The organism is Streptomyces crystallinus (genome assembly GCF_039521265.1).
GTDB lineage: Bacteria > Actinomycetota > Actinomycetes > Streptomycetales > Streptomycetaceae > Streptomyces > Streptomyces crystallinus.
Genome location: NZ_BAAACA010000035.1, coordinates 1 through 57,671, shown reverse-complemented (window position 1 = coordinate 57,671; position 57,671 = coordinate 1). Strand labels below are relative to the sequence as shown.

The 57,671-nt window shown below is 72.9% G+C and carries 45 protein-coding genes (1 of these 45 running past the window's edge); 16 read left to right on the top strand and 29 right to left on the bottom strand.

Annotated elements, in window-relative coordinates; translation table 11 throughout:
- Nucleotides 1-393, bottom strand: partial view of an FtsX-like permease family protein gene (locus ABD236_RS24430; RefSeq protein ID WP_344076789.1) — the beginning only. 2,913 nt of this gene lie to the left of the window's left edge; only the first 393 of its 3,306 coding nucleotides appear in the window; the start codon lies at nt 391-393; its stop codon lies beyond the left edge, outside the window.
- A 177-nt stretch (nt 394-570) separates the two neighbouring features.
- The gene (locus ABD236_RS24425; RefSeq protein WP_344076786.1) at nt 571-975 is read right to left on the bottom strand and encodes a globin; all 405 of its coding nucleotides are present in this window, start codon (nt 973-975) and stop codon (nt 571-573) included.
- 115 nt (nt 976-1,090) lie between these two features.
- Between ABD236_RS24425 and ABD236_RS24420 the strand changes: the two genes are divergently transcribed.
- Nucleotides 1,091-2,068 (top strand): methyltransferase domain-containing protein, encoded by a 978-nt coding sequence (locus tag ABD236_RS24420; protein WP_344076785.1) that lies wholly within the window; start codon nt 1,091-1,093, stop codon nt 2,066-2,068.
- A gap of 16 nt (nt 2,069-2,084) precedes the next feature.
- On the opposite strand, the gene ABD236_RS24415 is transcribed toward ABD236_RS24420, so the two are convergent.
- The 14 genes from ABD236_RS24415 to ABD236_RS24350 all read right to left on the bottom strand — a co-directional run bounded on the left by ABD236_RS24415 (nt 2,085) and on the right by ABD236_RS24350 (nt 21,032).
- Entirely contained in the window at nt 2,085-3,290 is a 1,206-nt protein-coding gene (locus ABD236_RS24415; protein ID WP_344076784.1) for an FHA domain-containing protein, read from the bottom strand.
- A gap of 118 nt (nt 3,291-3,408) precedes the next feature.
- Nucleotides 3,409-4,767 (bottom strand): vWA domain-containing protein, encoded by a 1,359-nt coding sequence (locus ABD236_RS24410; protein ID WP_344076783.1) that lies wholly within the window; start codon nt 4,765-4,767, stop codon nt 3,409-3,411.
- A gap of 65 nt (nt 4,768-4,832) precedes the next feature.
- On the bottom strand, nt 4,833-6,155 hold the full coding sequence (locus tag ABD236_RS24405; RefSeq protein WP_344076781.1) for a PP2C family protein-serine/threonine phosphatase: 1,323 nt from the start codon (nt 6,153-6,155) through the stop codon (nt 4,833-4,835).
- Between the two features lie 3 nt (nt 6,156-6,158).
- The gene (locus tag ABD236_RS24400; RefSeq protein WP_344077104.1) at nt 6,159-8,828 is read right to left on the bottom strand and encodes a tetratricopeptide repeat protein; all 2,670 of its coding nucleotides are present in this window, start codon (nt 8,826-8,828) and stop codon (nt 6,159-6,161) included.
- Nucleotides 8,829-8,878: 50 nt separating this feature from the next.
- On the bottom strand, nt 8,879-10,207 hold the full coding sequence (locus ABD236_RS24395) for a coiled-coil domain-containing protein (RefSeq protein ID WP_344076779.1): 1,329 nt from the start codon (nt 10,205-10,207) through the stop codon (nt 8,879-8,881).
- A gap of 58 nt (nt 10,208-10,265) precedes the next feature.
- On the bottom strand, nt 10,266-11,249 hold the full coding sequence (locus tag ABD236_RS24390) for a glutamate ABC transporter substrate-binding protein (protein WP_344076777.1): 984 nt from the start codon (nt 11,247-11,249) through the stop codon (nt 10,266-10,268).
- A 61-nt stretch (nt 11,250-11,310) separates the two neighbouring features.
- Complete coding sequence (locus ABD236_RS24385; RefSeq protein WP_344076774.1) at nt 11,311-12,708, bottom strand: hypothetical protein; 1,398 nt, start codon at nt 12,706-12,708, stop codon at nt 11,311-11,313.
- Nucleotides 12,709-12,986: 278 nt separating this feature from the next.
- The gene (locus ABD236_RS24380) at nt 12,987-13,967 is read right to left on the bottom strand and encodes an N-acetylglucosamine kinase (RefSeq protein WP_344076772.1); all 981 of its coding nucleotides are present in this window, start codon (nt 13,965-13,967) and stop codon (nt 12,987-12,989) included.
- Nucleotides 13,964-15,229: a 6-phospho-beta-glucosidase gene (locus tag ABD236_RS24375; protein ID WP_344076770.1), complete on the bottom strand. Its 1,266-nt coding sequence runs from the start codon at nt 15,227-15,229 to the stop codon at nt 13,964-13,966. The genes ABD236_RS24380 and ABD236_RS24375 overlap by 4 nt, the downstream gene beginning before the upstream one ends.
- Nucleotides 15,230-15,235: 6 nt before the next feature.
- Nucleotides 15,236-16,117, bottom strand: coding sequence for a carbohydrate ABC transporter permease (locus ABD236_RS24370; RefSeq protein ID WP_344077102.1), 882 nt, complete (start codon nt 16,115-16,117; stop codon nt 15,236-15,238).
- A gap of 13 nt (nt 16,118-16,130) precedes the next feature.
- Nucleotides 16,131-17,072 carry a carbohydrate ABC transporter permease gene (locus ABD236_RS24365; RefSeq protein WP_344076768.1) on the bottom strand — a complete coding sequence of 314 codons (942 nt, stop codon included), beginning with the start codon at nt 17,070-17,072 and terminating at the stop codon, nt 16,131-16,133.
- Nucleotides 17,073-17,103: 31 nt separating this feature from the next.
- Nucleotides 17,104-18,450, bottom strand: a complete 1,347-nt coding sequence (locus tag ABD236_RS24360; RefSeq protein ID WP_344076764.1) for an ABC transporter substrate-binding protein — start codon at nt 18,448-18,450, stop codon at nt 17,104-17,106.
- Between the two features lie 61 nt (nt 18,451-18,511).
- Nucleotides 18,512-19,729 (bottom strand): ROK family transcriptional regulator, encoded by a 1,218-nt coding sequence (locus ABD236_RS24355; protein WP_344076762.1) that lies wholly within the window; start codon nt 19,727-19,729, stop codon nt 18,512-18,514.
- Between the two features lie 223 nt (nt 19,730-19,952).
- Nucleotides 19,953-21,032, bottom strand: a complete 1,080-nt coding sequence (locus tag ABD236_RS24350; protein ID WP_425543937.1) for a mechanosensitive ion channel family protein — start codon at nt 21,030-21,032, stop codon at nt 19,953-19,955.
- A 254-nt stretch (nt 21,033-21,286) separates the two neighbouring features.
- On the opposite strand from ABD236_RS24350, the gene ABD236_RS24345 reads away from it, so the two are divergent.
- Nucleotides 21,287-21,823 carry an HNH endonuclease gene (locus tag ABD236_RS24345; protein ID WP_344076760.1) on the top strand — a complete coding sequence of 179 codons (537 nt, stop codon included), beginning with the start codon at nt 21,287-21,289 and terminating at the stop codon, nt 21,821-21,823.
- A 77-nt stretch (nt 21,824-21,900) separates the two neighbouring features.
- On the opposite strand, the gene ABD236_RS24340 is transcribed toward ABD236_RS24345, so the two are convergent.
- Entirely contained in the window at nt 21,901-24,957 is a 3,057-nt protein-coding gene (locus ABD236_RS24340; protein ID WP_344076758.1) for a glycoside hydrolase family 84 protein, read from the bottom strand.
- 231 nt (nt 24,958-25,188) lie between these two features.
- On the opposite strand from ABD236_RS24340, the gene ABD236_RS24335 reads away from it, so the two are divergent.
- The 3 genes from ABD236_RS24335 to ABD236_RS24325 are packed head-to-tail and all read left to right on the top strand — an operon-like array spanning nt 25,189 to nt 27,756.
- Nucleotides 25,189-25,371 carry a hypothetical protein gene (locus tag ABD236_RS24335; protein WP_425543944.1) on the top strand — a complete coding sequence of 61 codons (183 nt, stop codon included), beginning with the start codon at nt 25,189-25,191 and terminating at the stop codon, nt 25,369-25,371.
- Between the two features lie 4 nt (nt 25,372-25,375).
- Nucleotides 25,376-27,508 (top strand): 4-alpha-glucanotransferase, encoded by a 2,133-nt coding sequence (gene malQ, locus ABD236_RS24330; protein ID WP_344076755.1) that lies wholly within the window; start codon nt 25,376-25,378, stop codon nt 27,506-27,508.
- A gap of 20 nt (nt 27,509-27,528) precedes the next feature.
- Nucleotides 27,529-27,756 carry a hypothetical protein gene (locus ABD236_RS24325; RefSeq protein ID WP_101388341.1) on the top strand — a complete coding sequence of 76 codons (228 nt, stop codon included), beginning with the start codon at nt 27,529-27,531 and terminating at the stop codon, nt 27,754-27,756.
- Between the two features lie 90 nt (nt 27,757-27,846).
- Here the strand turns inward: ABD236_RS24325 and ABD236_RS24320 are convergent, their stop codons facing one another.
- Nucleotides 27,847-28,350 (bottom strand): MarR family winged helix-turn-helix transcriptional regulator, encoded by a 504-nt coding sequence (locus ABD236_RS24320; protein ID WP_344076752.1) that lies wholly within the window; start codon nt 28,348-28,350, stop codon nt 27,847-27,849.
- 79 nt (nt 28,351-28,429) lie between these two features.
- On the opposite strand from ABD236_RS24320, the gene ABD236_RS24315 reads away from it, so the two are divergent.
- Genes ABD236_RS24315 through ABD236_RS24305 form a run of 3 tightly spaced genes read left to right on the top strand, consistent with a single transcriptional unit; the run spans nt 28,430 to nt 31,414 of the window.
- On the top strand, nt 28,430-29,437 hold the full coding sequence (locus ABD236_RS24315; protein ID WP_344076750.1) for an EamA family transporter: 1,008 nt from the start codon (nt 28,430-28,432) through the stop codon (nt 29,435-29,437).
- A 52-nt stretch (nt 29,438-29,489) separates the two neighbouring features.
- On the top strand, nt 29,490-30,395 hold the full coding sequence (locus ABD236_RS24310) for a DMT family transporter (RefSeq protein ID WP_344077095.1): 906 nt from the start codon (nt 29,490-29,492) through the stop codon (nt 30,393-30,395).
- 23 nt (nt 30,396-30,418) lie between these two features.
- Complete coding sequence (locus ABD236_RS24305) at nt 30,419-31,414, top strand: LysR family transcriptional regulator (RefSeq protein ID WP_344076748.1); 996 nt, start codon at nt 30,419-30,421, stop codon at nt 31,412-31,414.
- Nucleotides 31,415-31,717: 303 nt separating this feature from the next.
- Here ABD236_RS24305 and pepN (ABD236_RS24300) read toward each other — a convergent pair whose 3' ends face one another.
- A complete protein-coding gene (gene pepN / locus ABD236_RS24300; protein ID WP_344076746.1) occupies nt 31,718-34,291 on the bottom strand; it encodes an aminopeptidase N in 2,574 nt (857 codons plus the stop codon).
- A gap of 160 nt (nt 34,292-34,451) precedes the next feature.
- On the opposite strand from pepN (ABD236_RS24300), the gene ABD236_RS24295 reads away from it, so the two are divergent.
- Nucleotides 34,452-34,964, top strand: a complete 513-nt coding sequence (locus tag ABD236_RS24295; RefSeq protein ID WP_344076744.1) for a DUF1203 domain-containing protein — start codon at nt 34,452-34,454, stop codon at nt 34,962-34,964.
- A gap of 337 nt (nt 34,965-35,301) precedes the next feature.
- On the opposite strand, the gene ABD236_RS24290 is transcribed toward ABD236_RS24295, so the two are convergent.
- Nucleotides 35,302-36,330 carry an aspartate-semialdehyde dehydrogenase gene (locus ABD236_RS24290; RefSeq protein WP_344076742.1) on the bottom strand — a complete coding sequence of 343 codons (1,029 nt, stop codon included), beginning with the start codon at nt 36,328-36,330 and terminating at the stop codon, nt 35,302-35,304.
- A 291-nt stretch (nt 36,331-36,621) separates the two neighbouring features.
- Here ABD236_RS24290 and ABD236_RS24285 point away from each other — a divergent pair, with 291 nt between their 5' ends.
- A complete protein-coding gene (locus tag ABD236_RS24285) occupies nt 36,622-38,112 on the top strand; it encodes a M28 family metallopeptidase (RefSeq protein ID WP_344076740.1) in 1,491 nt (496 codons plus the stop codon).
- Nucleotides 38,113-38,185: 73 nt separating this feature from the next.
- On the opposite strand, the gene ABD236_RS24280 is transcribed toward ABD236_RS24285, so the two are convergent.
- On the bottom strand, nt 38,186-41,521 hold the full coding sequence (locus ABD236_RS24280) for a S8 family serine peptidase (protein WP_344076738.1): 3,336 nt from the start codon (nt 41,519-41,521) through the stop codon (nt 38,186-38,188).
- A 157-nt stretch (nt 41,522-41,678) separates the two neighbouring features.
- Nucleotides 41,679-42,221: a CGNR zinc finger domain-containing protein gene (locus ABD236_RS24275; protein ID WP_344076736.1), complete on the bottom strand. Its 543-nt coding sequence runs from the start codon at nt 42,219-42,221 to the stop codon at nt 41,679-41,681.
- A gap of 152 nt (nt 42,222-42,373) precedes the next feature.
- Here ABD236_RS24275 and ABD236_RS24270 point away from each other — a divergent pair, with 152 nt between their 5' ends.
- From ABD236_RS24270 to ABD236_RS24260, 3 genes are all read left to right on the top strand, one after another.
- A complete protein-coding gene (locus tag ABD236_RS24270; RefSeq protein WP_344076734.1) occupies nt 42,374-42,829 on the top strand; it encodes a VOC family protein in 456 nt (151 codons plus the stop codon).
- A 201-nt stretch (nt 42,830-43,030) separates the two neighbouring features.
- On the top strand, nt 43,031-43,918 hold the full coding sequence (locus ABD236_RS24265) for a pyridoxamine 5'-phosphate oxidase family protein (protein ID WP_344076732.1): 888 nt from the start codon (nt 43,031-43,033) through the stop codon (nt 43,916-43,918).
- A gap of 121 nt (nt 43,919-44,039) precedes the next feature.
- Nucleotides 44,040-45,230, top strand: a complete 1,191-nt coding sequence (locus ABD236_RS24260; protein ID WP_344076730.1) for a serine hydrolase domain-containing protein — start codon at nt 44,040-44,042, stop codon at nt 45,228-45,230.
- Nucleotides 45,231-45,249: 19 nt separating this feature from the next.
- Here ABD236_RS24260 and ABD236_RS24255 read toward each other — a convergent pair whose 3' ends face one another.
- Nucleotides 45,250-46,332, bottom strand: a complete 1,083-nt coding sequence (locus tag ABD236_RS24255; RefSeq protein WP_344076728.1) for a hypothetical protein — start codon at nt 46,330-46,332, stop codon at nt 45,250-45,252.
- Nucleotides 46,333-46,468: 136 nt separating this feature from the next.
- On the bottom strand, nt 46,469-49,048 hold the full coding sequence (pepN, locus tag ABD236_RS24250; protein ID WP_344076726.1) for an aminopeptidase N: 2,580 nt from the start codon (nt 49,046-49,048) through the stop codon (nt 46,469-46,471).
- A 134-nt stretch (nt 49,049-49,182) separates the two neighbouring features.
- On the opposite strand from pepN (ABD236_RS24250), the gene ABD236_RS24245 reads away from it, so the two are divergent.
- Nucleotides 49,183-49,845 (top strand): DsbA family oxidoreductase, encoded by a 663-nt coding sequence (locus tag ABD236_RS24245; RefSeq protein ID WP_344076723.1) that lies wholly within the window; start codon nt 49,183-49,185, stop codon nt 49,843-49,845.
- Between the two features lie 90 nt (nt 49,846-49,935).
- Here the strand turns inward: ABD236_RS24245 and ABD236_RS24240 are convergent, their stop codons facing one another.
- From ABD236_RS24240 to ABD236_RS24225, 4 genes are all read right to left on the bottom strand, one after another.
- Nucleotides 49,936-50,472, bottom strand: coding sequence for a DUF4240 domain-containing protein (locus tag ABD236_RS24240; protein WP_344076721.1), 537 nt, complete (start codon nt 50,470-50,472; stop codon nt 49,936-49,938).
- A gap of 227 nt (nt 50,473-50,699) precedes the next feature.
- Nucleotides 50,700-51,341: a superoxide dismutase gene (locus ABD236_RS24235; protein WP_101388323.1), complete on the bottom strand. Its 642-nt coding sequence runs from the start codon at nt 51,339-51,341 to the stop codon at nt 50,700-50,702.
- Between the two features lie 183 nt (nt 51,342-51,524).
- Nucleotides 51,525-52,928, bottom strand: a complete 1,404-nt coding sequence (locus tag ABD236_RS24230; protein WP_344076718.1) for an amino acid permease — start codon at nt 52,926-52,928, stop codon at nt 51,525-51,527.
- A gap of 182 nt (nt 52,929-53,110) precedes the next feature.
- A complete protein-coding gene (locus ABD236_RS24225) occupies nt 53,111-54,556 on the bottom strand; it encodes an amino acid permease (RefSeq protein WP_344077093.1) in 1,446 nt (481 codons plus the stop codon).
- Between the two features lie 280 nt (nt 54,557-54,836).
- On the opposite strand from ABD236_RS24225, the gene ABD236_RS24220 reads away from it, so the two are divergent.
- Nucleotides 54,837-55,430: a biotin transporter BioY gene (locus ABD236_RS24220; RefSeq protein WP_344076716.1), complete on the top strand. Its 594-nt coding sequence runs from the start codon at nt 54,837-54,839 to the stop codon at nt 55,428-55,430.
- Between the two features lie 68 nt (nt 55,431-55,498).
- Here ABD236_RS24220 and ABD236_RS24215 read toward each other — a convergent pair whose 3' ends face one another.
- Nucleotides 55,499-56,278 (bottom strand): hypothetical protein, encoded by a 780-nt coding sequence (locus ABD236_RS24215; RefSeq protein WP_344076713.1) that lies wholly within the window; start codon nt 56,276-56,278, stop codon nt 55,499-55,501.
- Nucleotides 56,279-56,424: 146 nt separating this feature from the next.
- On the opposite strand from ABD236_RS24215, the gene ABD236_RS24210 reads away from it, so the two are divergent.
- Nucleotides 56,425-57,671: serine/threonine-protein kinase (locus ABD236_RS24210; protein ID WP_425543936.1), on the top strand; the 1,247-nt coding region annotated here is incomplete at its 3' end.

Here is a 57,671-nt window from a genome sequence, read left to right as displayed (position 1 = left end):
GACGCGGGTGCGGTCGACGGCGGCGAAGAGCGTGAGGTCCGGCTCGGAGCTCTTGCGGGCGTCCGGCGGCTGGAGGGTGCGCGGCAGTGCGTACGGGCCGGACTGGGTCAGCGTCCTCGTGGTGACCGGGAACCCGTCGAAGGTGCGGCCGGCGCCCGCGCGTACGGCGGCGTCGGCGGCCTGCCGCTTCGCCTCCGGGACGGTCGCCTTGACGACCAGCGAGGCGGGCGCGGCGGACCGGGTGGCCAGGGTGTGGCGCAGGGCCGCGTCCCCGATGGAGCCGGAGAAGGCGGTCAGGGCGGCCAGGACCGAGGTGGTGAGCACGACCGCGAGCAGCGCGGCGGCGAGCAGCAGCCGGTGCGCGCGCACCCGCAGAAACACGAACCCCGCCACGCGGCCCCCAGACCCCTGCCCTGCCCCCGAAAGTCTGTCCGGATGTTTTCAGAGGGCATGGGCCGGTGGAAACCGCTTGCGGGGCGGGTACGGGGGACCTTGACCGGATCGTGACCGGAATGCGATGACGGATTCTCGCATTCCGGTGCCAGCGTCGCTGGAAGGTGAACTTCCGCTTTACTCCGCCGTGTTGACCATGGAGGCGGCCGCGTACGTCAGATAGTTCCAGAGCGTCTTCTCGTGCTCCTCGGAGAGCCCCAGCTCGTCCACGGCCGCACGCATATGGGTCAGCCAGGCGTCGTGCGCGGCGCGGTCGACGGTGAACGGCGCGTGGCGCATCCGCAGCCGGGGGTGGCCCCGGTGGTCGCTGTAGGTGCGCGGACCGCCCCAGTACTGGATCAGGAAGAGGACGAGCCGCTCCTCGGCCGGGCCCAGATCGCCCTCCGGGTACATCGGCCGCAGCAGCGGGTCCTCGGCGACGCCCTGGTAGAACCGGTGGACCAGGCGCCGGAAGGTCTCCTCGCCGCCGACCTGCTCGTAGAAGGTCTGCTCCTGAAGCGTGCCGCGCGGAATCTCATTCACGTGTCCATGGTCTCAGATGGGGTGGCCGAGGACCGGGGGCCTAGGACCACTCCCCTCGGGGCCCGGCGGCGGACGACCGCTCGCCTCCGGGGCCTCGGCGCAGCACAGTGGACATATGGGCCTACACCGGGATCCGGCCGCCGAGGCGCGCGCGGCCCTCGTCGCGGAGATCGTGGCCGGGGGCGAGCTCGCCGACCCGGCCTGGCGGGCCGCCTTCGAGGAGGTGCCCCGCGACCTCTTCGTGCCGTACTACTTCGTGTCGGGGCCCGGCGGCTACCAGCGGCTGTGGGGCCAGGACCCGGATCCGGACCGGCGGGCGCGCTGGCTGGACGGGGTCTACACCGACATGCCGCTGGCCACCCGGCTGCGCGACGGGGAGCTGCTCTCCTCCAGCAGCCAGCCCTCGCTGATGGCCCGGATGCTGGAGGTCCTGGACATCGGGGACGGACACGCGGTCCTGGAGATCGGCGCCGGGACCGGCTACAACGCGGCGCTGCTCTGCCACCGCCTCGGCGAGGAGCTGGTCACCACGGTCGACCTGGACCCGGAGATCACCGAGTCGGCCCGGACGCATCTGGCGGCCGCGGGCTACCACCCCGCGGTGGTGACCGGCGACGGGGCCCGCGGCTGCCCGTCCCGGGCGCCCTTCGACCGGATCATGGCGACCTGCACCCTGCCGTCGATCCCGACGGGCTGGCTGGCGCAGTGCACGCCGGGCGCGCTGATCGAGGCCCCGCTGGCCACCGGCCTGATCCTGCTGCGGGTGCGGGACGCCGGATACGCCGAGGGCCACTTCCTGCACACCCCGGCCTACTTCGTGCCGCTGCGGGGCGGGGCGCCCGCCCCGGGCGACCCGCCTTCCGGCGGGCTGCCCCGGCCGAGCCTGGAGAACGAGCTCTTCCGCTTCCTGCTGGCCCTGACCGCGGACAGCCTCGACCCGTACGAGGCGTACGCCCTCTGGCGCCGCGAGGACCGCCCCCGGCGCGAACGCTTCGGGGTGACGGTCACCGGCGAGCGCCAGTGGGCATGGCTGGACGACCCGCAGGGGCCGCATGTGTGGCCCCTGCGGGATGTGGTGCCGGGCGGGGTCTAGGCCCGACTGTGGCGCCCTAGGCCCGGCGCACGGTCAGCGTCGTCCAGGCGCCCACGTGGACCCGGTCGCCGTCCTGGAGCGGCACCGGCACATACGGCTGGATGGGCTCCTCGGCGCCGTTGATCGTGGTGCCGTTGGTGGAGTTCTGGTCGACCACCGCCCAGCTGCCGTCGGGCTGCTGGACCAGGACCGCGTGCTGGTGCGAGACGCCCGGGTCCTCCGGCGGCACCGCCAGGTCGATGTCGGGCGCCTCGCCGGTGGAGTGGCGGCGGCGGCCGATGGTGAGCTGGTTGCCGACGAGCTGGCGCTGCTGCTCGGGCGAGTACGCGGGCAGGTTGAGCCCGGCCGCCTCGGGGCCGCTGCGCTGCATCATCGCCATGAAGTAGTCGCGGTCCGGCCCGATGGTCACCGTCCAGCGCATCTGCGGGGGCGGCGGCCCTTGGAACTGCTGCGGAGGCTGAGGCGCCTGCGGCTGCTGCGGGGCCTGGGGGGCCTGCGGCGCCTGGGTGTGCTGCGGCGGCTGGGTGTGGGACGGCGCCTGGGTGTGGGACGGCGGCTGGATCATCCAGTCGTCGTTCTCGGCCCGCGCGGGCGGCTGGATCACCGGGGGCGCGGGCGGCCCGGCCTGCTGGAAGGCGGGCGGCGGCGGGCCCTGCTGGAAGTGCGGCGGCGGACCCTGCGGGAAGCCCTGCTCGCCGTTGGGCGGGGGCGGCGGCCCCTGCCGGAACGACGGCGGTCCCGGCTGCTGCGCCGGGTCGCCGGTGAGCGGCTCGGCGGGCCGGTTGACCTGCGAGGGCCGCGAGCTCTGGTACTCGAACGGGTCACGCTGCTGCGGCGCCTGGGGCGCCTGGGGCCGCTGGGGGGCCTGCGGCGCCTGACGCGGCGGCGACTGGAACCCGGGCGGCAGATTGAGGCCCTCGCTCCGGCCGGCGGCCGGGTTGGGCGCCAGCGGCGTGTACGAGGTCGCCGTCTGGGTGAGGTAGTTCCAGCGGCACTCCTCGCAGAAGGGCGTGTTGCCCTCCCGGGGCGTGCGGCACTGCGGGCAGAGCTCCGCCGGGGCGGCGGGGGCCTCGGGGCCGGGGTAGCCGTAGCCGCCCTGCGGGGGCGGTCCGGGGAAGGCCGGCGGGGGCGGGGGAGGCGGCGGCACGGCGCCCATGCGATGGCCGCAGACCTCGCACCAGTCGTCGGAACCCGACTGGTGTCCGTTCGGGCAGGTCGGCATGGAGTCGCTTCCCCCTCTCCTCGTCCGGCCCCTCGGGCCGAGGCACTCAAGTGGTTTCGCTACCGCGTACCGCTGGCTGCGGCGTGCTCCCGGACCGGTGCCCGGGTCGTCTTCGTCGTCACTTCTTGACGCGTACGGTCTTGGTGGAGCGGGTTTCGAGAGTCATCTCGTCCGCCTCCGCGACCTTCGCCTTCAGTCGCACAGTACCCGTCGCCTCGTCGACGACGTCCACCACCTTCGCGAGCAGCTTCGCCGTACCGTCGTTCCCGGAGGCCGCCGCGAGCTGGACGGCGCGGCCCAGTTTGGCCGTGGCGCCATCGATATCGCCCGACTTGCGGGCATCGAGGCCCTGTTGGATGACTTGCGCCAGTTCGGCCTGCCCGGTGTAGTGGGCCACCTGGGGGTTGATCGCGGTGGAGGCGGCCATGTCCTCGGTCCACACCGCGCGGACCAGCCCCTGCGAGAGCGTCTGCGGGGTGCCGCCCGCCGGGTCGGGCAGGATCAGCGAGACCCGGGCGGCGAGCATCTCCTGGCCGATTCCGGCCTCCGGCACCTGGACGCAGACGTGGTAGTCGCGCGACTCGTCGCCCCAGGAACCCGTCGGGTAGTCCCCGGCGCGCGGCCCCGCCTCGGTGCGGCGGCCGGTGAGCTCCTCGACGGTGGGCGCGACCTGCTTGACGAACCGGATCTCCACACCGACCGGGGTCCACAGCCGCAGCGCGACGTCCGCGACCTCCTTGCCCATCGCGGTCTCCATCATCCGGGTGAAGTCCGCGGCGAGGCCCGAGGGGTCGGCCACGATGTCGGCGGTGCCGAGCAGCGCGGACGCGATCGCGGTGACCTCCTTGACCTCCCAGTCGGTGCCGACCCCGCGCGCGTCGCAGGTGAAGCGGCCCGCGCAGGCGTCCAGCGCCGCCTTCAGGTCGGCCGGTGACTCGTGCTCGTTGCGGCCGTCGGTGAGCAGGATGCCGTGCCGGATCGGCGCGTCGGCCGCGCTCAGCAGCCGGTCGGCGAGTTTCAGCCAGGTGCCGATGGCAGTGCCGCCGCCCGCGCTCAGCTTGCGCAGCGCCTCCTTGGCCTCGGCGCGGGTGCGCGCGTCGGCGGTGGCCAGCCGTCCGTCGCCCGGGTAGACCTCCTTGGCCTGGTGGGTGCCCGCGACCACCGCGAAGGTCACGCCGTCGCGCAGGGTGTCGATCGCGGCGGCCGTGGCGTCGCGCGCGTTGCGCATCTTCGTCGGCGGGTAGTCCATCGACCCCGAGCAGTCGACCATGATCACCACAGCGGCGCCGGGCGACTGCCCCGGCACGGCCGAGGGTGAGAGCGCGGCGGTGGAGAGCGCCGTCCCACCGGCCGTCCCGCCGCCCGTCGACGTCACGGTGACGATCGCGTTGACCTCGCGGCCGCCTTCCGGCAGGTACTCGTTCTGGTAGACCTCGACCGAGAACCGGGGCGCCTGGGGCTTGGAGAAGTTGGCCATCTGCTGGGCTCCTTGAGGCTTCTGGGCCTGAAGAGACGAGAATGCGCGGAAAGAGGTGCCTGGCCCTAGTTGTAGGCGGATCCTGCCCCCGGCTGAGGGACCGCGAACGGCACGACGGCCACTGTTACGTTGTCGTGGCCGCCGCCGTCCAGGGCGTGGCCGACCAGCACCTGGGCGCTGTGCAGCGGCCGTTCGGCGGCGTCCGCCGGGACGGCCCCGGCCATTTCCTGGGCGCCCTCGGCGTAGTTCCACAGCCCGTCCGTGCAGACCACGACCACGCCGGAGCGGTCCGGCTTGAACGCGGCGGTGTGCGGCTCCAGTTCGTACGCGTCGGCGCCCAGCCAGCCCGTGATGGCGTGCGCGCGCTCGTCCGCGTACGCGTCGGCCTCGCTCATCAGGCCCGCCGCCACCATCTGCGCGGCCCAGGAGTCGTCCTCGGTGAGCCGGGCGGGCGGGGTCGTACGGTCGTCGGGCACCCAGTAGGCGCGGCTGTCGCCGACCCAGCCGACCACCAGCAGCCCGCCCGCCGCGATGGCGCCGACCAGCGTGCACGCCGGGGCGTTCTGGTGGCGGTGCGGGTCGTGCTCCATCGCCGTGCCGGGCTCGTCGGCCAGGGAGTTGACCGCCTCGGCGGCGGCCACGATCGCCTCGTGCATCGCCTGCTGGGGGTGGATGCCCTGGGGCAGCGCCTGGAGCAGGGACTCGTTGGCGCGGGCCGCGGCCGCCGCCGAGGCGTCGTCGGGGCGGGTCGCGGAGGAGACACCGTCGCAGACGATCGCGACGACGGCGGGCGAGCCGTCGGGCAGCGCGGTGGTGGACACGGCGAACGCGTCCTCGTTGCGGTGGTGGCGCAGGCCCCGGTCGCTGACCGCCGCCACCGGGCCGAGCTCCTGCTCCATGTGGTCGCGCTCGCGCGGCTGGGCGTGGCCGCAGTTCTCGCAGTACCCGTCCTCGTCGACCCGCCCGGCCCGGCAGGCCACACAGAGCTTCACCGGCGTACTGACATGGGTGGCCTGTTCGCCGAGGGCGCCGAGGGCGGCGGGGTCGGCCGCCCGGGGGTCGGGGGCGGGCAGCGGGTACTCGTCGGGCTCGGGTCCGGGGGCGCCGCCGGGGCCGTCGTGGCGTGCGGGCCCGGGCAGCGGGGAGCCGCCCGAGTCGGTGCCGGGCAGATCGGTGGGCAGGTGGGCCCGGCCAAAACCTTCCGCCGCGCGGGCGGCGGGCCACGCCTCACCCGCCACCGGAGTGCCCATGGCCACCGTCGGGGTGTCCGTCGCCGCCGGCCCGGCCGACAGGTCGTACCCGCAGGCCCCGCAGTACCGGTCGCCCGGCTCCAGCGGTTCGGAGCAGCCGGGGCACGACCCGGCTGCCGGCTGGTGCATCTGCGCCATCAATCACACCCACGTCCGGGGGCGGAAACGGTTGGCCCGCTCCACCAGTTCGATCCGCTCCTCGCCGCTTGTGGCGAGCCGGGCGAGCACCCGGTACGAACGCTCCAGGCCGAACCGCAGGCCCCGTTCGTCCAGCTCGCTGCCCAGCAGTATGGCCCCGCCGCCCGCGCCGCCCGGGCTCCGCCCGTCCTTGCCGGGCCCGCCCGGGCTTTCGGAGAGTACCCAGTCGAGCGCGGTGCCGAGGACCTCGGTGGCCAGCCGCTCGCGCCGCACCGCGTCCAGGCCGAGGTGCTGGAGCGCGTCCACCTGGTCGGCGGCGGCCCGCAGGTCGGGCAGGAGCGCGTCGCCCGGGGAGCGCCTGCGCAGCCTCGCCCGCACGGCGGCGACCCGGGCCGCCGTGTAGTGGATCGAGGCCTCCGGCACCGACTCCAGCGTGCTCACGGCCGCCGTGCGGTCGCCCGCCGCCAGCTGCACCCGGGCCAGCCCGAACGCGGCGCTGACGTAACTCGGGTCGGTCGTCCACACCAGCCGGTAGTACTCGGCGGCGTTGTCCAGCTGCCCCAGTACCTCCGCGCACACGCCGAGCGCCAGCTTGGGCGTCGGCTCGCCCGGGAAGGCGTCGTAGACCGCGTCGAAGGAGAGCGCGGCGTTCTCGTGGTCGCCGGAGACGAGCGAGGCCACGCCCCGGTACCAGACGACCCGCCAGTCGTCGGGGTGGTCGGCCTCCAGGGACTCCAGGCCCCTGGCCGCCGAGACCAGCTCGCCCAGGTCGAGGCGGGCGCGCAGCTCGCGCAGCCGCTTCTCCACGGAGTTGGCGGGCGCGGTGCGCAGCGCGGCGATGAGCTCGGCGGGCGCGGCGCCCATCAGGCCCGCCAGGAAACCGGCGTTGGGGTCGCCCGGGTCCACGTGCGGCACCGGCAGCGCCAGCGCGGTGGCGGGCGCGTCGAGCGGGCGCAGATAGCCGTCGCCCTGCTCTCGCGCGCCGTACGGGTCGAGGGCGCCGCCGACGCGGGGCGCGGGCACCACGGCGGTCGGCGCGGGCGTGCTGCCCGGCACCGCGGCGCCGGTGCCGGGGGCCGGGTGCGGCGCGGCGGTCACGGTGGGCCCGGCCACGGCGACGGGCACGGCGCCCGCGCCCGTGTACACCAGCGCGGAGGCGGCGCCCGGCGAGCCGCTGGGGCCGGTGGACACCTTGCGCCCGCGCGCCCACCGGCCGCGCGGCACCGCCCGGGCCCCGAGCGCCGACACCTCGCCGGTGAGCTCCGCGAACAACAAGGTGTCGGTGACCCGCAGTTCGGTCCCGAACAGGGTCGACAGGGCCGGGCGCGGGCGGCCGGTCTGGATCGCCACGACCTCGCGGAGCACGCCGGTCAGCTGCTCGGCCATCTCCTGCGCGGAGGCGAACCGGCGCGCGGGGTCCGGGTCGGTGGCGCGCACCAGGAGCCGGTAGAACGACTCGTACGTCCGGAAGACCTCGATGTGCTCCGGGTCCGGCAGGCTGTCGGCGAAGACGTTGGTGTAGCCCTGGAAGTCGAAGGTGAGCACGGCCAGCGTGCGCGCCACCGTGTACAGGTCGGAGGCGACCGAGGGCCCCGACTCGGCGACCTCGGGCGCCTGGTAGCCGACGGTGCCGTAGATGGCCGACTCGTCGTCGTCCATCCGGCGCACCGCGCCCATGTCGATCAGCTTCAGCTGGTCCTCGGTCTGGATCGCGTTGTCGACCTTGAAGTCGCAGTAGAGCAGATTGCGGCTGTGCAGATGGCCGAGCGCCTCCAGGGCCTCGATGCCGTACGCACAGGCCTGCTCGACCGGGAGCGGGTCGCGCTTGCCGGCCGGGCCGCGCCGCTCGTTGGCGATCTCCTTGAGCGACTTGCCGCCCACGTACTCCATGACGATGTAGCCGTCCATGGAGCCGGTGCGCTGGTCGAGGTGCTCGACGAAGTTGTAGATGCGCACGATGTTGGAGTGCTCGATCTCGGCGAGGAAGCGGCGCTCGGAGATCGCGGCCGCCATCGCGTCCTGGTCGCCGGTGTCGAGCAGGCCCTTGAGGACCACCCAGCGGTCCGAGACCGCGCGGTCCACGGCGAGGTAGACCCAGCCGAGGCCGCCGTGCGCCAGACAGCCCACCACCTCGTACTGGCCGTGCACGATGTCGCCCGGGTGCAGCTTGGGCACGAACGAGTACGGATGGCCGCACTTGGTGCAGAAGCCCTCGGTGCGCCCGGCCCGCTCCCCGCGCGAGCGGCCGACCGGCGCCCCGCAGTCCGAACGCGAGCAGAAACGCTTCCGCTCGGGCACCTCCGGGTGCTCCATCACGGCCGTCGCCGGGTTGGGGCGCGGCACTCCCGGCACGGTGACCAGGCCCGCCCCGAGTCTGCTGCGCGCGGAGGTGCCGGTCGACGGGCCCGAGCTGCGCACCGAGACCGAGCGGGCGCTGCCCGAGCCGGTCAGCGAGCGCGAGAGGCGGCCCGAGACCGAGCGCCGGGACGTGGAGGAGCGCGAGGAGCGGGACGAGGCGGAGGAGCGCCCGGAGCGGGCGGACCCGGCCGACGAGGAGCCGCTGTCCTTGCGGGCCCCCGCGGCGACCCCGGTCGCCGGGGAGGAGATGCTGCCGTTCACCGACACCACCGGGGCCAGCCCGCAGGTGTCGCAGTACAGCTCACCGCCGCCCATGTCCTCGTAGGAGCCCGGGCAGCCGGGGCGCTGGCACTTCTTCTGCTCGCTCACGATTCCCCCCTCTGGTCGACGGGCCCGGGCTGCCGCGGAACCAGTACCTCCGCCGCCGCCCGCTGGTACCGCAGCACCGCCTCCTCGGCGACCCGCAGATCGCAGGGCGCGGACCAGAGCATCCGGCGCGCCGCGTCGTACCGTTCGATGAGCAGCGGGTCCTCGGCCATGCCGTGCCGGGCGACCTTCGCCTTGTACGCGTCGAGCCTGCCGCGCAGCTCCGCGCGGACCGCCAGCGGCGCGGTGACCGCCGTCAGCGACTCACGCGCGCGCAGCAGTTCGTCCTCCGCCTCCTGCTCCAGCGACTCCAGGAGCGGGGAGAGGCGGTGCCACTGGGCGTGCCTGCGGTACTCGGCGGCGGCCGCCAGGCGCTCCTGGAGCGCGGTCGGCGGGCCGCTCACCGCGGGCACCTCGGACGCGGCGATCTTCGCCAGCACCTCGCCGCGCGCCGCCCGCGCCTCGGTCAGGGTGCGGTCCGCCCGGGAGAGCACGTCCCGCAGCCGCAGCAGCCGCTGCTCGGCGTCCTGGCGGACCGTCAGCACCGCGTCGATCTCCCGGCGGACGTCCTCCAGGGCGCGGGCGGCCCGGTCGTAGCGCTCGGTGTCCGGGCGCCCGCCGCCCGGCGCGGAGCTGCCCGGCGCGGGCACCCAGAACGCCAGCGGGTCCGACACCACCTGCGCGCGCAGCGCCACCAGCTCCTCGGTGATCGACTCCAGGTCGTCGCCGGCCGGGTGCTCCCCGGGGCGCACGCCCACCGAGTGGGCCAGACCCCGGGTGCGGTGCAGCTCGGCCGCGAGCAGGTCTATCCGCGCGGGCAGCGCCGACCACACCGCGTCGGCGGCCACGACCAGGTCGAGCGAGCGCGCGTACAGCTCGTTCATCCGGTTCACCAGCTGCTCCAGGGTGAACCGCTCGGTCAGCCGGGCGGGCCCCGTCAGCGTGGCGGCCTGGGTGGCCGCCCCGGCGACCGTCACCGACTCGCCGCGCAGCCGTTCGGTCAGCTCCACCAGGTCCTCGCGGGACGGCCAGCGGCGCCGCTCGCGCAGCTCACGGGCGCTGTCCAGGGCCTCCTTGTACGCGTCGAAGTACGCCCACAGCAAGGTGATCGACTGCTCGGCGGAGGCCCAGCGCTCCCGGGTGACCCCGGTCAGCTCGGCGCCCTCCAGGAGGCGTCGGCCCGCGTGGTCCTGGAGCGCGAGCAGCGAGGTCTCGATGGCCTCGTGCTCGGCGTCGAGCCGGGTCAGCGCACGGTCCACCTCGTCCCGGTCGAGCACCGGCCGGACGGGCCTCCCCGAGGAGGAGCCGGGGAAGGATCCCGCGCCCATCGATCACCTCTCTGCTCTGCGTTGCTCTGCGGTCGTGCCGGCCGGGTCAAGCCGGGTCCTATGAACGGTACTTGGGCTCGGGCGGGCCGGATATCCCGGGCAGGTCGGCGGCCAGCCAGGTGCGGTAGGCCTTCATCCACGGGCTGTTGTCGCCACCGGCGCGGTAGTCCACCAGGACCTGGTTGATCCGGCGGACCAGATCGGTGTTCTCCAGGTTGGTGGCCACTCCGTAGTACTCCTCGGTGACGGGGTCGCCCATGAGCTTCACCGTCGGGTCCTGGGCGGCCTGGCTCGCGGCCAGCGCGCTGTCCGTGACCACCGCGTCGGCCTGGCCGAGCTGGAGGCGCACCAGGCAGTCCAGCTGGTTGGGCACGGTCAGGTCCTTGGTCTTGTACACGGCGCCGTACGCGTTCTTCTCCAGGGCGTCGTACGCGGTCGAGCCGGCCGCCACGCAGACCTTCTTGCCCTTCAGGGAGGAGTCGAGGCCGGTGATCTTCGATCCCTTGGGGGCGAGCACCTGCTGGCCCGCCTTGAAGTACGCCGAGGAGAAGGCGACCTGGCCGATCCGCTTGCAGTTGATGGTCATCGTCCGCGCGACGACGTCGACCTGCTTGTTCTGCAGGGCGGGGATGCGCTGGCTGGTGGGGATGGCGCGGTAGATGACCGCGTCCGGGTCGCCCAGGATGTTCTGGGCGATCGCCCGCACCAGCTCGATGTCGAACCCTTCGAGCCGGCCGTTCGCCAGGTTGCGGTAGCCCCAGCGGAAGCTGTTCTGGTCGACGCCCGCGATCAGCTTGCCGCGCTTCTTGATCGCCGCGATGCTGGGCCCGTCCTCGCCCGACGGCGGCAGGCTCGCCTCGGGGTCCTTGCAGGTGTCGGCCTTGGCCTGGACGCCCTGGGCGATGCCGGGGCCGCCGGTGCGCGCGCCGTCCCCGCCCGCCTCGTGCCGTGCCAGCGGGACGAGCAGGGAGGCCGCGGCGGCGCAGGCGAGCGCCATCCCGCCGACGCCGCCCCATCCGCGGAGCCTGCCGTTCCTGTTCATCGCGCCTCCTTTCGGGACCGCTGTGACCCTCGGGCCGGTGTTCCCCTGAATCCCACGGTGCTCACCTGTACTCCGCGAGCCTGCGGCTGACGCCGACGCCCGCGGCCGCCGCGCCCAGCACCGCGAGCACCGCGGCGCCCAGCGGAAGCCCGGTCAGCGCGCCCTTGCCGTCCGAGGCGGCGCGGGTGAACTCGCGCTGCTCGTGGCCGATCGCCTCCTCCAGGGCCGCGTCGACCCGGTCGAAGGACTGGCCGGTGGAGCCGGTGGCGCCGATGACCTGCTCCAGGGCGTCGTCGTAGTTGCCGCTGTTGTCGGTCTCGCGCGCGGTGCTGTGCCGCTGCTGCCACTCGGCGACGCTGCGTCGCGCCTCCTCGACCGGGGTGCGCCCAGCTCCGTCGTCGGCGAGCTTGCCGGCCGAGTCGAGTCCGGCCACGAGGTCGTGCATCTCCGTCTTGTAGTCCGCGTCGTACTTGTCGTCCTTGCCGTCCGGGGTGAGGACGGCGCCGCGCGCCACCAGCGTCAGGTTCTCGTTGGCGCGGGCCTGGAGGGAGTTGATGCGGGCGTCGTTGAGCACCTTCAGCGACTCCTGGCCGTGCGAGCGCGAGGTCGACAGGTCGGCCGCGGCCACCGCGTGCCCCGCGACCAGCCACAGCAGCACCACCACGGAGGCCGCGCTGGCGGCCAGCAGCCCCTGGTTGAGGACCCGGTTGGTGCGCAGATAGTGGCGCCGCTGGGCCCAGAACAGCGCGCCCAGCGCCACCGCGCCGACCGCGAGCGCCGCGTACGGCCAGGTCTCGGCCTGGTCGTAGTCCTCGTAGAGTCGGCCGGTCTCCGCCTCGTAGAGCCGCTGGGCGGCGGGCAGCAGCTGGTCGGTCATCTGCTGGTTCGCGTACCGCAGATAGGCGCCGCCGACCGGGAAGCCCTGCCGGTTGTTGGCGCGGGCCTGCTCGATCAGGCCGTTGTAGCGGGGCAGTTGCTCGTTGAGCGCCGCTATCGAGCGGCCGGAGTCGGAGGCGCCCGTGGTGTTGGCGGCGGCCTTCACCAGCAGCCGGGAGGCGGTGGCGATGTCCGACTCGTACCGCGCGCGGACGTCGTGGGACTCCTTGACGCCCGCGAGGAAGCCGCTGGCGGCGGCGGTGTCCGCGTCCGCCAGGGAGCGGTAGATGGAGGCCGCGTCGGCGCTCAGCGGCTGGCTGCGGCTCACCACGTCGTCGGCGGCGGCGGCCCGGTCGGAGACCTCCCAGGCCGTCACCGCGCCGAACGCCACGACCAGCAGCGCGACCACCGTGCCGATGATCCACAGCCGTCCGGGCTCGGTCGTCGCGGCGGCGCGCAGCCGCTCCCGGGACGCGGCCCAGCCGCCCCGGCGCGGGGCGGGGGCGGGCGGGTGTGCCGAAGCCGGTGGTGCCGGCGCCGTCGGCGGCGCCTGCGGTGCGCTTGTGCCCGGCGGGTGTGCCACTTGACCTCCCCCTTGGTCACCGAGTGCCTGGCCAGCAGTATGGACGCAGGGACCAGCCACCACACAAGGGTTGACCTGATCTTGTTACCCGCTCGCTTCGCCCCTGCCCCCGCTGCCTCCCCACCATGTATACGCCGCAGGCCACGGATCGGTTCCCCTCGGCGCGGGCGGATGCGACGGCGCTTCCCGGGCGTCCTCGCGCACCACCCCCCGCTCCTGTGCGCGCCCCCCGCCGCCGGCGCGCGCGCACCGCTCCCCGGACCGCCCCCGGCCCCGCCTCAGCCCCTCACGTACTGTCCCCGCAGCCGCTCGAACACCTCCGCCGACGCTCCCACCGCGTCGAGCCCGAGCAGCCCCGCCCCCAGCACCGGCGAGGCCGCCACCACCAGCGGGACCGCCTTGGGCGCCCGGGCCGCCAGCAACGTACGCACCCCGTCGTCCAGTTGGGGGTGGCGGGCGGCCAGCACGCTGCCGCCGAGCAGCACCGGCGCCTCCTCGTCGCGCAGGCCGAGGCGTTCCAGGGCGACCGCGGCCAGCGCCACGATCTCCTCGGCCTGCCGGTCCACCAGCGCCCGCGCCACCGGGTCCCCGGCCGCCGCGACCGCGAAGAGCACCGGCGCCAGCTCGTGGCGGCGGGCGGGCGCCACCCGCTCCAGGTGCAGCGCCTCGATCAGCGCGTACACGGACGGCAGCCCGAAGTGCTCGGGCAGCGCCCGGGCCAGCGCGGTGGGCCCGCCCCGCCCGTCCTCGGCCCGCGCGGCGAACCACAGGGCCTCCTCGGCCAGTCCGCCGCCCCCGCCCCAGTCCCCGGAGATCTTGCCGAGCGCCGGGAAGCGGGCGGTGCGGCCGTCCGGTGTCATCCCGACGCAGTTGATCCCCGCCCCGCACACCACCGCGACCCCGCGCGGCTCGGCGCCCGGGGGCAGCCCGGCCCGCAGGATCGCGAAGGTGTCGTTGTACACCTTGACCGTGCCGCCCCACCCCCGGGCCGCCAGCGCCTCGGCCAACTGGCGCTCCTCCACCGGCAGATCCGCGTTGGCCAGACACGCCGAGACGTGGTCGACCGCCACCGGCCCGCTGTTGCCGGCCGCGGCCCAGGCCCGGGCCACCGCGTCCGCCAGCGCGTCCACCGCCGCGGTGACGCCCACGGCGGGCGGCCGGAACCCGCCGCCGCGGGCGGTGCCCGAGACCGTGCCGTCCGGGCCGATCAGCGCGACGTCGGTCTTGCTGTTGCCGGCGTCGATCGCCAGCACGCTCATGCCCACGCGAGGTGCTCCCGGTTGTGCGCGATCAGCCGGTCGGTGAGGCCGTCCGCCAGCGCGTACTGGCCGACCAGCGGATGGGCGAGCAGCGCCCGGAACACCCGGTCGCGGCCGCCGCGCAGCGCGGCCTCCAGCGCCAGGTCCTCGTACGCGGTGACGTGCGCGATCAGCCCCGCGTACAGCGGGTCGAGCTCCGGCACGGCCAGCGGCACCGGGCCGTCCGCGTCCACTCGCGCCTGCACCTCGATCACCGCGTCGTCGGCGAGGAAGGGCAGGGTGCCGTTGTTGTACGTGTTGACCACCTGCACCGGGCTGCCGCCGTTGCCGAGCAGCGAGGCCGCCAGGTCCACGGCCGCCTCCGAGTAGAAGGCGCCGCCGCGCTTCGCCAGCAGCTCCGGCTTCTCGTCGAGCGCCGGGTCCCCGTACATCTCCAGCAACTGCCGTTCCATTCCGGCGACTTCCGCCGCGCGCGAGGGCTTCGTGCCCAGCTCCCGTACGACCTCGTCGTGCGCGTAGTAGTAGCGCAGATAGTACGAAGGCACGACGCCGAGCCGGTCGAGGACCTGCCGGGGCAGACGCAGGTCGTCCGCCACCGCGTCGCCGTGCTCGGCGAGCAGCTTGGGCAGCACGTTCTCCCCGTCGGGGCCGCCCAGGCGCACCCCGAGCTCCCAGGTGAGGTGGTTGAGGCCCACGTGGTCCAGGTGCACCTGGCCGGGGGCGACGCCGAGGTGCCGCGCGAACGTGCGCTGGAAGCCGATGGCCACGTTGCAGAGCCCGACCGCCTTGTGGCCGGCCTGGAGCAGCGCGCGCGTGACGATGCCGACGGGGTTGGTGAAGTCGATGATCCAGGCGTCGGGGTTGGTGCGGCGCACCCGCTCGGCGATGTCCAGGACCACCGGCACGGTCCGCAGCGCCTTGGCGAGCCCGCCCGCGCCGGTCGTCTCCTGGCCCACGCAGCCGCACTCCAGCGGCCAGGTCTCGTCCTTCTCGCGGGCCGCCTGGCCGCCGACGCGCAGCTGGAGCAGCACGGCGTCGGCGTCCTCCACGCCCGCGTCCAGGTCGGAGGTGGTGGTGATGCGGCCCGGGTGGCCCTGCTTGGCGAAGATGCGCCGGGCCAGCCCGCCGACCAGGTCCAGCCGGCCGGCCGCCGGGTCGACCAGGACCAGCTCCTCGATGGGCAGCGTGTCCCGCAGCCGGGCGAATCCGTCGATGAGTTCGGGGGTGTAGGTCGATCCTCCGCCGACCACGGTGAGCTTCATCTGTGACTAACCCTTCACTCCGGTGAGCGTGACACCCTCGACGAACGCCTTCTGCGCGAAGAAGAACACGAGGATCACGGGGGCCATGACCAGCACGGTCGCGGCCATGGTCAGATTCCAGTCGGTGTGGTGCGCGCCCTTGAAGGACTCCAGGCCGTAACTGAGCGTCCAGGCACCCGGGTTCTCCGAGGCGTAGATCTGCGGCCCGAAGTAGTCGTTCCAGGCGTAGAAGAACTGGAAGAGCGCGACGGCGGCGATGCCCGGCCTGGCCATCGGCAGCACGACCCGCAGCAGGGTCCGCAGCTCCCCGCAGCCGTCCACCTTGGCCGCGTCCAGGTACTCGTTGGGGATGGTCATCAGGAACTGCCGCAGCAGGAAGATCGAGAACGCGTCGCCGAACGCCATCGGGACGATCAGCGGCCAGAGGGTGCCGGACAGGTCCAGCTGCTTCGCCCAGAACAGGTACATCGGGATGATGATCACCTGGGGCGGCAGCATCATCATCGAGATGACCAGCATCATCGACAGATTGCGGCCGCGGAAGCGGAACTTGGCGAGCGCGTAGGCGACGGGGACCGAGGACACCACGGTCAGTACGGTGCCGAGTCCCGCGTACACGAGGGTGTTGCGCCACCAGGTCAAGAAGCCCGGGGTGTTCCAGACCGTCTTGTAGTTGGACCACTGCCAGTGGTCGGGGACCAGGTCGCGGGTGAGCGTCTGCTGGCCGTCCATCAGCGAGGTGAGCACGATGAACACGAACGGCAGCACGAAGAAGAGCGCCGCCGCGACCCCCAGGGCGTGTACGCCGATCCAGTGCAGCAGCGCCTTGCGGCGGGCCGTGCGGGCCGCCGGGGTCGTCGCCACCGGGGCGTCCAGTGCGTACGTCATGTCGGCCATCGGCCTAGTCACCTGCCTGGATCAGTCCGCCACGGCGCCGCATCAGCAGAGCGGTGAAGGCCATGGAGAGCGCGAAGAGGACCAGGGCGACCACACAGGCGGAGCCGTAGTCGAAGCGCTGGAAGCCGAGGTTGTACACCAGCTGCGGCAGGGTCAGGGTCGACTTGTCCGGGTAGCCGGGCTCGAACTGCTGCCCGGAGCTGCCGATGATCCCCGAGGCGACCTTTCCGGCCACCAGCGGCTGGGTGTAGTACTGCATGGTCTGGATGATCCCGGTGACCACCGCGAACATCACGATGGGCGAGATGTTCGGCAGCGTCACGAACCGGAACCGCTGCCAGGACGAGGCGCCGTCCAGCTCGGCCGCCTCGTACTGCTCCTTGGGCACGTCGAGCAGGGCCGCCATGAAGATCACCATCAGGTCGCCGACGCCCCACACCGCGAGCATGGTCAGCGCCGGCTTGGACCAGGCGGGGTCGGTGAACCAGTCCGGCGCCGGGATCCCGAGGTCGGACAGGACCGAGTTGACCGGCCCCGTACCGGGGTTGAGCAGGAAGACGAAGGAGAGCGTGGCGGCGACCGGCGGCGCCAGATAGGGCAGGTAGAAGAGCGTCCGGAAGACGCCGGTGCCAGTCTTGATCTTGGTGATCAGCAGCCCGATCCCGAGCCCGAAGACGACCCGGCAGGCCACCATCACCACCACCAGCCACAGCGTGTTGCGCAGCGCGGGCCAGAACAGCGGGTAGTCGTTGAAGACGTACGACCAGTTCTTGAACCCGTTGAAGGTGGGGTCGGCGAAGCCGTCGTAGTGGGTGAAGGAGAAGTAGACGGTGGAGATCAGCGGGTAGGCGAAGAAGACGCCGAAGCCGATCAGCCAGGGGGACATGAAGGCGGCGGTGCGCAGCGCCGCCCGGCGGCGCTTGGCGCGCAGTGTGTACGTGGTCATGGAGTGCTCCGCGGCGCTCGTCGGCCCGGGTCTACTTGGCCTGGTCGATGGCGGTGTCGATCTCCTTGGCGGTCTTCTCCAGACCGGCCTTGATGTCGCTCTGCTTGCCCTTCTCGACGTCGTAGCCGAGGTTCTGGACCGAGACCAGGTACTGGCCGCCGTTGACCGAGGCCGGGCTGGTGGTCGAGGCCGGGTTCTGCGCGATGTCCAGGAACGTCTTGAAGCGCGGGTCGTACTTCAGGTTCGGGGACTTCAGCGCCTCGAGCGTGGAGGGCACGTTGTGGATGGCGTTGGCGAAGTCCACCACCGCCCCGGTGTTCGTGGTCATGTACTTCACCAGCTCCCAGGCGGCGTTCTGCTTGCGGGAGGTGGCGGCGATCCCGGCGATGGTGCCGGTGATGTACCCCTTGCCGTAGCTCGCGGCCTGGTCGTCCGGGACGGGCAGCGGGGCCACCCCGATCTCGAACTTCGGCTTGGTGTCCTCGGCCATCCCCAGCCGCCACTCGCCGTCCAGCTGCATGGCGACCTGGCCCAGGTGGAAGGGGTGCTTGGCGCCGAACTCGTCACCGAAGCCGGAGCGGAACTTCTCCAGCTTCTGGAACCCGCCGAGGTCGTCCACCAGCTGCTTCTGGAAGGCGAGCCCCTTGGCGAAGGCCGGGTCCTTGGCGATGTTCGACCGGCCCTCGCTGTCGAAGTACGTGGGCGACCACTGCGCGAGGTAGTGCTCGGTCGTCGACTCGTAGCCGTGGTAGTCCGGCATGAACCCGAGCTGCTCGTACGAGTCGCCCCTGGCCTTGGTCAGCTTCTTGGCGTCGGCGGCGAACTGGCTCCAGGTCCTGGGCGGTTCGGTGATGCCCGCCGCCTTGAAGGCGTCCTTGTTGTAGTAGAGCGCGTAGGCGTCGCCGAGCAGCGGGAGCGTGCAGCGGGTGCCCTGGAACTGCGTGTACTCGTTCATCGCCTTCGGGAAGGTCTTCGCGGGGTCGATCCCGTCCTTCTTCAGGAAGGGGGCGAGGTCGACGAAGGCCTTGGACGAGCAGAACTTGCCGACGTTGTTGGTGCTGAAGGAGGAGACCACGTCCGGGGCGTTCGAACCGCCCGCGCGCAGCGCCTGGTTGATCTTGTCGTCGTTGATGTTGCCGACGACCTTCACATGGATGTTGGGGTGCGCCTTCTGGAAGGCGTCCACGTTGGCCTGGATCGACTTGACCTCCTCGGGGGCGCTCCACCCGTGCCAGAAGGTGATCGTCGTCTCCTTGGAGGCGTCGTCCTCGGCGGAGGAGCTGCTCTGGCCCGTACAGGCGGAGGCGAACAGGGCGAGGGAGGCGGTCACGGCGAGGGTGGCGGCCGGCGTGCGGCGGCGGGGGCTGTGTGCGGACATGGTGAAGTCTCCCGGGGCAGGGGATGGGGAAGGGGCGGGTGTACGGAGGCGGGTGGAGGGTTCAGCGCGAGGTGTCGAAGACCTCGTCACGGGTGGCCGCGAGGGCGCTCTCCAGCGCGCCGCGCAGTACGGGGTGGTGGCGCACCTCGCCGACGACGAGCCGCGGCCGGGAGGCGGCGAGCTCGCCCAGCTCGTGCTGGACCAGCGCGCGCAGGGGCTCGCCGCCCGCGGTGATCAGAGCGCCGGAGAGCACGACGAGTTCGGGGTCGAGCACGGCGACCATGGAGGCGAGGCCGGTGGCGAGGCCGGTCGCGAAGGTCTCCAGAAGGTGCCGCTCGGGCCCGCTCCGCTGCGTTCGTACGGCTTCGGAGGCGCGGGTGACCAGGGCGGTGGCGGCCTCGACGCACGAGCCGGCGGGGATGTCCGCGACGCCCAGCTCACGGGCGAGCCGGGGCAGCATCTGCCCGCCGGCCAGCTCCTGGAAGCCGCCGGAGTTCGCCTTGGTGACCTGCCGCACCAGCGGGGCGCCCGGCACCGGCAGGAAGCCGACCTCGCCCGCGCCGCCGGTGAAGCCGCGGTGCAGCCGGCCGCCGATGACGAGCGCGGCACCGAGCCCGCCCTCGTTCCACAGCAGCACGAAGTCCTCGTGGCCGCGGGCGGCGCCCAGGCGCTGCTCGGCGATGGCGGCGAGGTTGACGTCGTTCTCGTACTCGACCGGCATCGGCAGCGCGGCCGCGAGTTCGTCGAGCAGGGTGGGGGAGTGCCAGCCGGGCAGATGGGAGGCGTACCGCAGCCGCCCGGTGCCCGGGTCGAAGGCGCCGGGGGTGCCGATGACGACGCGGTGCAGATCGCCCCGGACGAGGTCGGCGGCCTTCACGGCGCCGTCCAGCGCGTCGGTGACCTGCCGCACCACGGACTCCCCGCCCCGGCGCCCCGGGGTGCGCACCTCGAACTCCCCGACCACGTCCCCGGCGATGTCGGCGACGGCGGCGCGGATCCGCTCCGGGGTGACGTCGAGACCCGCGACGTGCGCGGCCCGCGCGTTGACCGCGTACAGCTGCGCGTTGGGCCCCGGCCGCCCCTCGGTGGTCCCGGTGGCGACGACGAGCCCCGCCGCCTCCAGCCGGGCGAGCAGCTGGGATGCGGTCGGCTTGGACAGCCCGGTGAGCTTCCCGATCCGGGTACGGGACAGCGGCCCGTGCTCCAGGAGCAGATCGAGGGCGGCACGGTCGTTCATGGCGCGGAGTACGCGCGGCGTTCCGGGGGTAGTACCGGCCACGACGGCTGCACCTGCCCTTCGCGTCACTGTTAGGAAAGTTTCCTATCGGATGCAGTGAAGGTAGGGGGCGTTCACCGGGGCGTCAATGGTGTGGGCCCGGGGGTCTACCAAAGCGTTACGTGACGCACGACGGCCCCGGCGCACTGAGCACCGGGGCCGACCCGCGCCCCTCAGGGGCGCGGGGAACTGCGCGACCAGCCACGACGAGCCGGCAGCCCAACGACTACTTCGCCAGTCCCCCCGGAGGGATCGGCGCAGTGGCCAGCGACTGAGGAGAAGTCGGGTTGTTGAGGGCCGAGGGCGCGGCCACCGCCGCCGAGGGGTCCGGGGTCGGGTCCTCGGGCGGGAGCGGGGCGCCGCCCACTATGCGGATGCCCGCCGCGTCCAGCGCCTTCTTGATCCGCCAGCGCAGCTCCCGCTCCACACCCAGCGCCTTGCCCGGCATCGTCTTCGCCGAGACGCGGATCACCATCGAGTCGAGCAGGACCTCGTTGAGGCCCAGGACCTCGACCGGGCCCCACAGGCGCTCGTTCCAGGGCTCGTCCTTGGCCATGGACTCGGCCGCCTCCGTGATCGCCGCGCGGACCCGGTCCAGGTCCTCCGTGGGGCGGACCTGGACGTCGACGGCCGCCGTGGCCCAGCCCTGGCTGAGGTTGCCTATGCGCTTGATCTCGCCGTTGCGCACGTACCAGATCTCGCCGTTGTCGCCGCGCAGCTTCGTCACGCGCAGCCCGACCTCGACCACCTCGCCGGAGGCCACGCCCGCGTCGATCGAGTCGCCGACCCCGTACTGGTCCTCCAGAATCATGAAGACACCGGAGAGGAAGTCCGTGACGAGGTTGCGCGCGCCGAAACCGATGGCCACACCCGCCACACCCGCCGAGGCGAGCAGCGGCGCCAGGTTGATGTTGAGGACGCCCAGGATCATCAGGGCCGCCGTGCCCAGGATCAGGAAGGACGCCACCGAGCGCAGCACCGAGCCGATGGCCTCCGAGCGCTGGCGGCGGCGCTCGGCGTTGACCAGGAGGCCGCCGAGCGCGGTGCCCTCCACCGCCTGGGCGCTGCGGTTCATCCGGTCGATCAGCTTGGTCAGGGCCCGGCGCACCAGCACCCGCAGCACCGAGGCGATGATCAGGATGAGCAGGATCCGCAGCCCGATGGCGAGCCAGGTGGACCAGTTCTCCTCGACCCAGCCCGCGGCCTCCGTGGCCTGCTTCTGGGCGTCGTCGAGGGTGACCGGGGCGGTCGTCGGACCGGTGGGATCGGACGGGGATCCGGCGGCCAGTACGGCGGGCCAGTGCACGGCGGGAACCTCCAGGACTTGCGCTGCCGACAGTGCGAGGGCAGGCCAACCACACTAACGGGGCAACCCGTGTGCTTCGGTGCCGTGTTCGAGGGAGAGACGAGCCCGGCCCGGGGATGTAGGGGAGTGTGGTCGAAAACACTCCAAGGCCGTTACCCGGACGTGGTGGCGCTTCGACCAGCCATGAGGAGAGACTGAAGGCAGATCGTCCCGGCGCGAGCCACGCGCCGCCGGCGTACAAGGAGGCATCCACCGTGCCGCACGTCCTGGTCCTCAACGCGTCGTACGAGCCCCTCGGCGTCGTACCGCTCCGCCGCGCGCTCGTCCTCGTGCTCGAAAACAAGGCAGTCTGCCTAGAGGAATCCGGCGCCTTCATGCACAGCGCGACCCGGATCGTCCCCGCTCCCAGCGTGGTCCGGCTGAAGAGATTCGTACGGGTCCCCTACCGGGGGCCCGTTCCGCTGACCCGCCGTGCGCTCTTCGCGCGGGACGGCGGGCGCTGTATGTACTGCGGTGGCGTCGCAACCAGCGTCGACCACGTGATCCCGCGCAGCCGCGGCGGTCAGCACGTCTGGGACAACGTGGTGGCGGCCTGCCGCCGCTGCAACCACGTCAAGGCCGACCGGCACCTGCTGGAGCTCGGCTGGCGGCTGCGCCACCAGCCCGCCCCGCCCAGCGGTCTGGCCTGGCGCATCATCGGCACGGGGCACCGGGACCCACGCTGGCTCCCGTACCTCCAACCGTTCGGCGCGGACGACGCCCTGGCCCGGATCGACGGCATCTCAGCCTGAGACCGGGCCTTCGTCGTCCCTGGGGACCGGTCCGCCGGTCCCCGGCTCCGGCGTGTCCGGGCCCGCCCGCGAAAGCCCTACGGCGCCACGCCGTACGCCTCCACCGACCACAGCGAGTAGCCGTACGGGGTCGCCCGCGTCACTCCCTGCACCCGGATGAAGCGGACGTCGCGCGCGTCCATCCGCACCGCCTCCCGGCCGCCCCTCCCCTCCCGTACGGTCGCCGCCGTGCGCCAGGTGCGGCCGTCCGGCGAGACCTGCACGGTGTAGCCGCTCGCATAGGCGTCCTGCCAGGTCAGCACCACCAGACCGACCCGGCTCGGGGCCGCCAGCTCCGCCTGCCACCAGGCGTTGTCCTGCGCCGGGGAGGACCAGCGGGTCGACGGGTCGCCGTCGGCGGCCGCGCGCGCCGGGAACGCGGGCGTCTCGTCGCCCGACGAGGAGGCCGCGGCCCCGGCGATCAGATCGGGACCGGCCGTGCGCGGATGGGCCCGTACGGTCAGGACGCGCTCCTGCCCGGAGAAGACCACCGGCACCCGGTACTGGCCCGCCGGGGTGCCCGGCGCCACCGCCACCTCCACCGGCACGCTCGCCGCCGTGCCGCGCGGGACCGTGAGCGGGCCGCCGGGGACCCTGACGGTCAGGCCCCGCGGGGCCTTCGCGCTCAGCGCGCCCCGGACGTCCGCGGGCCGGGTCGACGTCAGCACGGCCGTCACCACCTGCGGCTTCCCGCCGATCTCGGCGTCGGTCTGGTCCCTGGCCAGCTCCAGACGGGCCCTGGGCTCGTCCGCGAACCACGGGACCAGATGCCGTACGGACCGCACGGAGGCGGTCGGTCCGGTCACCCGCACCGCGTCGGCGCGCACGCCCCGCGCGGCGCTCTGTGTCCAGCCGTCCGGCGACAGCGGCCCGAGGCTGCGCCAGCCCACCCCGGGCAGATGCACCTGCACCAGCGCCCCGCCCTCGGCCCAGGGCACCCGGCCGGGCCCGGGCCCCGGGCCCCACGCGGTGTCCGGCGCCGGCGGCGCGCCCGCCGTGGCCCAGGCGGGCGGCCCCGAGCCGGGGCCGACCAACGGGCTCTGCCCGGCGCCGGAGTCGTCCATCACCGTGACCGCCTCCACCGGGCGGACCCGGTCCAGGCGCACGGTGTACGCGTCCGGCGAGAGGGTGATGCCGCCGGGCGGCCGGTCCGCGCCCGTCCAGGTGGCCGACGCCTGCGCCGCCCGGGCCAGGAACGCGTCCAGGACGCCCTTGCCGATGGTGACCGAGCCGGTCGCGGCGGCCCGGCGCAGCGGCTCCAGGGCGAGCGTGGCCCGCCAGGCGGCCGCGCCGTCGCCGTGCGCCTGCGCCTGGAGCATGTCGACGGCCGTCTCCCCGGCCCGGCCGTAGCGGGCCAGCCGGTCGGCCCAGGGCCGTACCTCGTCGGCGAGCGCGCCGCTGCCCGCGAGCCGCGCGGGCGTCTGCCGCATCACCGTGAACGCCGCCCGCAGCCGCGCCGCCGCCCTGTCCCGCACCGGCGCGTCCGCCCCGCCGCGCGAGCTCCAGAACGCGTCGAGCAGCGGGCGCAGATACGCCGACTCGGCCTTGCTCAGCACCGAGGAGGAGTCGTTGCCCGCCAGCGCCGTCAGCGCCTCGCCGAGCCGCGCGTCGCCGCCCGCGAGGTCCGCGATCGCCGCCCGCCAGGACTCCTCCGGCTCGTAACCCTGCGGGTTCCAGGCGTAGTCGGCGGCCGTGAACAGCGGGATGCGGGAGGCCGAGGCCTGCGCCATCGCGTTGGCGAGCAGCGCGGCCGAGCCGGTGGCGACGGCGGGCTCGCGGCCCGTGTAGGGGCCGAGGAAGATCCGGCCGGGCGCCCAGTCGTTCACCGGGTAGTTGTCCATCGTCACCAGCGGATGCCCGAACGCGGCCCGGGCGCCCGCCAGTTCCCGTCCGGTGATGGTGCGCGGCACCACCCCGACGCCCGTCCAGGCGACCTGTACGCGCGCGTCGAGCCCGTCCGCGAGCGCGCCCCGGTAGGTGGTGGCGCCCTCCTGGTAGTACTCGGTCGGCATCAGCGACAGCGGCGGTGCGCCCGGGTGGCGCTCGGCCAGATGCGCGGCGACGGCGTTCGCCACGCGCGCGTGGGCGCGGGCCGCGGCGGCCGGCCCGCGCCCGAAGGTGTGCGCGTCCTGCCCGCAGTGCCACTCGCTGTAGCTGACGTCCTGGAACTGGAGCTGGAAGGCGCGTATGCCCAGCGCCCACATCGAGTCGAGCTTGCGCAGCAGCGCCTTGAGGTCCTTGTCGGAGGACAGGCACATCTCCTGGCCGGGCGCCACGGCCCAGGCGAGGGCGACGTGGTTGGCGGCGGCGCGGGCGGCGATCGCCCGGAAGTCGGCGCGCTGGGCGGCCGGGTAGGGGTCGCGCCAGCGGGCCAGGCGGTACGGGTCGTCGCCGGGCGCGTAGAGGTAGCGGTTCTGCTTGGTGCGCCCCATGAAGTCGAGCTGCTCCAGGCGCTGTTCACGGGTCCAGGGCTGCCCGTAGAAACCTTCCGTCGTGCCGCGCACGGCGGTGGCGGGCCAGTCGCGCACCCGTACGCCCGGCACGGTGGCCCCGCCCCGCCGGTCCTGCCCCAGGAGCTGACGCAGCGTCTGCACGGCGTGGAACAGCCCGTCCTCGCCGACCCCGTCGAGCGCGACCGTGTCCCGCCCGCCGACCCGGCCGGCCCCGATCCGGTAGCCGCCCGGCGGCAGATCGCCGCGCTCGGCCATCCGCAGGGCGCGCAGCGCGTCCTGCGCGCCGCTCCCGCCGACCCGGAACACCGGCCCGGCGCCCTTCAGTCCGTAGTGCAGGGTGGTGACTCCGGCCCGGTCCAGTACGTCCCCGAGCGCTGCCACCGCGTACGGGTCGGCGTCCGGGTCGGCGATCAGCACGGCCTCGGAGCCCAGGCGCAGCCCCGGTCCCGCCCGCTTGACGGACTGCGGCCGGGGCCAGACGGCCGGGGTGTCGTCCCGTACCTCCGACGCGCCGGTGGCGGAGGGCGGTTCGGGGGCCGCGGGCTCCACGGGAGCCGCGAGGGCGCCGGGCGCCGCACCGAGCAGCCCGCCGACGACGGCGGCCGCGACGGCGGCCACCCGCTTGCCACGCCCGACCTGCACGCCATCTCCTCGCCTGGGCGGGGACTTGTGACCCCGATGCGCTGGAGCGCCCCCGTGGGGCGCGGGGAACACCGCAACCGGACCCGAGCCCACCACCCCCACGCCAAACGTGTCAACGCGCGTGACTGTTGTGCCGGAATTGCCCGTTCCGGTGACCTGGGTCACATCGAGGCGGTGACGAGCGCGACTTGCCCCACGTTGTACGTCTGGGAGCCCGCCCACGGGGTAGGGCTGCTGTGTCCCCCGTTGCCGATCCTCGTGGAGCCCCCCGTGGCCGTCTCCGCCCTCGAACAGCCCCTGACCAGCGAACCTCCGCTGGCCGACGCCGAACCGCTGACCAGCGAGCCGCCCCTGACCGAGGCGGCGCCCCTGACCAGCGAACCGACCCCGGTGGCCGCGCCAGCCGGAGCCTGACGCCATGACCCTCGCCCGGCTCGCCGCCCTGCACGGCGTCGCCACCTCCTACGCCCCGTCGGCCGACCGCACCATCCCGGTCCCGGAGGCCACGGTCGTCGCCGTCCTCGCGGCGCTGGGCGTCGACGCGGCGACCCCCGAGGCGGTGGGCGCGTCCCTCGCCGCCGCCGAACGGGCCGCCGCCGAACGGCTGTTGCCGCCGACCGTCGTCCACTGGCACGACCCGGACCCGGCCCCGCCCCCGCCGTTCGCCGCCCTGCCGCCCGGCACCCGCGTCCGGGTCGAGACGGAGGACGGCGGGGAGGCCGACTGGACGGCGCCGGGGGCGAAGAAGGCGGACGCGCCCTGGCCCGCCCTGCCGCTCGGCGTCCACCGGGCCACCGCCCGCACCCCCGACGGCCGCACGGCCGCCGCCACCCTCGTCGTCGCCCCCGAGCGCACCCCCCAACCCCCCGCCCGCACCCACGGGTTCCTGGTGCAGCTCTACTCGCTGCTGTCGGCCCGCTCCTGGGGCATGGGCGACCTCGCGGACCTCGCCGAGCTCGCCGGCTGGGCCGGGCGGGCCGTCGGCGCCGGGTTCCTCCAGGTCAACCCGCTGCACGCGGCCGTCCCCGGCACCCCCACCGACCCGTCCCCCTACCGCCCCTCCTCGCGCCGCTTCCCCGACCCCGTACACCTGCGGATCGAGGACGTTCCCGAGTACGCCTACGTCACCGAGCGCAAGCGGCTCGACGAGCTGCTGAAGGCGGCGGACGCGCTGCGGCGCTCGGTGCTCGACGACGGCGAGCTGATCGACCGGGACGCGGTGTGGGCGCTCAAGCGCGAGGCCCTCGAAGCCCTGCACGGGGTGCCGCTGGCGCCCGGGCGGCGCGCCGCGTACTGCGACTACCTGGCCCACCAGGGCCAGGCGCTGGAGGACCACGCCACCTGGTGCGCGCTCGCCGAGCGGTACGGCTCGGACTGGACCCGCTGGCCGGGCGCGCTGCGCGACCCCCGCTCGGCCGCCACCGCCCGCGCCCGGCGCGAGCTCATCGACCGCGTCGACTTCCACACCCGGCTCGCCTGGCTCACCGACACCCAGCTCGCCGCCGCCCAGCGGGCCGCCAGGGACGCCGGGATGGCGGTCGGCCTCGTCCACGACCTCGCCGTCGGGGTGCACCCGGGCGGCGCCGACGCCTGGGCCCAGCAGCGCACCTTCGCCCAGGGCATGTCGGTGGGCGCGCCCCCCGACGCCTTCAACGCACGCGGCCAGGACTGGGGCCTGCCGCCCTGGCGCCCCGACGTCCTCGCCGCGTCCGGCTACGCCCCCTACCGGGGCCTGCTGCGCAATCTGCTGCGGCACGCGGGGGCCCTGCGCATCGACCACGTGATGGGCCTGTTCCGGCTGTGGTGGGTGCCCGAGGGCCAGGAGCCGACCGCGGGCACCTATGTGCGCTACGACGCCGAGGCGATGCTCGCCGTGCTCGTCCTGGAGGCCCACCGGGCGGGCGCGGTGGTCATAGGGGAGGACCTGGGCACGGTCGAGCCCGGGGTGCGGGAGGCGCTGAGCCGGCGCGGGGTGCTGGGCACCTCGGTGCTCTGGTTCGAGCGCGACTGGGAGGGCACCGGACGCCCGCTGCCCCCGGCCGACTGGCGCGCGGCCTGTGTGGCCACCGCCACCACCCACGACCTGCCCTCCACCGCCGCCCGGCTCACCGGCGAGCACGTCGGGCTGCGCCACCGCCTGGGGCTGCTCACCCGCCCGCTCGCCGAGGAGCAGGCCGAGGACGCGGCCGAGGTGGGGGAGTGGCTGGCGTATCTGGCCCGGCTGGGGCTGCTGCCCGAGGGCGCCCGGGGCGAGGAGGGCGCGGTGCGGGCGGTCTACCGCTTCCTGCTGCGCACCCCGGCCCGGATGGTCGGGGTGTGGCTGCCGGACGCGGTGGGCGACCGCCGGCCGCAGAACCTGCCGGGCACCTGGGACCAGTACCCCAACTGGCGCCTGCCGGTGGCCGGCCCCGACGGCCGCCCGCTCGCCCTGGAGGACGTGGTCGCCTCGCCCCGGCTGCACGGCCTCATGCGGGTGTTCGGGCCCGCCCCCGGCACCCCGGCACCGGGCGTGCGGACTCATACGGCACCCCCGGGCGCGCGCCCCACTTAGGCGTTCGCTACTTTTGCACTGTGGACAAGAAGAACACCCTGCGCGCCGGCGCCGTGGCAGCCGGTACGACGCTGATGATGCTGCTCATGTCGGCCCCCGCCCTCGCGGTCACCCGCGACGACGGCGACGACCCGGGCTCCGGCCTGAGCGTGTTCGACACGATCGGCCTGTACGTGATCGCGCCCATCGCGCTGTTCGCGGTCATCGCCGGTCTGGTCATGGTCCTCGACAAGTCGAAGAAGGCCTGACCGACCACGCTTCACGCGCGCTGAGGCGCCTGGCGGTACGAGTCCCACTCGTACCGCCAGGCGCCTTTCCGTTTTTCGCCGCCGACGGCCTCAGTGCGCCGAGAGCAGCTTGCGCAGCAGCGCGTTGAGCTGCTCGGCCTCCGCCGCGTCGAGCACTCCGTCCAGCACCTCGTGCTGCATCTCCAGACCGGCCGTCACCGACTCGTCGACGATCTCCCGGCCCTTCTCGGAGAGGGTGACGCGCAGCCCGCGCCGGTCGTTCGGGTCCGGGCTGCGGCTGAGCAGCCCGGCCTTCTCCAGCTTGTCCAGGCGCCCGGTCATCCCGCCGGTGGTGAGCATCGTGGTCGCCGAGAGCTGGCGCGGCGAGAGCGTGTACGGCTCGCCGGAGCGGCGCAGGGTCGCCAGCACGTCGAACTCGCCGCGCGAGATCCCGAAGCGCCGGTACTCCTTCTCGATCCGGTCGCCCATGGCCTTGGAGATGCGGTAGATGCGCCCGTAGACGGCCATCGGAACGGTGTCGAGGTCGGGGCGGACCGCCGCCCACTGCGCGGTGATGGCGTCGACGGGGTCACGGGGGGCGGGGTTCGCAGTCATGGGACCAGTATCCGAGCCGATTGGAACGGACGCAAGAAAGTTGCTTGACGAAAAGTAGCTTAGGAGTAAGCTACTCACCATGAAGCGAACCCAGAGCCGCATCGCCACCGTCGCCCTCACCGCCCTCGCCCCCATCTCCTGGGGCTCCACGTACGCGGTGACCACCGAGTTCCTCCCCGCCGACCGGCCGCTGTTCACGGGCATGATGCGGGCGCTGCCCGCCGGCCTCGCGCTGATGCTCGCCACCCGGCGGCTGCCACGGGGTGAGTGGTGGTGGAAGGCGCTGGTCCTCGGAGCCCTCAACATCGGGGCCTTCTTCCCGCTCCTCTTCCTCGCCGCCTACCGCCTCCCCGGCGGCATGGCCGCGGTGATCGGCTCGCTCGGGCCGCTGTGGGTGGCCGGGCTCGCCGCGGTCTTCCTGGGGGAGCGGCCGTCGCTGCGGACGCTGCTCACCGGGATAGCGGCGGCCCTCGGGGTCAGCCTGGTCGTCCTGAAGGCGACGGGGGCGCTGGACGCGGTCGGCGTCGTGGCCGGTGTCGCCTCGTCCGTGGCGATGGCCGCCGGAACCGTCTTCACCAAGCGGTGGGGGCGCCCCGAGGGGGTCGGCCCGCTGGTGCTCACCGGCTGGCAGCTCACCGCCGGCGGGCTGCTCATCGCCCCGGTCGCCTTCCTGGTGGAGGGCGCGCCGCCCGCGCTGGACGGCCGCAACCTCGCGGGCTACCTCTACCTCGCCCTGGTCAACACCGCCGTCGCCTACTGGCTCTGGTTCCGCGGCATCGGCCGGCTGACCGCCACCTCGGTCACCTTCCTCGGCCCGCTGTCGCCGCTGACCGCCGCCGTCATCGGCTGGGCCGCGCTCGGCCAGGCGCTCACCCCGGTGCAGCTGGCGGGCATGACGATCGCCTTCGGGGCGACGTTGGCGGGCCAGTACGTGCCGAGGGGGCGGGCGGCGAAGCGGGAGCGGGAGCTGGAGCCGCAGCCGGAGCTGGAGCTGGAGCTGGAGGCGGCGGCCGGAACGTTCACTTCCACTGAACGGATTGCTCAAAAGGATTCGATGGACGTGATGGTTGCGGCGGTGCGACGGTAGTCCGGCACCCACCCGCCGAACCGTCGAAGGAGCAGCGACCGCCGTGGCAGTCCTGGAGCGAGACCGCACCACCCGAACCCACGCGAGGGCGAGCCGGGCCACAGGCCCCGGACTCGCCCTCGCGGGCGTCGCGACCCTCGTCTGGTCCGGCAGCTTCGTCGCCTCCCGGGCCCTGCACGACTCGGTGCCCCCCGTCCAGGCCGCGTTCTGGCGCTGGGTCATCGCCTTGGTGGCGGTGGCGCCCTTCGCGGCCCGTGAGACCTGGCGCCAACGCGCCCTGATCCGCCGCCACTTCGGCTTCGTCCTGCTGGCCGCGCTGCTGGGCGTCACGGTCTACAACACCCTCGTCAACCAGGCCGGACTCTCCACCTCGGCGGGCAACATGGGCATGATCATGGCGGCGTCGCCGGTGCTGATGGCGGTGTACGAGCGGCTCGGCGGCGCCCGGCTCGGGGCGCGGCGCACCACCGGGATGCTGGTCGCCTGCGCCGGGGTGCTGCTCCTGATGAGCAAGGGCTCGCTCGTGCCGGACTTCGCAGCCGGGGACCTGTGGATGGTCGCCGCCGCCGTCTCCTTCGCCTCGTACAGCGCCCTGCTGCGCCGCCGCCCCGCCGGACTCGGCGGCCTCGCCTTCCTGTTCACCACGTTCGCGCTGGGTGCGCTGATGCTGGCGCCGGTGTACGGGGTGAGCCTCGCGGCGCAGGGCGGCTTCGCGGCGACGCCGGGGACGGTCGGGCCGCTGGTGTACGTGGGTGTCCTCTCCTCCGCGGTCGCCTTCTTCGCCTGGAACAAGGCGATCGCCCTGATCGGGGCGGCCCGCGCGGGCGTCGTCTACTACCTCCAGCCGGTGTGCGTGGCCCTGCTCTCGTACGCGCTGCTGGGCGAGGCGACGGGGGTGGCGGGACTGGTGTCGATGGGGCTGATCCTGGGCGGGGTGGTGGTGGGGTCGCGCCGGTAGGGCGCGTGGCTAGATTGAGGCCCATGAGCACGAAGGATCAGGGCGGGCGCGGGGAGTGCGGGGAGCCCGGGGGGACCGGGGGGCCTGGGGGGAACCCGTCCGCCAGGGCGTACGACTGGGACATCAAGAAGCTCCACATCCTGCGGACCCTGCGCGACCGGGGGACCGTGACCGCGACCGCCGAGGCGCTGCTGATGACGCCCTCGGCGGTCTCGCAGCAGCTGACCAACCTGGCGAAGCGGCTCGGGGTGACCCTCCTGGAGGCGGACGGCCGCCGGGTCCGGCTCACCGACGCAGCCCATCTGGTCCTGCGCCACGCCGAGGCGGTCTTCGCCCAACTGGAGCGGGCGGACGCGGAGTTGGCCGGGTATTTGCGGGGCGAGGCGGGCGTGGTGCGGGTGGGGGCGTTCTCCACGGCCGTGCCCGCGCTGGTGGTCCCGGCCGTCCTGCGGCTGCGGCGCAGCCACCCCGGCCTGGAGGTGCGGGTGCGGGAGGCGGAGGCGGCGGAGGCGTACGAGCTGCTGTCGGCCGGGGTGGTGGAGGTGGCCCTGTCGCTGGCGGCGCACGCCCCGAGCGCCCGTGACCCCCGCTTCACGGTGGTGCCGCTGCTTGCCGACCCGTTGGACGTGGCCCTGCCCACCGGCCACCCGCTCGCCGCCGAGCCGGACCTGCGCCTCGCCGACCTCGCGGCCGAGCCCTGGATCTTCGGCGGCAGCGGCCCGTGGTCCCAGATCACGACGGCGGCGTGCGAGGCGGCGGGGTTCGTACCGGAGCAGGCGCACAGCGCGGCGGGGTGGACGGCGATTCTGGCGATGGTGGAGGCGGGGATGGGCGTCGCCCTGGTGCCGCGGATGGCTGCGGTGTCGCGGGAGGGGGTGGTGATGCGGGAGCTCGGTGCGGAGCGGCGGCCGTATCGGCATGTGGTGGCGGCGGTGCGGCGGGGGGCGGAGGGGGCGCCGGGGGTGGACCGGTTGCTCTCGGCGCTGCGCGGGCTCTCCCCCACCCCGCCCCTTCCCTGAACCCTCCGGGGGACGCCCCCGGGCCGGGCTGCACCCCGCTGCGCGTTCGCCTGCGGCCCGTGGAGGGTTGCTCGCGCAGTTCCCCGCGCCCCTAGAAGCCGGGTGGCTGAGCTGGGTTCTCCGGCTGCGGCCGACTACCTAAGGGGCGCGGGGAACTGCGCGACCAGCCCCCCACCGGTCCGCAGGTGAACGTGTAGCGGGGTGCTGGGGCCGTAGGCCCCGCCCGGGGGGCTGGCGGAGCCCCCCCACCCGGCCGCCCGCCCAGGGCTTTAGGGAAGGGGCGGGGTGGGGGCAATGCACCCGTTACGACGACGCCGCCGCGTCCGCCTCCTGCGCCCGCAGCGCCCGCTCAACCCCCGCCCGGGACTCCGAGATCAGCCGGCGAAGGGCCGCGTTCGGCGCCGCCGAGGCCAGCCACGCGTCCGTCGTGTCGAGCGTCGCCTGCGACACCTGGAGCGAGGGGTAGAGCCCCGTGGCGATCTGCTGCGCGATCTCGTGGGACCGCGACTCCCACACGCCCTTCACCGCCGCGAAGAACTTCTCCGTGTACGGAGCGAGCAGCTCACGCTGGTCGACCTGGACGAACCCGCCGATCACCGCCTCCTGCACCGCGTTCGGCAGCGTGTCCCCCTCGACCACCGACGCCCACGCCTCGGCCTTGGCCTCGGCGGTGGGGCGGGCGGCCCGGGCGGTGGCCGCGTGGCGCTCGCCCGCGGCCGTACGGTCGCGCTCCAGCTCCGCCGCGATCGCCTTCTCGTCCAGTCGGCCCGTCGCCGCGAGGCGCTCCACGAACGCCCAGCGCAGCTCGGTGTCGACGGCCAGGCCGTCCACCGCCTCGGTGCCGTCGAGCAGCCCCTGGAGCAGGTCGAGCTGCTCGCCGGTACGGGCCGTGGCCGCGTACGCCCGCGCCCACGCCAGCTGGTGGTCGCTGCCCGGAGCCGCCGCGCGCAGCTGCTCGAGGGACGCCTCGGTCCAGCGGGCCAGGCCCGTCTCGCGCCACTCCGGCGCCGCGTACAGCTCGAGGGCGAGCTTGACCTGGCGGTGCAGCGACTGCACCACGCCGATGTCGGACTCCTTGGCGATGCCCGAGAGGACCAGCGCCAGGTAGTCGCGGGTGGCCAGCTCGCCGTCGCGGGTCATGTCCCAGGCCGAGGCCCAGCACAGCGCGCGCGGCAGCGACTCGGCGAAGTCGCCGAGGTGCGCGGTGACGACCTTCAGGGACTCCTCGTCCAGACGCACCTTCGCGTACGAGAGGTCGTCGTCGTTGAGCAGGACGACGGCCGGGCGGCGGGTGCCCGCCGGGAGCTCGACGGCCGTGCGCGCGCCGTCCACGTCCAGCTCGATGCGCTCGGTGCGGACCAGCTTGCCCGTCTCGTTCAGCTCGTAGAAGCCGATCGCGATCCGGTGCGGGCGCAGGGTGGGCTCGCCCTGGGCGCCGGCGGGCAGCGCCGGGGCCTCCTGGAGGACGGTGAAGGAGGTGATGACACCCTCGCCGTCGACCTCGATCTCCGGGCGCAGGACGTTGATCCCGGCCGTCTCCAGCCACGCCTTCGACCAGGTCCTCAGATCGCGGCCGGAGGTCTTCTCCAGCGCGCCGAGCAGGTCGGACAGGCGCGTGTTGCCGAAGGCGTGCGCCTTGAAGTACGCCTGCACGCCCTGGAAGAACTCGTCCATGCCGACGTACGCGACGAGCTGCTTGAGCACCGAGGCGCCCTTGGCGTACGTGATGCCGTCGAAGTTGACGAGCACGTCGTCGAGGTCGCGGATGTCCGCCATGATCGGGTGCGTGGACGGCAGCTGGTCCTGCCGGTACGCCCAGGTCTTCATGGAGTTGGCGAACGTGGTCCAGGCGTGCGGCCACTTCGAGCCCTCGGCGTACGCCTGGCAGGCGATCGAGGTGTAGGTGGCGAACGACTCGTTCAGCCACAGGTCGTTCCACCACTCCATGGTGACGAGGTCGCCGAACCACATGTGGGCGAGCTCGTGCAGGATGGTCTCGGCGCGCACCTCGTACGCGGCGTCGGTCACCTTGGACCGGAACACGTACTGGTCGCGGATGGTCACCGCACCCGCGTTCTCCATCGCGCCCGCGTTGAACTCCGGCACGAAGAGCTGGTCGTACTTGGCGAACGGGTAGTCGTAGTCGAACTTCTCCTGGAACCAGTCGAAGCCCTGCCGGGTCACGTCGAAGATCTCGTCCGCGTCGAGGAACTCGGCGAGCGAGGGACGGCAGTAGATGCCCAGCGGCACCGACTGCCCGTCCTTCTCGTACGAGGAGTGGACGCTGTGGTACGGGCCGACGATCAGGGCCGTGATGTAGCTGGAGATCCGGGGGGTGGGCTCGAAGACCCACACGTCGTCCACGGGCTCCGGGGTCGGCGAGTTCGAGATCACGGTCCAGCCCGAAGGGGCCTTCACGGTGAACTGGAAGGTCGCCTTCAGGTCCGGCTGCTCGAAGGAGGCGAAGACGCGGCGCGCGTCCGGGACCTCGAACTGGGTGTACAGGTACGCCTGGTCGTCGACCGGGTCGACGAAGCGGTGCAGACCCTCGCCCGTGTTGGTGTACGCGCAGTCCGCGACGACCTTCAGCTCGTTCGGGCCCGCCTGGAGGCCGGCGAGCGCGATGCGCGAGTCGGCGAAGACGGCGGCCGGGTCGAGCGCGGTGCCGTTGAGCACCACCTCGTGCACGGTGGGCGCGACGAGGTCGATGAACGTCTGCGCCCCGGCCTCGGCGGCCTCGAAGCGTACGGTGGTCACGGACCTGTAGGTCCCGCCCTGCTGCGCGCCGCTCAGATCGAGCTCGATCGCGTACGAGTCGACGCTCAGCAGCTCCGCGCGCCGCTGGGCCTCTTCACGGGTCAGATTCGTGCCAGGCACCCGGCCATCTCCTTCAGAAACTTCAGCTAGATCCATCAGATCGTGACGGTTCCGGCCATCCTTGCACGAGACGTCCCCGGCACGTACAGGGCTTTTGCCCGGCGGCCTCCAGGTCCGAATTCCGCCGGTGGCGGGCGGGGCGGCCCGGCAGCCTGGAGTCATGACCCAGACGACACAGTCCCTCGCGTACACCGCCCTGGCGATCTCGCCCGCCGCGCTCGACCAGCTCCGCGTCTCGGACGACGCCGGGCGCCCGTGCGAGCCCTTCATCGACGAGGAGGGCGGCGCGCCGCTGCGTTGCTGTCTGCGCCTGAGCGCGCCGGGCGAGCGCATCGCGCTCGTCTCGTACGCGCCGCTGCGGCGGTGGGCGGCGCGGACGTGGGCGAAGCCGGGGGCGTACGACGAGCAGGGCCCGGTGTTCATCCACGCGGCCTGCGACGGCCCGCGGGCCTTGGACAGCTACCCGTTCGCGCACGCGGGGGCGCTGCGGACGGTGCGGCGCTACGACGCGGAGGGCCACATCGTGGGTGGCCGCCTCCTGGTGATCCCGGAGGACGCCACCCCCGCGTACGAATCGGCCTTCGCGGAGGCCTTCGCGGACCCGGCGGTAGCACTGCTCCACGTCCGGGCCGTGGAGTACGGCTGCTTCCTCTACGAGGTGCGACGAGCTTGAGGCCCGGCCTTTGTCTGCGGCTGGGTGGGTGGCTGGCCGCGCAGTTCCCCGCGCCCCTTAGGCAGTCGGCTGCAGCCGGAGAAGCCAGCTCAGCCACGAGGCCTTTAGGGGCGCGGGGAACTGCGCGAGAAGCGGCCACGACTCGCAGACGAACGGGGCTTTTCAGGGGCGCGGGGAACTGCGCGAGCAACCGGTCACCGGCCCGCAGACGGACGAGGGTTTTCAGGGGCGCAGCCCCGCTCAGGGGTCCGGGGGCGCAGCCCCCGGGAGAACACCTCCGCCCCCTCCCACCCCCGGAGGGTTGAGGGAAGGGGCGGGGTGGGGCAAAGACAGCCCGTCAGGCGCGCAGCTCCGCCGCCACCAGCTCAGCAATCTGCACCGCGTTCAACGCCGCCCCCTTACGAAGGTTGTCGTTGGACAGGAACAGCGCGAGCCCGTGCTCCACGGTCTCGTCCACCCGAATCCGGCCCACATACGACGCGTCCCGCCCCGCGGCCTGAAGCGGAGTAGGAATCTCCGACAGCTCCACCCCCGGCGCCGAGGCGAGCAGCTCGTACGCCCGCTCCACCCCGATCGCCCGCTCGAACCGCGCGTTCACCTGGAGCGAGTGGCCGGAGAAGACCGGCACCCGGACGCACGTGCCGGAGACCTTCAGCCCCGGAATGCCCAGGATCTTGCGCGACTCGTTGCGCAGCTTCTGCTCCTCGTCCGTCTCGAAGGACCCGTCGTCCACGATCGACCCGGCGAGCGGCAGCACGTTGAAGGCGATCGGCCGCTTGTAGACGCCCGGCTCCGGGAACGCCACCGACTCCCCGTCGAAGGCCAGCTGGTCCGCCGTCTCGGCCACCGCGCACGCCTGGGTGTGCAGCTCCGCCACGCCCGCGAGACCCGAGCCCGACACGGCCTGGTAGGTGGTGGCGACCATCGCGGTCAGCCCGGCCTCCTCGTGCAGCGGCCGCAGCACCGGCATCGCGGCCATCGTGGTGCAGTTCGGGTTGGCGATGATCCCCTTGGGCCGGTCCTTGATCGCCTCGGGGTTCACCTCGGACACCACCAGCGGCACCTCGGGGTCGCCCCGCCACGCGGAGGAGTTGTCGATGACCACGGCGCCCTGCCCGGCGACCTTCTCCGCCAGCGCGCGCGAGGTCGCGCCGCCCGCCGAGAAGAGCACGATGTCCAGGCCGGTGTAGTCGGCCGTGGAGGCGTCCTCGATGGTGATCTCCCGGCCCTCCCACGTGAGGGTGGAGCCCGCGGAGCGCGCGGAGGCGAACAGGCGCAGCTCGTCGACCGGGAACTTCCGCTCGGCGAGGATGCTCCGCATGACTCCGCCGACCTGTCCGGTGGCTCCGACGATTCCGACCCTCACGGTGACTCCTTCTGTACGCGCAGGTAGGCGCATCTACGGCACGGGCGCTTCCATCATGCGTCGGCGCCCGGCGGACTTGTCCAATCCATTGTCCGGGGTGTGGGACGGCACACGGCCGACCCGGACCACCACCGGACCACTAAGCGGGAGACCCCTTCCCACTTGTGACGAGTTCATGGCAGCTCTATTGCATCCGCGCCGGAATGCCCCCGGACAGCCTTTTCGCCGGTTACGGTCCTGCCAGTCGAGGCCGATAAACGGTCACCAGCACCCGTATTCCGGAGGAACCCCGTGCGCGTATCCCGCCGCACCCGGGCCATAGCGGTCCTGGCCGCAGCCCCCGTACTCCTGGCGGCCGCCAGTCCCGCCGTCGCCCACTCGCACGACCGCAAGGACCCGCAGAAGCAGGCGGAGCGGCTCGCCAGGAAGCTGGTGGCGCAGTCGTCGGGGGAGAGCGCCTACCGCCACCTGGAGCAGTTCCAGAAGATCGCCGACGCCAACGGCGGCAACCGCGCGGCCGGCACCCCGGGCTTCGACGCCTCGGCGGCGTACGTCTACGGCCAGCTCAAGAAGGCGGGCTACGACGTCGCGTACCAGGACTTCGACGTGTACGAGTCGAAGACCCTGCGCGAGAAGCTCTCGGTCGTGGCGCCGGAGCCGCGTGAGCTGAAGACGACCGTGTTCGACTACAGCAAGGCGTCCCCGGCCGGCGGTCTCACCGCCCAGGTCAAGGCGGCCCGCGTCGACGCCACCCCGGGCTGCGAGCTCGACGACTACGCGTCGGGCTCCTTCGCCGGGAAGATCGCCCTGGTCAAGCGCGGCAACTGCACCTTCGTACAGAAGGAGGCCGTCGCGGCCCAGGCGGGCGCCGCCGGGATCATCCTCTACAACCACTCCGGCACCACCCCCGTCCACGGCACCGTGAGCGACCCCGCCAACGCGCACATCCCGGCCACCGGTATCTCGCTGGCCGACGGCGAGGCGCTGGCCGCGCAGGTCGCCAAGGGCGACGTCACCGTCACCCTGGACGTCGCCACCGAGGCGATCGCCCACAAGACCCGCAACGTCGTCGCCGAGACCCGCAACGGCGACCCGGACAGCGTCGTCGCGCTCGGCAGCCACCTCGACTCCGTCAAGGCCGGGCCCGGCATCAACGACAACGGCTCCGGCTCGGCCGGTCTGCTCGAGGTCGCGCTGAAGCTCGCCAAGGAGACCAAGCAGACCAAGAAGCACCCCAAGCCGCTCGCCAACAAGGTGCGGTTCGCCTGGTGGTCGGGCGAGGAGCTGGGGCTGCTGGGCTCCGAGCACTACGTCAAGTCCCTGACGGAGAAGCAGAAGCAGCAGATCAAGCTGTACCTCAACTTCGACATGATCGCCTCGCCCAACCCGGCCCAGCTCGTCTATGACGGCGACAACTCCGACAACACGGGCGCGGGCGCCGGCCCGGCCGGCTCCGCCCAGATCGAGCGGCTGATCAACGGCTTCCTCGACAAGAAGCGCGTCCCGCACTGGGGCACCGACTTCGACGGCCGCTCCGACTACGGCCCCTTCATCGAGCAGGGCATCCCGGCGGGCGGCACCTTCACCGGCGCCGAGGGCCTCAAGACCGAGGAGCAGGCGGCGAAGGCGGGCGGCACGGCCGGGCAGCCCTACGACGCCAACTACCACGCGGCCGGTGACACCCTGAAGAACATCGACAAGAAGTACTTCGACCTCAACGTCGACGTGATCGCCCACGCGGTGGGCACCTACGCCCAGGACCTGAGCTCGCTCAAGGGCTGAGCCGCACGCGACCGTACGAAGGGGCCCGGCGTTCGTCACGAACGCCGGGCCCCTCCGTGTGTCACTCAGCCGGTCACGGCGTGACCTTCTCGATCACGGCGCTGCCGGCGCCCGCGGCGGTGCCGCGCGCGTTGACCAGCTTGACGTCGCCGAAGAACTGGCGTCCCTCGGGAGCCGCGCCGGCCACCACGACCTGCGCGGAGACGGCCGCCGTGGCGCCGGTGGCCAGCTTGACCACCTTCGACTCGTCGACCTTGACGGCGCCGAGCGACGGCGCGTAGTACACGTCGCGGTAGTTGTACGTGGTGGAGCCGGACGGGACCGCGTAGCCCGCGACCTGGATGGTGTAGGTGCCGGCGGCCGGCTTCACCAGGCTGACGGCCTCCTCGGAGTCGCCGTCCGCGGACGAGCCGACCTGCACGCCGTCCTTGAGGACCGTGAGGTCGAGGTCGGCCGCGGTGTCCGAGACGCCGCCGATGGCGACGTCCAGGCGCTCCACGCCCTCGCCGATGGTCAGCGTGCTCGTCTGGACCTCACCGGCCTTGATGGTCGGCTTGGCGACCTTCGCGGAGCCCAGCGAGCCGCCCTGGAGCTTGCCGTCGATGGCGGCGAAGTTGTTGGTGACCTTCCACTCGACCGGCGTGGAGGTGCCGATCTTCGCCTCGGGCACGGTCTTCACGGCCGGGTCGAAGGTGGCACCGAGCACCGCCACGTCCAGCTTGTACGGGTTGTCCAGGTAGGGCGACGTACGCCGCGACTCGACCTCGATCTCCCAGACGCCCGCCTGCGGGTCCGCGTAGGAGCGCAGGTCGGGGCGGCACTTGTTGGCCGGGTTGTCGTAGTTGGGGTAGCAGTTGGGCGTCCCCGTCTCGTCGACCGGCACACCGTAGGGGTGGATCGCGATGAACCGGGTCTGGCTGCCCGAGCGCAGCGCGCCCATCGAGACCTCGAGGGCCTTGGCGCCCGCCGGGACGGTCACGAAGTACGACTTCGTGCTGTTGCGCTGCACCGAGGACGAGTCGGTGTAGGTGAACCCCGAGGTGGCGGCCTTGGCCAGCGGCTTGGCGACGATCACGGTGGCGAGGATCTGCTGGTCCACGCCCTTGGTCCGCTTGTCGTCGAGCTCCAGGATGGCGCTGTGCACGCCCGCCGACTTCGGCTGCGCCTGCACCGTGACGGTGACCGGCGTGTTCAGCTCCAGCGCGATCTCGTCCTTGCCCAGGACCTTGAAGGTGCCGTCGTTGTTCTTGAACGACAGCTTGTGCTTGACGGCCTTGTCCGGGCCCGTGGTGCGGGTGACCGTGACGTCGTACGTCTTCTTCTCGCCCGCCTTGAGGCCGCCCTCGCGGTCGTAGATGCCGGTGCCGAAGCCCGGCGTCTTCAGCGCGAAGTCGAGCGCGGTGCGCACCGGCGCCTTCACGGTGTACTCGTGGGCCGTGGCGCCGTCCCGGATCGCGTCCCAGGCGTCGACGATGTCGATCAGGCCCGCGCCCTCGGCGTACGCCTGGGCACCCTTGATGTGCTTGGCCGTCGAGGTGAGCGCGGTGCGCAGGTCGGCCGGGGCCAGGTCCAGGTGCTTCTGCTTGGCGGCCGAGAGCAGCAGGGCCGCGGCGCCCGTCGCCTGCGGCGAGGCCATCGAGGTGCCCTGGAGCATCGAGTAGCCGGCCGGCAGCGAGTAGCCCGACTCCTTGACCGGGGAGCCCGGCAGCCAGGTCTGGGTGGTGTTGATCGCGGCACCCGGCGCCGACAGGGTCGGCGTGAAGCCGCCGTCCTCACGCGGACCGCGCGAGGAGAACGGCATCATGTCGTACTTCTTCGACACGTTGGAGCCGTAGTTGGCCGCCCAGGTCTGCTGCGAGATCGCGGCGCCGACCGAGATGACGTGGTCGGCCAGGCCCGGGTCGCCGATGGTGTTGACGCCGGGGCCCGAGTTGCCGGCCGAGATGACCAGCTGGACGCCGTAGCTGTCGATCAGGCGCTTGTAGAGCTCGGCGCGCGCGTTGTTGCCGTCGTTGAGCGCCGGCAGGCCGCCGATCGACATGTTGACGATGTCGACGTGGCGGTTGGTGACCAGGTCGATCATGCCCTCGGTCAGCGCGATGTTGGTGCAGCCGCCGGACCAGTTGCAGGCCCGCGAGGAGACGATCTTGGCGCCGGGGGCGGCGCCGCTCATCTTGCCGCCGAACAGGCCGTTGGCGGCGGTGATGCCCGCCACGTGGGTGCCGTGCTCGGACTCGATGATGCCGATGTTGACGTAGTCGGAGGTGTGTCCGGCCGCGTCGTACTTCACGTCCTTGCGGATCTCGACGGTGAACGGCATCCGCTCGACGACGTCGGTCGCCGGGTTGTCGGTGCCGAAGTAGCCGACCTGGTAGCCGTCCTTGTACGGCTTCATGGCCTCGTCGTCGGTGAAGTCACCGTTGTTGTTGAGGTCCACCCGGACGGTCTGGGCGACCGGGTCGTAGAGCACGCCCCAGGTGTCGGTGGTGTCGCCGTCGCGGTTCACGTCGCCCTTGGCGTCGCCGCCCGCGGTGACCTTCTCCGAGAACAGGCTCACGTCGTACGAGCCCGCCGGGGCCTTCCAGGTGCGGCCCTGGTAGGTGAACTCCGGGCCCGAGACGGCGGTGTTCATCCGGCGCCAGGTGCCGTCGGCGTCGGCCACCGGGTCGGTCGCGGTGACCCAGTCGACGATCTTGCGCTCGCCGGTGGTGGTCTTCTGGAGCGCCGGGTGGCCCAGGTCCACACCGGAGTCCAGGACGCCGATGGTGATGCCGCGGCCGTCCGCCTTGGGGTGCTGCTTGACGAAGTCGACCGCGCCCGTCTCGAAGGACGGGTTGTACGGGTTCTTCGCGGGCGTGTCCTTGCCCGGCGCCGCGTACGAGCCCGACAGCGACCGGCGCGGGGCGGCGGCGCCCTTGGCGCTGTCGGCCGACGGGGTCGGGTCGTCCAGCTGGATCTCCTGCTTGAGGTCGATCCCGTGGACGGAGGGCAGCTTGGCGGCGGCCTTCAGGGCGGACTCGGCGGAGCCGGTCGGCAGGGTGGCCCGGACGTAGCCGAGCTTGTCGTCGGTCTTGCCGACGGTGGCGCCCGGGACCGCGTCGAGCTGGTGCGAGACGGCGCCGGTGGCGCCGGGGGCGGTCGCCACCATCACGGTGACGGTCTTCTCGCCCTTGGCCTGCGCCTCGGCGAGCCGCTGCTCGTCGGCGGCGCCCAGCTTGGCCGCCGGGTCCGCCGGGGACTTCGCCGGGGTGGACTTCACCGGGGCGGGCGTCGGGTCGGCCGCCTGAGCGGCGAAGACGGGGGCGGCGCCCGCGGTGATGAGCGCGGCCACCAGGCCTGCCGCGGCCGCTATACGGGCCGTGCGTCTCGCGCCGGGTATGGCGCGCGGCGAATCGGGGGTCATCAGCATCCCTAATGGTCAGAAAGGGTCCGGAATACGGTGCCGGATGACCGCTGAGCATTTCCTATATGACGGTTGTTTGTGGAGAGTTGACCGAGCCCGGAATCGGACATGGCGGGATCCCGCCATACGTCATCGGGCGCAGGGCGGGGTGAAGCGGGGCGAATCAGCCCTCGCGGGTACGGGCGTAGTGACGGGACGCCTTCGCACGGTTGCCGCACCCGGCCATCGAGCACCAGCGGCGGGTGCCGTTCCGCGAGGTGTCGAAGAAGTGCAGGATGCACGCGTCATGGGCGCAGGAGCGGATCCGGTCCGGCGCGGTGCGCAGCAGGTCGAGGTAGTCCCGCGCGGCCGTCCAGGCGGGCCCCCAGGCCGGATCGGCGAACTCCGCCCGCTCGCCCGGCCCTTCGGCGGACAGGGTGGCGCGAATGCGGCCGTGTTCCAGGACCGCGTCGAGGTCCTCGACGGCCCTCGGGTCGCCGGGGCTCTCCACCGCCCGCAGCAGCGCCTCCCGGGTCCGCAGCAGCGGGTCGAGCGCGGCCGCCTCGGCGGGGAAGCGCGCCTCCAGGCCGGTGGTGGCCAGCCAGACGGCGAGCCCGTCGGCCGAGGCCAGCAGGTCCTGGCGCTCCCCGTCGCGCATCCAGCGGGTGTTCAGCAGGTCGAGGGAGACGGGCTCCCCGGTGAGCGGACGCGGATCGGGCGCGGACATCCCGGGCTCCTCCCGTGCGTGGGCCGTACGGCCGCGTACGGCCGCGGTGCTAACCACTAAAGGTTACGTGACCGGTTGCATCCTCTGCACCTAACCTCTAGTCTCAAGGTAAGGGGTTAGAAGGACTGGCCCCGCTCGGGAAGGGGACCGCCATGACGGCGACCAGCACGTTCCGCACCGGCCACATCGGCCTCAATGTGACCGATCTCGACCGCTCCCTCGCCTTCTACCGCGACCTCCTCGGCTTCGAGGTCCTGTCCGAGGGCAAGGAGGACGGCCGCCGCTTCGCCCTCCTCGGCCGCGGGGGGCAGCTCTCGCTCACCCTGTGGCAGCAGTCCGCGCAGGGCTTCGCCCCGGACCGCGCCGGGCTGCACCACCTCGCCTTCGCCGTCGACACGGTCGACGAGGTGAGGGCGTACGAGAGCGAACTGCGGGCGCACGGCGTGGAGTTCGCGTACGAGGGGATCGTCGCCCACCGGGAGGGCGCGGCCTCCGGGGGCATCTTCTTCCACGACCCGGACGGCATCCGCCTGGAGATCTCCGCACCGCTGGGCGCGGAGTCGGCCCCCGTACCGGTCGCCGCGGCTCCCACGTGCGGTTTCTTCTAGGTCCGGCCTTCGTCTGCGGGCCGTCCCCGACTGGTCGCGCAGTTCCCCGCGCCCCTGAATGCGCCCCTGCGGGGCGCCCCAGGGGATTGCCGCGGAGCGGCATTTCAAGGGGCGCGGGGCTGTGACATTTGCGGCTCCGCCGCGCGGGCGCGACCAGCCCCCCACCCAGCCGCAGACGAACTCGAAACGGAGGACAGTCCGATGACCGCGCCCACCCCGTACCACCCCGGCTCCCGGGCCGTGCAGGACCGTGTCGGTGTCCGGGAGGTGGCCGACCACGTCGGGCGAGCCATCGGGCCCGGTATCCGGCCGGTCGCCGCCGCCTTCCTGGAACTCCAGCCGATGCTGGTGCTCGGCGCGGCGGACGAGGGCGGCCGGATGTGGGCCTCGCTGCTCACCGGGCGCCCCGGCTTCGTCCGGGCCACCGGGCCGCACCAGATCTCGGTGACCGGCCGCCCGGCCGCCACCGACCCCCTCGCCGGGGTGCTCACCGCCACCGGGACCCGGGTCGGCACGCTCGCGCTCGACCCGCGCACCCGGCGCCGGATGCGGCTCAACGGCGCGGCCCGCCCGACCCCGCGCGGCCTGGCCGTCGAGGCCGAGCAGGTCTTCTCGAACTGCCCCAAGTACCTCCAGCGCCGCGAGCTGGAGGCGTACGAGAAGGGGCCCGGCCGGACCGGTGCCGTGCGGCGCGGCGAGCGACTCGCCCCCGACCAGGAGGAGTTCGTCCGCGCCGCCGACACCTTCTTCATCGCCACGACCGCGCCCGACGGCGTGGACGCCAGCCACCGGGGCGGCAACCCCGGCTTCGTCCGCGTCACCTCCCCCACCACGCTGGAGTGGCGCGACTACCCCGGCAACTCCATGTTCCTCACCCTCGGCAACCTGGAGGCCGATCCGCGCGCCGGGCTGCTCCTCGTGGACTGGGCGCACGGCGGCACGCTCCAGCTCTCGGGCACGGCCCGGACCGTGTACGCGGCGGGGGAGCGCACGCTCCGGTTCACCCTGGAGCGCACGGTGTGGTCCGAGGGCGCGAGCCCGCTGCGGTGGTCCGCGCCCGACTACTCGCCCGCCAACCCGCCCCGCTGAGCCGCCGATCCGGCCGAAACCCGCTCAACCCCGCCCCCGCCGGGCAACTCTCGCGGCGGGGGCGCGGTCCTGTCCGCCGACGGCGCCGCCGAAGGTGCCGCGGGCGACAGGGAGAGCGCGCATGCCGGTACGTACGAGCAGGAGAGTCAGGTCCGCCGCCCTCGGGGTGGCCCTCGCCGCCGGGATCACCGCCACCGTGTGCGCGGCCCCGGCCTCCGCGCGGGAGGCACCGCCCGCGCGGTCCCACGGCGCCACCCAGCGGGCCATGGACGCGGCCGTGCGCGACGGCGTGCCCGGCGTCGTCGGGACCGCCGTGGACGGGGGGCGGGTCTGGCGCGGGGACGCGGGCGTCGCCGATCTGCGCACCGGCCGCGAGCGGGGGAGCGAGGACCGCTACCGGATCGGGTCGATCACCAAGACGTTCGTGGCCACCGTGGTCCTCCAGCTCGAGGCCGAGGGCCGGCTGAGCCTGGACGACACCGTGGACCACTGGCTGCCGGGCGTGGTGCGGGGCAACGGCCACGACGGCACGAAGATCACTTTGCGCCAACTCCTCAACCACACCAGCGGTATCTCCAACTACACGGAGGACGAGGCCTTTGGGCAGCGGGTCTTCGGCCCGGACTTCCTCAAGCACCGCTACGACACCTACACACCACGGCAGTTGGTCGGCATCGCGATGCGGCACGCCCCGGACTTCGAGCCGGGCGCCTCCTGGCACTACTCCAACACCAACTTCGTCCTGGCCGGCATGGTGGTCGAGAAGGCCACCGGCCACTCCTACGCCGCCGAGATCGAGCGCCGGATCCTGCGCCCGCTGCACCTGGGCGCCACCTCGCTGCCCGGCACCGACGCCCGGATGCCTCAGCCCAGCGGCCGGGCCTACTCCAAGCTGTCCGAGGAGACGACCGGCAGGACGTACGACGTCACCGCGCTCAATCCGTCGCTGGCGGGCTCGGCCGGAGAGATGGTGTCGAACTCGGCCGACCTGAACCGCTTCTACCGGTCCCTGCTGACCGGCAAGCTGCTGCCGCCGCGCCAGATGACGGAGATGACCACCACCGTCGTGATGGACCCCGCCGCCCCCGGCGACCGCTACGGTCTGGGGCTGATCGTGAACAAGCTGCCCTGCGGCACCGAGGTCTGGGGCCATGGCGGCGGGATCCACGGCTCCTCCACCGAGGCGCTCACGACGAAGGACGGGCGCCACTCGCTGGCGTTCAACTTCAACGGCGACTGGTCGGGCGACTCGGCGGCGGTCGTCCTCGCCGAGTTCTGCGGCACCGCGCCCGCGGACAAGCCCGCCAAGTGACCCGATGGTGCTCCCCCGTTCACCGGGGGAGCACCACCACGTACGAGGCGGGCTCCCGGTCCGCCGAGGCCATCAGGGCGGTGCGCACCACGGTCGCCTGCTGCTCCATCGCCTCACGCAACTTCCTGGGCGTGAGGTGGACGACGGTGATCCCGAGCCGCTCCAGCGTCTCCCGCTTGTGGGTGTACTCGCACCACTGCTCGTCCTCCTCCTCGTCCCGCCGCCGGCGGCCCTGGCGCGGCGCCCGGGTGTCCAGCTCCACCGCCACCGCCTGGTCCGGCCAGTACGCGTCCACGCCCCCGATGTGCGGCCCGCCCGGCAGCCGCAGGTCCACGTTCCACAGCGGGTCGGGCAGCTCGTGGACGCGCACCATCTCGTAGAGGCGGTTCTCCGCGATGGCCCGGCCCTCGGCGAGCAGCGAGTCCACCGCGTCCACCACATGCGCCCGCGTCAGCAGCCGGGCCTGCGTCAGCTCCCGTACCAGCGCGGCCGGTTCGCAGTGTCCGCCGCGCACGGCCTCGGTGAGCAGCCGGCGCACCGCGTGCGCGTCGGTGAGCTGGGCCACCGCGTCCGCCACGGCCCTGGGCACCGGCGCCACCGGCACGCCGGCCACCGGCTCGGGCACCGGCATCACCTGCGCCCGCACCAGCCGTACGAAGCCGGTCGAGCGCAGCCGCCGGGTGCGCGGCACCAGCATGTCGATCCGGTCGAGCGAGATCAGCGGGGGAGCGGAGGAGAAGCGGTGCAGGGCGAGCGCGGCGAGCCCGGTGACGACCGCCTCGACGGGCGCCGCGTGCGCCTCGCCCTGGGCCGGGACGGCCTTGGCGCGCTCGGGGGCCGGGCGCCCCGCGTACAGCAGGGCGGCGTGCAGCCGCTCCTCGCTGGTGGGCGGCCCCGGGTGCAGCACGTACACACCGGGCAGCAGCTGCTGCCAGGGGCCGCCGGGGCGGCACTGGGCGGCGGCGGTGGCGGCCGGGACGCCGTGGGCGCGCAGCTGGGCCGCCGAGTAGACGCGCCGGTGCACGTCGGTGAGGTGGCTGAGGGGGCGCGGGGAGAGCGGGGAAGGGGTCTCGCCGCCGAAGGTCGGGGTGTTGTGGTTCATGCCGGGGGGTGTTCCGCGCCCGGAGCGGCCCTTAACCGCTGTTACAAGCCCGTCGACAATTCCGGACAACCCCGTCCTAAAGTACGGGCGTTCGAGTGCCGATCAGGGGGGCTCGTCGCCGGGCCCCCCTCCGGCGTCAGCGGGCGGCCGCGGCCGCGTCGCAGGCCTGGCCGCGCAGGGTGCGGGCCAGGTCGTCACGGGCCTCCAGGACCAGCCGGCGCAGCGCCGGGGCCGCGTCCTGGTGGGCGGCCAGCCATTCGTCCGTGGAATCGAGCGTCGACTGGTTGTCCCGCAGGCTCGGGAAGAGGCCGCGCACCACGTCCATGCCGATCTGGATGGACCGCTCGGCCCACAGCCGCTCGATCACCTCGAAGTACTTCGGCGCGTACGGCGCGATCAGCTCGCGCTGCGAGGGCTGGGCGAAGCCGGTGATGGTGGCCTCCACCAGCGCGTTCGACAGCGAGTCCGACTCGACGACCTGCGCCCAGGCCTGCGCCTTGACCGCCGCCGACGGGCGGGCCGCCAGACAGCGCACCTGGTGGCGCTTGCCGGAGGCCGTGTCGTCGCGGGCGAGCTCGGCGGCGATCACCGACTCGTCGGCCCGCGCGTGCGCGGCCAGCGGCTCCAGGAAGACCCAGCGCAGCTCCTGGTCGACCTCCAGGCCGTCGATCTTCGCGGTGCCGGCGAGCAGCCCTTCGAGGAGCTGGAAGTCCGCGTCGGTGGTCGCGGTGGCGGCGAAGAAGCGGGCCCAGGCCAGCTGGTGCTCGCTGCCCGGCGCCGCGATCCGCAGCTCGCGCAGCGCGCCCTCGGCCAGCAGCCGCCCGCCCGCCTCGCGCCACTCGGGCGTCGCGTAGTGCGTCTGCGCGGTGCGGGTCCAGGCGTGCAGCATCTGGAGCACGCCGATGTCCGTCTCCCGCCCGGAGTGCGCGAGCACCAGGTCGACGAAGTCCCGGGCGGGCATCAGCGCGTCCCGCGTCAGGTTCCACAGCGCCGACCAGCACAGGGCGCGCGCCAGCGGGTCCGTGATGTCGCCCAGGTGCGCGCGCAGGGTGGCGAGCGAGCCCTCGTCGAAGCGGATCTTGCAGTACGTGAGGTCGTCGTCGTTGACGAGGACCAGCTCGGGCCGCTCGGCCCCGGCCAGCTCCGCCACCACCGTGCGCGGGCCGTCCACGTCGACCTCGGCGCGCGCGTACCGCACGAGCGCGCCCGCCTCGGAGCGGTAGAGGCCGACCGCGACCCGGTGCGGGCGCAGCGTGGGATGCGTCCCGGCCGCCTCCTGGACCACGGCGAGCTCGGTGATGCGGTCGCCCGCGTCATAGGTGACCTGCGGGGTCAGCGAGTTGACACCGGCCGTCTGGAGCCAGGAGCGCGACCAGGACGCCATGTCCCGGCCGGAGACCTCCTCCAGGACCGACAGCAGGTCGCCGAGGCGGGTGTTGCCGTAGGCGTGGCGCTTGAAGTAGCGCCGGGCGCCCTCCAGGAACGCCTCCCGCCCCACGTACGCCACCAGCTGCTTGAGGACCGAGGCGCCCTTGGCGTAGGTGATGCCGTCGAAGTTGAGCTTGGCGTCCTCCAGGTCACGGATGTCGGCCGTGATCGGGTGGGTGGAGGGCAGCTGGTCGGCGCGGTACGCCCAGGACTTGCGGCCGTTGGCGAAGGTGATCCAGCCGTTGTCGAACCGGGTCGCCTCGACCTGCGAGAAGCTGCCCATGAAGTCGGCGAACGACTCCTTCAGCCACAGGTCGTCCCACCACCGCATGGTCACCAGGTCGCCGAACCACATGTGCGCCATCTCGTGCAGGATGACGTTGGCGCGCCGCTCGTAGGCCGCCCGCGTCACCTTGCCGCGGAAGATGAACTCCTCGCGGAAGGTCACCAGACCCGGGTTCTCCATCGCCCCGAGGTTGTACTCCGGCACGAAGGCCTGGTCGTACTTGCCGAACGGGTACGGGTAGTCGAACTGGTCGTGGAAGAAGTCGAAGCCCTGCTTGGTGACGAGGAACACGTCGTCCGCGTCGAAGTGGCGGGCCAGGCCCTTGCGGCACATCGCGCCGAGCGGGATCTCCAGGGTGCTGCCGTCGTCGAGGGTGCGGGTGTAGGTGTCCGTCACGTAGTGGTACGGCCCCGCCACCACACAGGTGATGTACGTGGAGATCGGCTCGGTCTCGGCGAACCGCCAGACGCCGTCCTCGCCCCGGGTGCCCTCGCCGTTGGACCACACCGTCCAGCCCTCGGGCGCCGTCGCCTCGAAGCGGTAGCGGGCCTTGAGGTCGGGCTGCTCGAAGTTGGCGAACACCCGCCGGGAGTCGGCCGGCTCGTACTGGGTGTAGAGGTAGACCTCGCCGTCCTCCGGGTCGACGAAGCGGTGCATGCCCTCGCCGGTGCGGCTGTAGGCGCAGTTCGCGTCGACCACCAGCACGTTCTCCGCGGCCAGGTCCGCCAGCGCCACCCGGGTGCCGTCGAAGACCGCGGCCACCTCCAGCGGCTTGCCGTTCAGCGTGACCGCGTTCACCGACGGGGCGACCAGGTCCGCGAAGGAGGCGGCGCCCGGCCGGGCGCAGCGGAACCGGATCGTGGTCACCGAACGGAAGGTCCGCGGCCCGTCCGGGGCGTCCCCGACCGCGGACCGCAGGTCGAGGGCGACCTCGTACCCGTCGACGGACAGCAGCTCGGCCCGCTCACGGGCCTCGTCGCGGGACAGATTCTCACCGGGCACGGGCACTCCTTCGTGTCTCGTTCGAACACCGTTGATCCTGCCATGCCCGCCCGGCCCCGGACACGCGGGAATGCGGCGGGTGGCCACAGGCGTTCTGGTGCTTGATTCGCCCAGCGTTCCCGATGAGGAGAGACATGTCCCCGACCGCGTCCCAGACCGGGAAGACCCCCGTCGACTTCTGGTTCGACCCGCTCTGTCCCTGGGCCTGGATGACCTCCCGCTGGATGCTGGAGGTCGAGAAGGTCCGTGACGTCGAGGTCCGCTGGCATGTGATGAGCCTGGGCGTCCTCAACGAGGACAAGCTCGACGAGCTGCCCGACTCCTACCGCGAGTTCCTGACGACCCGGGCCTGGGGCCCGGTGCAGGTCGTCATGGCCGCGCAGCAGAAGTACGGCGAGGAGGTGCTCGGCAAGCTGTACACCGCGCTGGGCACCCGCTTCCACAACCAGGACCTCGGCTCCGGCCGCGAGGTCATCGTCGCCGCCCTGGAGGAGGCGGGCCTGCCCGCCGAGCTCGCCGACTACGCGGACGTCGACAACAGCGCCTACGAGTTCGACGCGGAGCTGCGCGCCTCCCACAAGGAGGGCATAGACAAGGTCGGCCAGGACGTCGGCACCCCGGTCATCGCGGTGCCCGGCGCGGACGGCGAGCAGATAGCGTTCTTCGGCCCGGTCGTCACCCCGGTCCCCAAGGGCGAGGCCGCCGCCCGCCTGTGGGACGGCACCCTCCTGGTTGCCTCCACACCCGGCTTCTACGAGATCAAGCGCACCCGCACCCAGGGCCCGATCTTCGACTGATCAGGCCTTCAGGCGCCCCGGCCCCCGCGAGCCCCACTCGGCTCGCGGGGGCCGAGCACATTCCGCCGCTCTGCTCCCCGTACGGCCGCTCTACTCCCCGTACAGCGCCGCCAGCCGTGGCAGCCGCCTCGCCATCTCCCCCGTGTCGTCGAAGTCGAAGTCCCAGCCCGGGTCCAGCTCCGGGTAGCGGACGGTGTAGCTGTCGCCGGGCAGTTCCTTGCCGGTGGCGGCCAGATGCGCGTCCCAGGCGATGCCGAGCGCCTCCTCGCACTCCATCTCCCAGCCCTCCACCGCCGCGTCCCGCACGGCGGCCACGCCCGCGAGGCCGTCCGGGTCGGCCACCGCCCCGTCGAACACCTCGCGCCCCTGGGCGATCAGCCAGCCCCTGAAGTAGTCGAATCCGTCGTCCGAGCACCCGCCGTTGATCGTGTACGCCGCGGCCCAGAGCGGCTGGCGGTAGGAGGCGGCCATCAGGTCCCAGAAGACCTGCTGGAATGCCACTATCTCGTCGACCGGCCGGACCGAGAGCAGGGCCGCGGCCCGCGCCGCGACCGCCTCGGCGTCCGCCGCGTGTGCCACCTGCGCGCGGGCGTCGTCGATGAGCGTCCAGAACTCCTGTGTGTCCATGGCTCCGAGCATGGCACCCGCCACTGACAACGGGCCCGGCGCGAAAGGGTGAAGGACCGGCGCACCACACCGGCGCACGGAGGTGAACGGCCGAAAGAGGACGCCGCGCACGCGAACGGCCCCCGCGAGTCACGTCCTCGCGGGGGCCGTCCGTATGTCCGTCCGCAAGTGAAGGTTGAGAAGACGATCACGAGCAGGACGATCAGGGGGCAGGGCCGGGTACGGCCCTACGGCACCAGCAGCAGGTTGTTCCCGGCGGCCTTGGCGGCGGCGTAACGCTTCGCCACGTCCTGCCAGTTGACGACGCGCCACATCGCCTCGATGAAGTCCACCTTCTGGTTCTTGTACTGGAGGTAGAAGGCGTGCTCCCAGGCGTCGAAGACCAGGATCGGGGTGGAGCCCTGGCCGACGTTGCCCTGGTGGTCGTAGATCTGCTCGACGACGAGACGGCCGCTGACCGGCTCGTACGCGAGGACGCCCCAGCCCGAACCCTGCGTCGTCGCCGACGCCTTGGTCAGCTGGGCCTTGAACTTGGCGAAGGAGCCGAACGACTCGGCGATCGCGTCCGCCAGCTCGCCCACGCCGTCCGCCTCCAGCGGCTCGCCGCCGCCGTCGCCGGTCATGTTGTGCCAGTAGATCGAGTGCAGGATGTGGCCGGAGAGGTGGAACGCGAGGTTCTTCTCCAGGCCGTTGATCGAGCCCCAGGCGTCCTTGTCGCGGGCCTCCGCGAGCTGCTCCAGGGTGTCGTTCGCGCCCTTCACATACGCCGCGTGGTGCTTGTCGTGGTGCAGCTCGATGATCTCCGGGCTGATGACGGGTTCGAGCGCGGCGTAGTCGTACGGAAGTTCAGGAAGCGTGTAAATGGCCATGTCCGAAGCCCCTCCGACTGCTTGTTGCAACTGATGTGCAAGTGCACGCTACCAGCAGGTATGCGCGGTCGCAGCTAAGGGTGACCTCAGCAAAAAGCCCTGCGTCCGGAGGTCTAGGACCTCCGGACGCAGGGCTTTTCGTGAAAGGGGGGCGCCGCTCCCGACGAGAGGGGGCGCGCGGGGTCAGGCCGCCTGACGGGCCTTCATCCGCTGCCGGGCGTATCCGAGCACCGCCAGGACCACCGTCATCACGCCCGTCGCCAGCAGCTGGTCACGGGTGTCGGACTGGCGCGCCATCAGGACGAAGATCGCGGCCATCGCGGCGAGCGCCACCCAGGTGAGCCCCGGGTACAGCCACATCTTCACCACCAGCGTCTGCGGCGCCTCGCGCTCGGTGCGCCGGCGCAGCAGCAGCTGGGAGACCGCGATGAAGATCCAGACGACCAGGATCACCGCGCCGATCATGTTCAGCAGCCAGGGGAAGACGTCGTCGGGGCGCCAGTAGCTCAGCAGCACGCACCCGAAGCCGAAGACCGAGGAGCACAGCACCGCGACGCGCGGCACCCCGCCGGAGATCCGGCCGAGCGCCTTGGGGCCCTGGTCCCGGTCGACCAGCGAGTACGCCATGCGGGAGGCGCCGTAGATGTTGGCGTTCATCGCGGAGAGCAGGGCGACCAGGACGATCACTTCCATGATCTGGCCGGCGTGGGCGATGCCCATGTGGTCGAGGGCGGCCACGTACGGGCCCTTCTCCACCACGGTCTTGTCGTTCCAGGGCACCAGCGTGACGATGACCGCCATCGAGCCGATGTAGAAGACCGCGATGCGCCACATCGCGGTGCGGACCGCGCGGGCGACGCCCTGCACCGGCTTCTCGGACTCGGCCGCCGCGATGGTGACCGTCTCCAGACCGCCGTACGCGAAGACGGAGGCCAGCAGTCCGAGCACCAGGCCCTCGGAGCCGTTGGGCAGGAATCCTCCCTCGCCGGTGAGGTTGGAGGTGCCGGGGGCGGAGGTGTCGGGCAGCACGCCGAAGATGGCGAGCAGACCGAGCACCAGGAAGAGGGTGATCGCGGCGACCTTGAGCGCGGCGAACCAGAACTCGAACTCGCCGAAGTTCTTGACGGCCGCCAGGTTGGTGGCGGTGAACACCAGCATGAAGAGCGCGACCCAGGCCCACTCGGGTGTCCCGGGGAGCCAGCCGGTGACGATCTTCGCGGCGCCGATGCCCTCCAGGCCGACCGCCACACAGAGCAGCACCCAGAACGACCAGCCGGCGGTGAAGCCGGCCCAGGGCCCGATGGCCCGCTCGGCGTGCACGGAGAAGGAGCCGGACGCGGGGTTGGCCGCCGACATCTCGCCCAGCATGCGCATCACGAGCATGACGAGCGCGCCGGAGATGCCGTAGGCGAGGACGATCGAGGGCCCGGCGGCGGCGATTCCGGCGCCGGAGCCGACGAACAGCCCGGCGCCGATGACGCCGCCGAGGGCGATCATCGAGAGGTGGCGCTGCTTGAGACCGTGGGTGAGTGGGGAGTCGACCTTCGGCGGGGCGTCGGTCGTCGCGGGCGCGTTTGTCCGTGACATGGGCAGGCCCTGTTCAGTAGCTGAGACGGGGGGCGGGAGCCACAGTCTGGGGGTGGCTCCGCTCAGAGGGAACACCAGACCGCTATCCGGACACTCGACTCACACAGCGTGAAGCTCTGCGCACAGGTCACACACGGAATGCACACTTCCACCCTCGTGGGTCCCGCCAAACCCGCCCGTAACTACCGACCTGACGGTCGGTCGGTGAACCGCTCAACCGTTTCTGCCGTCCTGGCCCGCCACTCCCGTACGAGGGCGACCACCAGCACCACGCCCGTCGCGCCCGCCGACCACAGCAGCTGCGGCCGGGCCCCGTCGTCGAAGAGCATCAGCACCAGCACGGCCGCCATCGCCGCGAGCGCCGCCCAGGTGAGCCAGGGGAAGCACCACATCCGCAGCGTGAGCCGCTCCGGCGCCTCCCGCTCGATCCGGCGCCGCAGCCGCAGCTGGGAGACGGCGATCAGACCCCAGACGAACAGCAGCACCGCGCCGACCGCGTTGAGCATGTAGAGGAAGACCGAGTCGGGCCACTTCAGATTGAGCAGCACCGAGACGAACCCGAAGGCCACCGACGCCAGCACCGCGCGCCGGGGCACCCCGCCGCCCGAGACCTTCAGCAGTCCCTTCGGCGCCTCGCCGCGCTCGGCCAGCGAGAAGACCATCCGGGACGAGCCGTACAGATTGGCGTTGAGCGCGGAGAGCAGCGCCACGAAGACCACGACGTTCATGATCTGCCCGGCGCCGGAGACACCGATCGAGTCGAGCACGGCGACGTACGGGCTGTGCCCCGGCTCCATCGAGCTCCACGGCAGCAGGGTCACGATCACCAGCATCGAGCCGACATAGAAGAAGAGGATGCGCCACACCGCGCTGCGCACCGCGCGCCCGACCGCGCGTACCGGGTCGTCCGACTCGGCGGCCGCGATGGTGACGACCTCCAGACCGCCGAAGGCGAAGATCACCGCGAGGACGCCGGAGACCACGCCGTCCCATCCGTTGGGCAGGAAGCCGCCCTGCCCGGTCAGGTTGGCGAACCCGACGGGCTCGGTGTCAGGCAGCACCCCGAAGACGGCCAGCAGCCCGAGAACGAGAAACAGCACGATCGCGCCGACCTTCAAGGTGGCGAACCAGAACTCGAACTCGCCGAAGTTCTTCACGGCGGCCAGGTTAGCGACGGTGAACACCACCATGAAGACGAGCACCCAGGCCCACTGGGGCATCCCCGGCACCCACCCGTGGGCGATCTGCGCGGCGCCGGTCGCCTCCACGGCGAGCACCACCACGAGCAGGAACCAGTACAGCCAGCCCACGCTGAACCCGGCCCAGCGCCCGAGCGCCCGCTCGGCGTGCACGGAGAACGACCCCGAGGCGGGCATCGCCGACGACATCTCGCCGAGCATCCGCATCACCAGCATCGCGATCGCGCCCGCGATCAGATACGAGACGACGATCCCCGGCCCCGCCACCGCGATCCCGGCGCCCGAGCCCACGAAGAGACCGGCGCCGATCACCCCGCCCAGGCCCAGCATGGTCAGATGCCGCTGCTTCAGCCCGTGGGACAGCGGCTCGGCCTCCACCGAGGCGGTGTCGGCGGCGGTGGCTCCGGCCAGGGTCTTGCCGTCGTGCATGGCGCTCGTCACTCTCGGATCAGTAACTGATCGTTTATGGGGAACCTACAGTCTCCCCGAGCCCGCGCCCGATCCGCAAAACCGTCCGTACTCCTCATCGTCGCAGTGACGAGGGTCACCCCGTCGGACGGAAGCACTCCGGCCTTTGTGCGATCTCCACCAAGGCCCCAACCGCCGCTTTGTGGGCCGCTGATGGTGATCCAGCGAGAATCCCTCGGCTAACGTCACCGTGTCCCTTGCATGTATCTCGCTGCCCGTCCCCGATCCCGCGGAGCCCACGATGGCCACGACCACTGTCACTGCCCCTGCCGCACCCCGTACCGGCAAGGTCCTCGCGGACCTGCTGCCCGGCGCCCGCACCCGCGACGCCGCCCTGGTGCTCGGCGGCGCGGCCCTCACCGGCCTCGCGGCCCAGATCGCGGTCCCGGTCCCCGGCTCCCCGGTCCCGGTCACCGGCCAGACCTTCGCGGCCCTCCTTGTCGGCACCTCGCTCGGCGCCCGCCGCGGCTTCCTCTCGCTCGGTCTGTACGCGCTGATCGGCATGGCCGGGATGCCCTGGTTCGCGAACGGCACCTCGGGCGCGGGCGGCGCCTCCTTCGGCTACGTCCTGGGCATGCTGCTCGCCTCCACGGTGGTGGGCGCGCTGGCCCGCCGCGGCGGCGACCGCTCGGTGCTGCGCACGGCGGGCACGATGGTCCTGGGCTCGGCGATCATCTACGCGGTCGGCGTCCCGTACCTGGCCGCCTCGGCGGACGTCTCCCTGACGCGCGCGGTCGCGCTGGGCCTGACGCCGTTCCTGCTCGGCGACGCGCTCAAGGCGGCGCTGGCGATGGGGGCGCTGCCGGCGGCGTGGAAGTTCGTGGGCCGCAAGTAAGCCGTACGGAAGGGGCCCGGACGCGCGTGTGGCGCGGCCGGGCCCCTTCGTCGTACGCGGTCGGGCCGTCAGTGGGTACGCCTGCGCTGGTGATGGCGGGAGTTGGCCCACCAGATGCCGGTGGCGCCGACGAAGAGGAGCAGTCCGGCGGCGGCGAGCAGCGGCAGTACGCCGTCGTTGACGCCGGTCCTGGGGAGCTGGGACGGGGAGCTCGGGGACGGCGAGGCCGGGGCGGGCGAGGGGGTGGCGGAGCTGTCGCCGGGTGGGGCGGCGGGCACGTTGTCGGTGCCGAGCAGGAGCGGGGTGTCGGGGGCGTTGGGGGTGGGCTTGGTGGTGCCGAACGGGACGGGCCCCTGCTGCCACAGCAGTTTCTCGCCGGTCCCCTCGGTGACCGGCAGACAGATCTTCCCGGCCTTCTTCAGGTCGTAAGTGGCGGATACGGTGTACGACTTGTCGGCGCCGGCGGCCAAGTCGTCGATGACACAGGCGAATCCGGTGTTGGTGCCTTTCGGCAGCTTGTTCTCGGGCACGCTGGTGCACCCGTCCACACTGGTGATCCGCATTCCGTCGAGGCCGAGGACGGTGAGGGTGATCTGCCCGGTGTCCTTGGTGCCCTTGTTGAGGATTTTCGCGGTGAGAGTGGTCTTGCCGTCGGAATTGGCGACCTTGATTTCCTTGGGGAGCTCGGTGGAGATCTTGAGCTCGGCCGGGGCGCTGGGCCCGGGCGATCCGCCCTGGTCACTACCGGGTGTCGGATCGGCGGCATGGGCCGCTGCCCCCAAGGGCAGGACAAGCAATCCGGCGAAAAGTCCGGCGGCCAGAGATCCCCAGTGTTTCTTCGAACGCATTTCCATCCCCCTCAGCCGAGTTGGCGGCTGGCGTACTGAGAGCAGTGCTGAGAAGGGTCCCACAAGATTTCGCGGAATTATGCTGTGATGGTGGCAAGTTCGTGTTTCTGTCCTGGTCGCACCAGGTGCTGAGGGGGCGGGCGGTAATGCCGGGAATTCGGGGGCTGTTGGTCGCGGGGCGTTACCGGCTCGACGCCACGATCGGCCAGGGTGGAATGGGCCGGGTGTGGCGGGCGTTCGACGAGATCCTGGACCGCCAGGTCGCGGTGAAAGAGATGCGGATGGGCGACCTGGACGCTGAGGACAGCCGTATCCGCCGCGAACGCACCCTGCGCGAGGCGCGGGCGACGGCCCGGATCGACCATCCCAACGTGGTGCGCGTCTACGACGTGGTGGAGGAGTCCGACCGCCTCTGGATCGTGATGGAGCTGGTGGACGCGCGCTCCCTCGAACAGCTCCTGATCGAGGACGGCCCGGTGCCGCCGCGCGAGGCGGCGCGGATCGGTCTGGGCCTGGTGGAGGCGCTGCGGGAGGTGCACGCGGTGGGGGTCCTGCACCGGGACATCAAGCCGGGCAACGTCCTGCTGGGCCGCACGGGCCGGGTGGTCCTGACGGACTTCGGCATCGCGGCGATCCAGGACGCGACGGCGCTGACGGTGGTGGGGATGCTGGTCGGCTCACCGGACTACATGGCGCCGGAACGGGTCGGGGGCCGCCCCCAGGGCCCGTCCTCGGACCTCTGGTCCTTGGGCGCGACCCTGTGCGCGGCGGTGGGAGGCCAGTCCCCCTTCGCCCGGGAGACGACGCTGGCGACACTGCACGCGGTCCTGTACGAGGAGCCCGAACTCCCCCGGACAGCAGGCCCGTTGGCCCCGCTGCTGGCGGCGCTCCTGGTGAAGGAACCGGACGAACGCCCGGACCTGGAGGCCCTGTCCACGCTCCTGCTCCCGATAGCGGCTCCCCCCACGGTCCTGACCGCCACCCCGCATCCCCCCACGGTGGCGGTCCACCAGACGGCACCGGAGTCGGCACCGCCGGTACGGGAGCGCCCGGTACCCCTGGAGGAGACCGAGACGAGGGGCCCGACCGCCCCGGCCGCGCCTCCCCACGGTCCCGGGGCCCCCTTGCCCGCAACGGCGCCGGCCCCGGCCTGGAGCCCGGAGGGCTCACCCCCCGCATCTGCGCCGGTCCCGGAACCGGGCCCCGAGGACCAGCCGCCCGCCACCCAGCGCCCAGCCACCCCCGAGCCCCCCGGGGCCGAGGGGCGCAGCCCTGTCATGGGTGCGGGGGGCGGAGCCCCTGCCCACCCGGCCGCGCCCCCTCCGGGCCCGGAGGCCCCACCCGCCACCCAGCGCCCAGCCACCCCCTCCGCACCCGGGGTCCAGGGGCGGAG

Bases quoted from the DNA above. Each gene is read 5' to 3' on its own strand.
- ABD236_RS24420 (WP_344076785.1), top strand. From the start codon at position 1,091: ATGGGCCTACACCGGGATCCGGCCGCCGAGGCGCGCGCGGCCCTCGTC.
- ABD236_RS24415 (WP_344076784.1), bottom strand. From the start codon at position 3,290: ATGCCGACCTGCCCGAACGGACACCAGTCGGGTTCCGACGACTGGTGC.
- ABD236_RS24410 (WP_344076783.1), bottom strand. From the start codon at position 4,767: ATGGCCAACTTCTCCAAGCCCCAGGCGCCCCGGTTCTCGGTCGAGGTC.
- ABD236_RS24405 (WP_344076781.1), bottom strand. From the start codon at position 6,155: ATGGCGCAGATGCACCAGCCGGCAGCCGGGTCGTGCCCCGGCTGCTCC.
- ABD236_RS24400 (WP_344077104.1), bottom strand. From the start codon at position 8,828: ATGGGCGGCGGTGAGCTGTACTGCGACACCTGCGGGCTGGCCCCGGTG.
- ABD236_RS24395 (WP_344076779.1), bottom strand. From the start codon at position 10,207: ATGGGCGCGGGATCCTTCCCCGGCTCCTCCTCGGGGAGGCCCGTCCGG.
- ABD236_RS24390 (WP_344076777.1), bottom strand. From the start codon at position 11,249: ATGAACAGGAACGGCAGGCTCCGCGGATGGGGCGGCGTCGGCGGGATG.
- ABD236_RS24380 (WP_344076772.1), bottom strand. From the start codon at position 13,967: ATGAGCGTGCTGGCGATCGACGCCGGCAACAGCAAGACCGACGTCGCG.
- ABD236_RS24375 (WP_344076770.1), bottom strand. From the start codon at position 15,229: ATGAAGCTCACCGTGGTCGGCGGAGGATCGACCTACACCCCCGAACTC.
- ABD236_RS24370 (WP_344077102.1), bottom strand. From the start codon at position 16,117: ATGACGTACGCACTGGACGCCCCGGTGGCGACGACCCCGGCGGCCCGC.
- ABD236_RS24365 (WP_344076768.1), bottom strand. From the start codon at position 17,072: ATGACCACGTACACACTGCGCGCCAAGCGCCGCCGGGCGGCGCTGCGC.
- ABD236_RS24360 (WP_344076764.1), bottom strand. From the start codon at position 18,450: ATGTCCGCACACAGCCCCCGCCGCCGCACGCCGGCCGCCACCCTCGCC.
- malQ (WP_344076755.1), top strand. From the start codon at position 25,376: ATGACCCTCGCCCGGCTCGCCGCCCTGCACGGCGTCGCCACCTCCTAC.
- ABD236_RS24320 (WP_344076752.1), bottom strand. From the start codon at position 28,350: ATGACTGCGAACCCCGCCCCCCGTGACCCCGTCGACGCCATCACCGCG.
- ABD236_RS24315 (WP_344076750.1), top strand. From the start codon at position 28,430: ATGAAGCGAACCCAGAGCCGCATCGCCACCGTCGCCCTCACCGCCCTC.
- ABD236_RS24305 (WP_344076748.1), top strand. From the start codon at position 30,419: ATGAGCACGAAGGATCAGGGCGGGCGCGGGGAGTGCGGGGAGCCCGGG.
- ABD236_RS24295 (WP_344076744.1), top strand. From the start codon at position 34,452: ATGACCCAGACGACACAGTCCCTCGCGTACACCGCCCTGGCGATCTCG.
- ABD236_RS24280 (WP_344076738.1), bottom strand. From the start codon at position 41,521: ATGCTGATGACCCCCGATTCGCCGCGCGCCATACCCGGCGCGAGACGC.
- ABD236_RS24275 (WP_344076736.1), bottom strand. From the start codon at position 42,221: ATGTCCGCGCCCGATCCGCGTCCGCTCACCGGGGAGCCCGTCTCCCTC.
- ABD236_RS24270 (WP_344076734.1), top strand. From the start codon at position 42,374: ATGACGGCGACCAGCACGTTCCGCACCGGCCACATCGGCCTCAATGTG.
- ABD236_RS24265 (WP_344076732.1), top strand. From the start codon at position 43,031: ATGACCGCGCCCACCCCGTACCACCCCGGCTCCCGGGCCGTGCAGGAC.
- ABD236_RS24260 (WP_344076730.1), top strand. From the start codon at position 44,040: ATGCCGGTACGTACGAGCAGGAGAGTCAGGTCCGCCGCCCTCGGGGTG.
- ABD236_RS24255 (WP_344076728.1), bottom strand. From the start codon at position 46,332: ATGAACCACAACACCCCGACCTTCGGCGGCGAGACCCCTTCCCCGCTC.
- ABD236_RS24245 (WP_344076723.1), top strand. From the start codon at position 49,183: ATGTCCCCGACCGCGTCCCAGACCGGGAAGACCCCCGTCGACTTCTGG.
- ABD236_RS24240 (WP_344076721.1), bottom strand. From the start codon at position 50,472: ATGGACACACAGGAGTTCTGGACGCTCATCGACGACGCCCGCGCGCAG.
- ABD236_RS24235 (WP_101388323.1), bottom strand. From the start codon at position 51,341: ATGGCCATTTACACGCTTCCTGAACTTCCGTACGACTACGCCGCGCTC.
- ABD236_RS24230 (WP_344076718.1), bottom strand. From the start codon at position 52,928: ATGTCACGGACAAACGCGCCCGCGACGACCGACGCCCCGCCGAAGGTC.
- ABD236_RS24225 (WP_344077093.1), bottom strand. From the start codon at position 54,556: ATGCACGACGGCAAGACCCTGGCCGGAGCCACCGCCGCCGACACCGCC.
- ABD236_RS24220 (WP_344076716.1), top strand. From the start codon at position 54,837: ATGGCCACGACCACTGTCACTGCCCCTGCCGCACCCCGTACCGGCAAG.
- ABD236_RS24215 (WP_344076713.1), bottom strand. From the start codon at position 56,278: ATGCGTTCGAAGAAACACTGGGGATCTCTGGCCGCCGGACTTTTCGCC.